Origin of the sequence: Bradyrhizobium sp. (genome assembly GCF_035309285.1) — a bacterium.
GTDB lineage: Bacteria > Pseudomonadota > Alphaproteobacteria > Rhizobiales > Xanthobacteraceae > Bradyrhizobium.
In genome coordinates, this window is the sequence record NZ_DATGFH010000093.1 from 112543 (window position 1) to 169585 (window position 57043).

Sequence of the window (57043 nt, forward strand, 5' to 3'; positions counted from 1 at the left end):
GGACCGGACGCCCGAACAGATATCCCTGAAGGAGATCGACGCCCGCAGCCGCGAGGTAATCCGCCTGCTCCGTTGTCTCCACGCCCTCCGCGGTTGTTGCGATGCCGAGACCGCAGGCGAGAGCCTGGATCGAGGAGATCGCGGCGGCGCAATCGCGGCGCGTTGGCGCTTCCTGCGTCAACGTCCTGTCGATCTTGATCTTGTCGAACGGGAAGCTGATGAGATGTTGCATCGACGCGTATCCGGTGCCGAAGTCGTCAAGCACGATTCCAACGCCGAGATTTTTGAGTTGCCGCATCGTCGCCAGATGCGCCGCGTTTTGATCGAGCAATGTCGTCTCGGTGATGTCCAGCTCGATCCGATTCGACGACACCCCGCTCTGGACCAGCGCGCAAAGCACAGCGTCGAACAGGTTGCCCTTGCGGAACTGGACGGCCGAGATGTTGATAGCAACCTTGATTTGCTCCGGGAACGACCTGGCATCCGCGCAAGCCTGCCGCAGAATCCATTCACCGAGCGGCACGATCTGACCTGTGGACTCCGCGAGCGGGATGAACTTGTCGGGACCGAGCAACCCGCGCTTTGGATGACGCCATCGCACCAACGCCTCCACGCCCCGGATTTCCTGCGTCTGCGCATCGACGACCCGTTGATAGTACAGCTCGAATTCATGCCTGGCGATGGCGTCCCGCAACTCGCCGGCGCGTTGCGCGTCTTCAGCGTGGCTCATGTCCGGGCTGAAGATGCGGAAGTCATTTCGTCCCGCCGCCTTTGTTGCATAGAGCGCAAGATCGGCGCATTTCAACAACTCGCCGGGATCGGCTGCATGCTCCGGCGCAAAAGCGATGCCGATGCTGGTGCCGATGTTGACTTGCTGGCCATCGATTTCGAACGGCTTGCCGAGCACATCGACGATCCTGAGCGAAACAGCAATCGCCGCCTGGCGCTGCTGCGCCTCGCCATCCTGGATGATCGCGAACTCGTCACCGCCAAGCCGGGCCAGCACATCGGTTTCGCGCAACGTCTCCTTGAGGCGCAGCGCCACCTCTTTCAGGAGCTGGTCGCCGGCCGCATGTCCGAGCGTATCGTTGACGGCCTTGAACCTGTCGAGATCGAGCATCAGCACGGTAAAACTGCTGCCGTGACGCTTGTGCCGCTTGCAGACTTCGTCGAGCTTTTCGGTGAATTGCGCGCGATTGGCGAGGCCGGTCAGCATGTCGTGCTGAGCGAGGTAGGCGATCTTGCGCGCGCTCTGCGCGCGCTCGGTGATGTCTTCATGCGTGGTCAGCCAGCCGCCGTCCGACATCGTCGCGCGCGAAATCGACACGATCCGGCCATCGGCCAGTTCCTGAACCTCCTGGCTCTTCCTGATATTGACGCTGCGATAGACCTCAGGGGCGACCGCAAAATTGGTGCCCTGCTCACGCCGATACTCGAGAATCTGCTGCAACGTGGTACCCGGGCTCACCTGGTCGACCTCGAGGTGGTAGAGCTCGGCATAGCGCGCGTTTGCCACGACCACGCGCTGCTCCGCGTCGAACAGGCAAACTCCCTGGGGCATGTTGTTGATTGCGATCTCGAAGCGTTCGCTGGCCCGTTTCACGGCTGCGGCGCTTTCCGCCAGCAAGCGCTCGGCATGCTTTTGCTCGGTAATCTCCTCATGGGTGACGATCCAGCCGCCGCCCGGAATCGGTGCGCGGGAAGTCGAGATCGTTCGGCCGCTTTCGGAGATCATCAACTGCCGCGAACCTTCCGGCACGAAGTCGGCAAATTCATCGACCGACATGTTGTCGGGGACAAAGCCCTTCGCCGCCATGGCGTGCACGAGCTCGTGCCTCGGCAGGCCCGGCCTTAACAGTCCCGCCGGCAAATCGTAGATCTTGCGCAGGCGCTCGTTGAACATCACCACCCGGAGCTCGGCATCGAACAGGCAGATTCCGAGCGGCATGTTGCTGACGGCGACGTCGAATCGTTCGTTGATTTGCCGGAGCTCCGCGGCTTTTTCGGCCAGAAGCTCCTCGGCGCGGCGCTGCTCGGTGATATCCTCGTGCGTTGAGACCCAGCCACCTTCCGCTGTGCGCTGCCGCAGGATTGCGATCGCGCGACCGCCTACTTGCGCGACCGACCGGTGCTGTTCATGCGGAGCAAGGTCCGGCAGCCTTTCAAGCGGCATGTCGGGCACGACGCCCCGGTGAGCCAGGTCTGCCGCAAATGTCTGGATGGACGTGCCCGGCTGGAGCAGATCATCCGAATAGCCGTAGAAATCCTGGAAGCGGCGGTTTGACATCACAAGCCGCTGCTCTGCGTCGAACACGCAAAATCCCTGGGGCAGGTTGCTGATCGCCGCGGCGAAGCGCTCGTTGCTCAGCCGAAGCTCGGCTGCGGTCGAAGCCAGCTTCCGCTCGTTGAGCCGCAGTTCGGTAATATCCTCGTGCGTCGCCACCCAGCCGCCGTCGGCCGTCGGCGTCCGGATGATTGAAATGATGCGACCGTCGAGGTTGAAGACGGTCTCGGCGCCGTTCGTCCTCAGCCCGTCGATATACTCTTCGACCGTCATGTCGCCCTGCTTCGCGCCCCGGGCCACGATATTATCGAGGATCGACTTCAGGGGCGTTCCCGGCCGGACCAGATCTTCGGGATAGCCATAGATCTCGCGGAAGCGGTCATTGCAGATGACGAGGCGCCGCTCGGCGTCGAACAGGCACAGGCCTTGCGACATGCTGGACAGCGCGGCGTGGAACCGCTTGTTCGTTTGTTCAAATGACGCCGCGGTGTTCGCAAGAGCATTTGTGTCTTCCGCGAGAAGACGGGTTTGTCGAAGCAGCCGCAGCGTGCCGATAAGGACGCCGAGAATGATGAGCAAGGTTACTGGGCCGCTAACGTAAAGGAAGTGGTACCACTCCGCCAACACCTCGGACCGGGCTCTTGTTACAAAAACGCCGAGCGGCAGACCAGGTACCGCCCTGAAGCCGACCACGCGGGGCACTCCGTCGATTGGGCTGACGCTTTCGAAAGAGCCGGACGAATCACGGAAGAGTGATGGAAGCCGCGGCGCCGCGATCGGCTTGTCGATGATGCCCTTAACGAAGGGCTCGCGCGCGAGAACGCGACCCTCACGATGGATCAACGTGATCGAACCAAGCTTGCCCAGGTCGACGAACCGATACAGCTTGTTGAAGTACGACTGATCGATCGACGCCGTGACGACCCCTGCGAAGCTGCCGTCCGGATTGGTCAATCGCCGGGAGACCGCGCTGAGCCAGCGGTCCCCTGCCGCCGAAAGGTCGGGCGGAGAGACGAAAAGACCGATGTCATTGTGATCGCGCTGCGCGACAAAATCAGCCATGTCGGAGATATTGCTGCGCGGCGGGGCATGATCGTCGGAATAGGCCTGCAGATTGCCTTGTGCGTCGGTCCAGCCGATCGCGACCATGGCAGGCGAGGTCTGTACCAGATGGTGCAATGCCCAATGCGCAGCACCCGGCGAAGGGTAGGCTCCCTGAAGATCATTCCGGCGGATCGCCTCGGCTTCCCGCAGAGCGTTGTCGAAAATTCGAAATGTCAGCCTGGTGTGCTCGGCCAGAATCTCGGCGGAATTCAGCGTGTCCTTTTTCGCAGCCTCAATGGCCTGGTCATAGCGCTGTCGCGCGTCGGCCGCAAAAATGCCGACGATGATGGCGCCAAACAGCAAGCCCGCGAGACCGATCGAGAGTCTCGCTGTCAAGCCATAGCGTTGGGAGTGATCGCGCATCCCTCGATCATCAGAAGCTTCGCTTGAGTTTTCCCTAATCCGGACCTGAAAGTTGCCCGAGGAGGGTTAATGACTGGCGACCAATTTCCGCTGGACTCTAGCGGCTGCTGCAGCGCGGCGCCCGCCCGCCTCGGCAATCGAGCCTCGACATCGTAAAAATATGATGAAGTGCGGAAAATCCGCCCAGCCGATTCTCCGCTCCGCGACCGGCGTTCCCTGCGCCAGCTCGTAACGGCTCATCGAGCTAACGCTGCCGGCACCTCCGGCAGCGTCATGTCTTCGGCCGGGTAGCTTGTGGCTAACGACCGCCGCCACCACCACCACCGCCGCCTCCGCCTCCGCCGCCACCACCTCCGTCACGCATCGAGGAGTTGTAACGCGGATCATTGAAGTCCATGTAAGTCGGCGACTGATCGCGGCGTCGTTCGGGAGACAGCGTTTGCTGATCGATCATGGTCCCGCAGGCCCACCAGTTGTTGTAAAGATCGCAACGAAGCTTGCGCGGCTGAAACGCGTTGGCGCTCGTGGCCATCGCGGTCGTCGCCATGAGAGCGAGCAGCGCTGCTGCGGATAATTTGCGTTGCACGGACATGCGAATCCTCCATTGGGCGAAAGCACCCCCCTCCGAGGCTTAAAACTACGCCTTGCGTCGTGCTCGTTGGTGTCCGTCTGTCCAAGGGTGGTTCAAATCGAATATTGGCCGGCGCGGGGCGCGGAGCTCGACCAGGCTGTCGATCGCAGGCGGGCCAAAAGGACTTTGGTCAGGTCTGCGCCGTCAGAACCACGTCGTCCATGAACAACGCGTCGATGCCGGACTTGCGGAAGGTGACGATCGCGTCGGTCGGCGTGCAAACGATGGGCTCGCTGTCGTTGAAGGAGGTATTGACGACGAGCGGCACGCCGGTCTGGGCATGGAAGCAGGACAGGAGCTCGTGAAAACGGGGGTTCGACATCTCGCTCACGAGCTGCACCCGCGCGGTGCCGTCCTGATGCAGGACCGCGGGGATACGATCGCGCCGCTCGGCTTTGACCTGGGGCGCAAACAGCATGAACTCGTGGCTCGTCAGGTGAGCGCCGACCTCGAACCATTCGTCGGCAAGTTCGGCCATCACACTCGGCGCAAAGGGACGAAAATCCTCGCGGTGCTTGACCTTCTGATTGAGGATTCTGCGCATGTCCGGCCGGCGCGGATCGGCGAGCAGCGAACGGTTGCCGAGCGCGCGCGGCCCGAACTCCATGCGCCCCTGAAACCAGGCGACGATCTTGCCGTCGGCGATCATCTCCGCGGCCTCGCGCGCCGGCGCCTTGCTGCGGTGGGGCGTGAGGCCGGCCGACTTGACGGCGGCAAGGATATCGCGCCGGTCGAACGCCGGACCCAGATACGGCGTGGAGTAGCCGCGCTGCGGAGGTTTTTTCTCCTTTGCGCAATGCACGACCAGGGCGGCGCCGATCGCGGTGCCCGCATCATGCGGCGCGGAAGGTATGAATACATCGGAGAACTCACCCGATTGCCGGATCACCTCATTGGTCACGCAATTGAGCGCGACGCCACCAGCAATGCACAGATTGTCGAACGGCACCTTGCGCTTGAGGCGCCGAACCAGCGCTGTGACCGCAGCATCGGTGGCCTCCTGCAGCGCGGCCGCGATATCGGCATGGCGCCGCTCGATCCCGGCATCCTGCCAGCGCGGCGGGCCGAACAGGGACTCCAGCCGGTCGAACTTGGTCGATTGAAAGCCAAGCGCCCGCTGATCGACCGCGTAATCCTCCTTGCCGGCGCGCAGGATCGACTGGAATTCGCCGCGGAAAACCTCGGGATTGCCGTAGGCCGCAAGCCCCATGACCTTCGAGGCGTCGTAGTGCGAGAAGCCGAGATAACCGCTGAACACTTCCCACAGGAAGCCGAGCGAGTGCGGATAGTCGAACGTCTCGATGGTCTGGATGCGGTTGCCTGTGGCCTTCGCGAGCGTCGAGCCGGCCACCTCGCCGATCCCGTCGATGCTGAGGATGGCCGCGCGATCGAAGCCTGAGGGGAAATACGCCGAAGCGGCGTGGGCCAGATGGTGAGAGACGAAATGAAGCCTTTGCCCCAGCGAACGCCCGAAGAGCTCGTCGGCGACAGCGGGCACCTCGCCCATCCGCAGCCGGAAGGTTTCCTCGAGCCGCGGATCCCACCACTCGGCGCGATACTGCTTTCGGCGCGACTTCGGGTCGAACGAGAATGCGACGTGATCGATATCGGCGGCGGTGAGGCCGGCCTGCTTCAGGCAGTAACGGATCGCACGCTCGGGGAATTGATGCGGGTTGTCGAAGTCCGCCTCCTTGCCGTGCTTGATGCGATTGAAGCGTTCCTCTTCGACGGCGGCGACGAGCTTGCCGTCGACGAGCAGCGCGGCTGCCGATTCGTGATAGACCGCGTTGATCCCAAGGATGTTCACTGGCCCCAGCCCCTTATCGAATCGGTCGCAAACTATCCAACCTGCCGGGATCAGTCATGCGGGCGCGAGGAGACCTGCGACGATCGGCCCCAGCTGCGTCCCGGCACACGGCAGCGCTTCGATCCTGCGATCCAGCCAATCACCGCTCTGTGCGAAGCGTCACTGAAACGCGACTTCGGCAAAGCTCCTGAGCTTGCGCGAATGCAATCGCTCCAGTTGCTGCTCCCTCAGCCGCTCGAGCGCCTTCAACCCGATCGTCAGATGCTGGCCGACGCGCTGCCGATAGAAATCGCTCGCCATGCCGGCGAGCTTGATCTCGCCATGCAGGGGCTTGTCGGAGATGCACAGCAACGTCCCGTAGGGGACACGAAAGCGAAAGCCGTTGGCGGCTATCGCCGCCGACTCCATGTCGAGGGCGATCGCGCGCGATTGCGACAGGCGCCGGATCATGGAGGGGCCGCCAATCTCCCAGTTGCGGTTGTCCACGCTCGCGACCGTCCCGGTGCGCATCAACCGCTTCAGCTCGAAACCTTCGAGCCCCGTCACTTCGCCGACCGCCTCCTCCAGCGCCACCTGCACCTCGGCCAGCGCCGGGATCGGCACCCACAGCGGCAGCTCCTGGTCAAGCACATGGTCCTCGCGCACATAGCCGTGGGCGAGGACGTAGTCGCCGAGTCGCTGCGAGTTGCGCAGGCCGGCGCAATGCCCGAGCATCAGCCAGGCGTGCGGTCGCAGCACCGCGACATGATCGGTGACGTTGCGCGCGTTGGATGGACCGATCCCGACATTGATCAGACTGATGCCGCGATAGCCGGGCTCGACCAGATGATAGGCCGGCATCTGCGGCATGCGCTCTGGCGCGACCCCCGTGGTGCCGCCGCCAAGGCGCGCATTCTTCGTGATCACATTGCCCGGGCCGACAAAGGCCTCGGGCCCGATCTCGCTGGCCGCCAGGCGCTTGTGGCACGCTTCAGCGAAGGCATCGATGTAGAACTGGTAGTTAGTGAAGATCACGAAATTCTGGAAATGCTCCGGATCGGTCCCGGTATAGTGGTAAAGCCGGCGCAACGAATAATCGACGCGGGCCGCGCGGAACAGGGCGAGCGGCTCCGCCGCGCCGGGGACAGGCTGCAATGTGCCGTTGGCGATCGCGTCATCCATCGTGGCGAGGTCGGGCACGTCGAAATGATCGCGCAGCAAGCGCACAACGCCGGATTTGTCACCGGGAGAAAGCGCAGCCTCGATGTTGATGTCCCGGCGATAGGCGAAATGAATCGGAATCGGCTCAGCCGACTGGCCTATTTCCACCGGCACGCCGTGGTTTTCGATCAGCCGTCGGATTTGGTGCGTGAGATAGCTCCGGAACAAATCCGGCCGCGTCACCGTGGTCTCGTAGACGCCCGGCCCCGCGACGAAGCCGTAAGCAAGGCGCGAGTCGAGCCGCACATGGGTCGAGGTCGTCATCCGCACAAACGGATAATTGGCGCGCACCCGCGAGACGAGCGGCGCGCCGTTGATGTACGCCTCGAAGTGATCGCGCAGGAATTTGGTGTTGCGCTCATAGATCGCTTCCAGGCGGCCCACGGCCAAAGCGGCATCGGTGAACGCCTCGGCCGGAATCGGCGGCGGGATGAGCGGGGTGAGTATGTTTTGCGTCACGGCCTATATTCGCCCCCTTGGCGCTTGCAGCAGGAACCTGATTTACTATGGCAGATTCTCGCGGCCATCAAAGTCTGCGTCTTGCGCCGCGGGGCGTCGGGCTCCTACGGGCGCCGACGATGGTGGAACCTGCAGGAGAAATCATCGCATCTGCGCTTGAGACGATGGGAAACATTGCCACGCTGGCGTTCCCGAGATCAGGCGCGTATAGTTTCAAAACATTTGTCGGTAGCTCGGATGTTCATCTTGTCAGGCAGGCTCGGTTTCGCACTCGTATTGGCGGCGCTTTGCCTCGGCGTGCGAACGGCCCACGCCCAGGCTGCCCCTTTATCCTATTGGATTCCGGACTCGCCCTTCGGCCTTGGCAGTTTCTCCGCCAGCCAGGGCCCAGTCACCTATGGCAACTTTCCGAGCTTTGATGGCCGCGCGGCCGACAGCGGCGGCTTTTCCTATGCGCGGTACAATTTCGGGAATGGCTGGTTTGTCGGCAGCGAACGCGCCAGCCTGGGCCTGAGCGGCATCAGCCAGGATGCAGCGTTCGACAATTTCGGCTCGATTCACGTCGAAGGCACGCAGTTCGGCTACAACTTCCAGAATTCGCCCGTCACCCTTTTTGGCGGCGTCGACACGTTGAAATACAATTCCGGCATCGGCAATCCATTTGCCCCCTTCGACTCCAATTCCGGCGCGCTGAACGGCTACAGCGCGCATGCCGGCGTCGAGATCCGCCCGACCTCGAATCTCAGCCTGCAGTTCGGGGCCAGCTACACCGAGCAGCCCAGCGACATCAATTCGCTCATGCTACCCGGCGCTTCGCCGGTTGGCATCCGCCACTGAATTCGCCCTGCGTTCCTTATGCCTGCGCAGCATACCGCTGCAAATTCGCCTTCAGCGTCGCCATGATCTCGCTGCGAAGCGGGTCCTGCGGGCCGCGTAGCCAGGCCGCAGCAAGCGGCAGCATGTCGAGCCGGCCGGCGGCGCGGACATCGAGCGGAATGTAGCGGACGCCGGTGACGGCAAGCCGTGACGCCCAGCGCGGCACGATCGCAAGCCCGATATGGGCCGAAACCAGATTGACGATCATCTGCTTCTCTTCTGCCACCTGCGCGATGACCGGGCGCAGGCCGGCTTCCGCGAACAGTTTCATCGTGAGGTCATGACTGTGCGGCCGCGAGCGGCGATCGGGCACGATCAGCGGCTCCTCCGCGAGCGTCTTGATGGCTAGCCGCCTGCGGCTCGCAAGCCTGTGCGAGGTCGGCACGGCGACCACCGCGGTCTCGTGGAACAGCATCCGGAATTCGAGCCGCCGGTCGCGATGCCCGGGCGGCCGGACGAACGCGAGGTCGAGCCGGCCGGACAGGAGGCGCGGCAACAGCCGGATCGTCTTGTCCTCCAGGAGCTGCACCGCGGCGTCGGGCCGCCGGCTCCTGAAATCATGCAGCAGCATCGGAACCAGCCCGGCCGCGGCGGTGTCGATCGCGCCCAGCCTCAGGGCATGCGCGCGCTTGCGGCCACGCTCGCGAATCCGGCGCTTGAGTTCATCGGCTTTCGCGACGAGGCTCCCGGCATCGGCGAGGATGGCGGTGCCATCCTGGGACAGCGCGACGTTCCTGGTGGTGCGCAACAGGAGCTGCGTGCCAAATTCCTCCTCGAGCAGGCGGATATGACGGCCGAGCGCCGATGGCAGCATGTTGAGCCGCTGCGCCGCGCGGCCGAAATGCAGCTCTTCCGCAACGGCGAGAAAGCAGCGAAGCTGGTGCAGGTCCATTCCGGCTCCGGGGGATGATCGCGACATTATTGCAATAATTTGTATAATTCAATGCGGCTTGAAGATCGCGCCCGCGCGCGCTTTTAGTCGCCGCTATCGCCCACCAAACGCCCGCACGGAGTCCCGCCATGAAGTCCTACAAGATCGCCGCCATTCCCGGTGACGGCATCGGCACCGAGGTCATCAGCGCGGGGGTCGAGGCCTTGAACGCGATCGCCTCCCGCGAGGGCCGGTTCAGGTTCGAATTCGACCATTTCGACTGGGGCGGCGAGCACTACAAGAAGCACGGCCGCATGATGCCGGAGAACGGCCGCGACTTGATCCGGAAGCACGATGCCATCCTGTTCGGCTCCGCCGGTCATCCCGATATCCCCGACCACATCACGCTGTGGGGGTTGCGGCTCGCGATCTGCCAGCCGTTCGATCAGTACGCCAATGTGCGGCCAACGCGCGTGCTGCCCGGCATCACCTCGCCCTTGCGCAGCGTGACGGACAAGGAATTGGACTGGGTGATCGTGCGCGAGAACTCGGAAGGCGAGTATGCCGGGGTCGGTGGCCGCGTTCACCAGGGTTCGCCGCTGGAAGCCGCAACCGACGTCTCGATGTTCACCCGCGCCGGCGTCGAGCGCATCATGCGCTTTGCGTTTGCCCTGGCGCGGTCGCGGCCGCGCAAATTCCTGACGGTCGTCACCAAGTCGAATGCGCAGCGCCACGCCATGGTGATGTGGGACGAGATCGCGCGCGAAGTGTCGGGCGAATTCCGCGACGTCACCTGGGACAAGATGCTGGTCGACGCCATGACCATGCGCATGGTGACAAGGCCGCAGTCGCTCGACACGATCGTGGCAACCAACCTCCACGCCGACATCCTGTCCGACCTGGCCGCTGCGCTCGCCGGCTCGCTGGGCATCGCGCCGACGGCGAACCTCAACCCGGAGCGGACGTTTCCGTCGATGTTCGAGCCGATCCACGGCTCCGCGTTCGACATCATGGGCAAGGGCATCGCCAATCCGGTCGGCACCTTCTGGTCCGCCGTGATGATGCTGGATCATCTCGGCGAGGGAGCGGCCGCCAGCCGCCTGATGAAGGCGATCGAACACGTGACCGCGAACCCGCGCCTGCACACGCCCGATCTTGGCGGCAAGGCGACGACAAAAGAGGTCACGGCAGGCCTGATCGCGGCGATTGAAGGCGCGAACGAGTAACTCTCTCCGTCATTCCGGGACGCGCCTCTTGGCGCGGGCCCGGAATCCGTTCTCCCACTTGCTCTGCGGCCGGATGGATTCCGGGCTCGCGCTCCGCGCGCCCCGGAATGACGAGGAACACGCAGCCTCGATTTCCGTTAAGGCTCGGAGGGAGGTTAAGCTTATGGCGCTCCAGCGAACCGCGCGTTTCGAGCACTGCGCATGCTCCGCCTCCCGCCTGTGTCTCGCCCTGATCATCGCGCTGGCAGCAACACCTCTGCAGGCAGCGAGCCTGACGCCGGATGCGATCAACTCCGCCGAATTTTCGCCAAAGGCATTTTCATCGGAGAAGCCCACGCCGTTCGGCGTCCGCCTTCAGGTACTGCTCGCTCGCGCCCATTTCTCGCCGGGCGAGATCGACGGAAAATTCGGGGAGAACGCGAAGAAGGCGCTGCGCGGCTATGCCGAAGCGCAGCAATCGCCGCCTTCCGACAAGCCGAGCGATGACGTCTGGCAAAAGCTGAAGACCGACGACCGGGCGGCGCTTGCGAACTACACCATTACCGAAAAGGACGTTGCCGGCCCGTTCCTGCATCACCTGCCAAGCAGGATGGAGGACATGAAGCACATTCCGAAATTGAGCTACACCAGCCCGCGGGAGGGCCTGGCCGAAAAATTCCACATGAGCGAGGCGCTGCTCGCTTCGCTCAACCCCGGTCAGCATTTCGATCGCGCCGGCGCGTCGATCGTGGTGGTGGATACCGGCGACACCGGCCCGGCAGCGAAGGCAGCCCGCGTGGAAGTCGACAAGAACGGGCAGGTGGTCAAGCTGTTCGATCGTTCAAACGCACTGATCGGCTTTTATCCCGCGACCGTCGGCAGCGAGGAGAAGCCCTCTCCGACCGGCGCCTTCAAGGTAACCGCGATCAACCACAACCCGACCTATCGATACAATCCCGCGTATCACTTTAAGGGCGTGCACGCGAGGAAGCCCTTCGAGATCAAGCCTGGTCCGAACAATCCGGTGGGCACGGTGTGGATCAATCTCTCGGCACAGGGTTACGGCATCCATGGCACGCCTAACCCAGGCAAAGTATCCAAGGCCGCATCGCACGGATGCGTGCGGCTCACCAATTGGGACGCAGAGCAGGTTGCAAGCCGCGTCTCCAAGGGCACGCCGGTGGATTTCGTCGATGATCCGCGCTCTTAGGGCCTTCGTTGTGGATCCGGCCAAGGCCGCAAGCCGGCGCCTCAAACCGCTTTCATCCGATAGTGACTGACGCCCCATTCGTCACCATCGGCATAGCCGAACAAGCCGGCGGTCGCGAGGAAGAACCGGCGCCAGCGCCGCATCCACAGAGACGTATCGTGGCCATAGACTGAGTGCAGCACGGCTTCGATCTCGTCCGCGCGTGAATCGAAATTGGCGAGCCAGTCGAGCGCAGTGCGCTGATAGTGCGTGCCACTCCAGCGCCATTCCTTCTCGATCGCAAACAGGTCGGCATATTGCCGGATCAAATGATGGCTCGGCATGATGCCGCCGATGAAGAAGTGCTGCGCGATCCAGTCCTCGCGGTCGGCGCGATCGAGCAGGTACGTGCCGGCGCGATGGGTGGAGATGTGCATCAGGAAGCGGCCGTCGACCTTCAGCCATGATCGCAGGCGCGTCAGGAGCTGCCGCCAGTTCAGCATGTGCTCGAACATCTCGACCGAGACGATGCGGTCGAAGCTCTCGCCCGGATCGAACTCGTTCATATCGGCGGCCATGACGCGGAGATTCGTCAGCCCGCGTTTGCCTGCCTCGCTTTCGATATAGTCACGCTGCGAACTGGAATTGGACACCGCGACGATGCTCGCACGCGGAAATTGCCGCGCCATGAACAGCGACAGCGAGCCCCACCCGCAGCCGAGCTCGAGGATCGATTGCCCGTCGCCGAGATCGGCATGCTCCACGGTCTGGCGCAGCGCCTCCTCCTCGGCCTCCTGCAAGGTCGATGCCCCGCTTTTATAATAGCAGGCGGAGTATTTCCGGTTTGGGCCGAGCACACGCGCAAAGAATTCCGCCGGCACCGCGTAATGCTGGGTATTGGCGGCCTCAGAGCGCTCGGCGATGGCGCGGCACGCCATGTCGCGGGCGAACGCGGCGTCGCGCTCGCGGCTGCCGCCAGCAAGTCGGGCGGCGGTGCGCGAGCAACGATGATGGATTGTGGCGCGGATGACGACATCCGGCAGCGGCACCCGTTCGGCAGTTCCGATGATGGTGGAGATGAAGCTCATGTCACCACGTCCTTGTGTGGGGGGAGTGGAAGGACCTTGCTGGTCCGCAATTGATACGCTTCACGGTTCTCGCCGGCGGATTCGAGCCGAAGGCCTGGTTCGCCATGACGAACATCCGCCGAGCCGAATGGCAGCCCCACCTCTTGGCGAATGCCGCATGGCGCGGATCGTGATAGCGGACCAAGCCAAGGCGACCGGAGGGTAACGCTGCGACCAGCCGCGCACCGGGCGAAACGCCCCCGGCCGGCCGGAGCACGCCGCCGGCACCGACCAGGCCGACCGCAAGGGTCCAGACGGTATCCACCCAGCCGGGATGACCGGTTTTCTGCAGCACCGCCCAACCAACGGCCATCAGGATCGCGAGCGATACTGCAATCGCCGCAAGGGCTTCAAGATACGGGAGGGTCATGGGGACTTCCGGTCTTGCCGGCAGGCTGGGATTTAAGGCTTGGGCCTCCTCTGAACGACGTGGCGAGCCAACACCCAGTTTCTGACTTCGGTTCCGTGGCAACGCCGCATTTTGGCTGGACACACGCTTTTTTCCCGCCGCCGCTGTGCCATAGTGAGGCTCAAGATCGGCTCCCTGCTACGGATGAAAGAATGCCCGCCGGCCCCGCTTCCCGCTCCGCGATGGAGATCGAACTGACCAAGCTGTCCACGCCCCGCATCTTCCTGGTGCGGATGCTGGTGTTTCTGGTGGCCTGCAGCCTCGTGGCCGTGGTGCTCTATAAGCAGATCGCCCTCGCCTTCTTCGCCAATCCGGGCCTCAACGCGTTGATCGGCGTGGTGCTCGCCGTCGGCATTATCCTGGCATTCCGGCAGGTGATCCGGCTCTATCCCGAGGTCTCTTGGGTCAATAATTTCCGCATCGCCGATCCGGGACTGGCAATCGACCGCCACCCGACCTTGCTCGCGCCGATGGCCGCGATCCTCGGCGGCGAGCGCACCGGGCGGATTTTGATTTCGCAGCAGACCATGCGGCATCTACTGGATTCCATCGCAACCCGCCTCGACGAGGCGCGCGATATTTCCCGCTACATGACGGGCCTCCTCGTCTTCCTCGGCCTGCTCGGCACCTTCTGGGGTTTGATCGAGACCGTGGGTTCGGTCGGCACCATCATCAATGGGCTCAAAGTCGGCGGCGATGCCGGGGCGCTGTTCGACACCCTGAAAGAGGGCCTCGCCGCCCCACTCGGCGGCATGGGCATCTCGTTTTCGTCCTCGCTGTTCGGCCTCGCCGGCTCGCTGATCCTGGGCTTCCTCGATCTGCAATCGAGCCAGGCGCAACACCGCTTCTACACCGATCTCGAGGATTGGCTTGCCACCACCGTGCGCCATTACGGCGACGACGGCCCGACGGGCGAGGTTTCGGTCGCGCTCGACCGGCTGCGGACGGCGGTTGAGGAGGTCGGCAGCAGCCGGGGCACAACGGCAGCGATGGCGAACCTCGCCGAGGCGATCCAGGGGCTGGTCGCGCATATGCGCACCGAGCAACAGATGATCCGGGAATGGGCCGATGGCCAGGGCGAGCAGAACCGCGAGATCAAGCGCCTCCTGGAGCGGCTCGCGAAACAGCCGGAAAAGAGCTAGCGCATGATCCGGAAAAGTGGGCAGCGGTTTTCCGAAAAGATCATGCGCGAACAAAGAGCTAAAGCGCGATGATCATCGCGCTTTAGCCTGGGAGGCGATATGCTCGATCATGTGACCATCGGCGTTCGCGATGTCGAGCAGTCGACGAAATTCTACGACCGGGCCCTGGCCCCGCTGGGGATCGCGCGGTTATATGCAGAGGGCCAGCGGTACGCGGGCTACGGCGTCGCACCCAAGGCCTTCTTCTGGATCGGGGTGCGGGAAACTCCCCAAACCGGTGCTCACATCGCTTTCGCGGCGCCGGATTGGGCGACCGTCGAACGATTTCATGAAGCGGCGATCGCGGCCGGTGGTAAGGACAACGGAAAACCTGGAATCCGGCCGAACTACCACCCAAATTACTACGGTGCCTTCGTCCTCGATCCCGACGACCACAATATCGAGGCCGTCTGCCACACCCCGCAGGGATGATCCGGTTCCTGCCGAAACGTAGCGAGACCTGAATGGCCCTTGCCCGTGCCCGCCGCTCGGAATCCGGCTTCAACTACTGGCCCGGCTTTGTCGACGCGCTGTCGACGTTGGTGCTGTCGGTCGTGTTCCTGCTTTCGATCTTCCTGGTCGTGCAGTTCTTCCTGTCGCAGCAAGTCACCGGCAAGGACAAGGCACTGGACGAGTTGAAAGCCAAGATCGCCCAGCTCAACGATCTCTTGTCGCTGGAAAAGCTCGGCAAGCTCAATCTCGATGACGAGGTCGCGCAGCTCAAGGCCGGGCTCGCTTCCGCCGAATCCGAGCGCGACCGCGTCAAGGGCTTGTATGAGGGTCTTGCCAACGCCGGCAATGACGCCGCCGGCCGCAACGCCGAGCTCAGCAAGGCGCTGGAATCGGAGAAGGGCGTCTCGGCCCGCGCGTTGTCGCAGATCGAGGTGCTGAACCAGCAGATCAGCGCGCTGCGCCGGCAATTGGCCGCGCTGGAAGAGGCGCTCGATGCTTCCGAGAAGCGCGACAAGGAATCGCAGAGCCGGATCGCCGATCTTGGCCAGCGCTTGAACATCGCGCTGGCGCAGCGCGTGCAGGAATTGTCGCGCTACCGCTCGGAATTCTTCGGCCGCCTGCGCGCCATCCTCGGTAACCGGCCCGACATCCGCATCGTCGGCGACCGCTTCGTGTTCCAGTCGGAAGTGTTTTTCGATACCGGGCAGGCAACGCTACTGCCCGAAGGCATCTCCGAACTCGACACCGTCGCCAGCGCCCTGTTGGACCTCGACAAGCAGATCCCGAAGGAGATCCCCTGGGTGCTCAGGGTCGACGGCCACACCGACGTACGGCCGATCAACAGCCCGATCTTCAAGTCGAACTGGGAATTGTCCTCGGCGCGCGCGATCTCGGTGGTGCAATATCTCATCTCGAAAGGTGTGCCGGCGCAGCGGCTGGTCGCAGCCGGATTCGCCGAATATCAGCCACTCGACCCCGGCAACACCGAGGACGCCTACAAGCGCAACCGCCGCATCGAGCTGAAGCTGACGGAGCGGTAGCCCCGTCATTGCGAGGAGCCAACGGGGCCGCGCGTTCGCGCGGACCCGTTGGCTCGCAATGACAAAACTCTAAGCTCCTACGCGCCCTCGAACTGCAACCGCGCCAATCGGGCATAGAGTCCGTTTTGGGCAACCAGCGAGGCATGCGTGCCCTGCTCGACGATGCGGCCCTGATCCAGCACGAGAATCCGATCGCATGACAGAACGGTCGCGAGCCGATGCGCGATCACGAGCGTGGTGCGGTGGCGCATCAATTCCTCCAGCGCGGTTTGCACCAACGTCTCGGATTCCGCATCCAGCGATGAGGTCGCTTCATCCAGCAGCAGGAGCGGCGCATCGCGCAGGATCGCGCGGGCGATCGCAATGCGCTGGCGCTGGCCTCCCGACAACGTCACGCCGCGCTCGCCGAGCTGGGTGGCAAACCCCTCCGGCAGGCGGCGGATAAACTCGCTTGCATGCGCAAGATCAGCGGCACGCTCGACCTCCGCATCGGTCGCATCCGGCCGGCCGAACCGGATGTTCTCCCGCGCGCTTGTAGCGAACACCACGGAGTCCTGCGGCACCAGCGCGATGTGGCTGCGCACCGCCTGCGGATCGGCCTGGCGCACCGCCACGCCGTCAAAGGATATTGTGCCTGACGTTGGGTCGTAAAACCGCAGCAGCAGATGAAACAGCGTGCTTTTTCCCGCGCCCGAGGGGCCGACAATCGCAACCTTCTCGCCGACCTTGACCGCGAACGACACGCGATGGATCGCAGGGACCTCGGGTCGCGTCGGATAGGCGAAGCTGACCTCCTCAAACGCGACATCGCCGCGCGGAGGCTGCGGCAGCGCACGCGGTGACGGCGGCGCCGCGATCTCGGGCTTGACGTGCAGGATCTCGAGCAGCCGTTCGGCCGCACCCGACGCCGCCGAAACCTCGCCCCAGACTTCGCTGAGCTGGCCGAGGCCGGCGGCGGCGAACACGGCATAGAGCACGAATTGGCCGAGCCGCCCCGGCGTGATCGCGCCCGTCAGGACGTCATGCGAACCGATCCAGAGGATCGCGACCACGCTCGTAAAGACGATGAAGATGATGATCGCGGTGAGGACCGCGCGTGCCTGGGTCGAGGTGCGCGCCGCTTCATAGGCCTGCTCCACTTCGCTGCCGAAGCGCGCATTCGCAAGCTGCTCGCCGGTATAGGCCTGCACGGTTCGAATCGCGCCGACCAGCTCGGAAGCGTAGGCGCTGGCATCCGCAAGCGTGTCCTGCGCATTGCGCGACAGCCGTCGCACCCAGCGCCCGAAGGCGACGAGCGGGATCACGACCAACGGAATGGCGAGCAGCACGAAGCCGGACAGCCGCGGGCTCGTTACCACCATCATCGCCGCCGCGCCCAGGAACAGCATGAGATTGCGCAGCGCAATCGAGACGGAGGCACCGACCGCGGACTTGATCTGCGTGGTGTCGGCGGTGAGCCGCGAGATCAATTCGCCCGATCGCGCGGCATCGTAGAAGGCCGGCGACAGCGAGATCAGATGCGCGAATACATCGCGGCGCAGATCCGCGACGATGCGTTCGCCGATGGTCATCACGAGGTAGTACCGCGAGGCGCTCGCAAGCGCGAGCACTGCGACGACGGCGATCATCACGCTGAAATAGCTGTTGATCATCGCAATGCCCTTCGGCGTAAGGCCGAAGTCGATCATCCGCCGCACCGCGACCGGCACGATCAGCGTGGTCAGCGCGGCAATCGTCAGCGCGATCAAAGCGAGAATGGCGCGTCCGCGATAGCGTGCGACATAGGGCGAGAGCGCAAGCAGCGGGCGCAACCTGGGACGGCCCTGCGAGGGCGGCGGCGGCGCCTCGGTCGTGGCGACCGGGCCGGCAGGCGGCGTCGCCCTGCCATCCTCCTCCTCAAGCCGTTCAACTGCGCTCATCCGATGGGCCCATCCACATAAGTCCACCCCCAAATAGGCGCCGCGGAGGGGGCTGGCAAATCCGGCAAGATACGAAGGCTCGATGGGTTGTTTTGGGGGGTGGGATCGGCTATAGAGCCGCCCAAATCCGTCATTGCAGCGTTACATCAGACCGGCGCCGCCGGCTCCAAGGATATGCCATGAAAGCCGAAATTCACCCGAATTATCATAATATTACGGTCGTGATGACCGACGGCACCGAGTACCAGACGCGCTCGACCTGGGGCAAGGAAGGCGACAAGCTGCACCTCGACATCGACCCGAAATCGCACCCCGCCTGGACCGGCGGCACCCAGCAGATCATGGACCGCGGCGGCCGCGTCTCGCGCTTCCAGAAGAAGTTTTCGGGCTTCCTCAAGAAGGAGTGATTTTTCGCCGGTCGGCTTGCGGCCGGACAACAAACGCCCCTGCGTCCCGCGGGGGCGTTTTTATTTCGCGGGCACGCCTCCCATTTCCTCTGCAACCATGGCTGCGACCTGGCGGTCGATCGGGTCCGCACTGGCGGAAAGGCCCGCCACGACACCGGCGCGATCATCCGCGCGCCGGTTCTGGCTCATCTTGCGCTTGGCATCGAGCCGCGTGATCGGCATCCGCAAGCCCACGATGGCGCGCAACTGCGCCGCGATGAAGTCCGGCGGCGCGTCGGAGACCTTCCAGGCCTCATCGCGCTTGCCTTCATGCAGATTGGTCAGCCGGGTCACGATCGCGAGCAGCCGGTCCGCATCCTCGAAGAACTCCACCGGCCCATAGGCGTGCACGGCGACGTAGTTCCAGGTCGGCACGACCTTGCCGTTTTCCTCTTTGGTCACGTACCAGGACGGCGTCACATAGGCATCGGGACCCATGAAGATCGCCATCGCCTCGCCCGTTGGGGGCATCTTCCACTGCGGATTGGCTTTTGCGACGTGACCGTAGAGCGTGCCGTATTCGCCCTCGCTCTCATTTAGGATCATCGGCAGCGGGGTCGCGATCAGTCCCTCGGCCGTTGCGGTCACAAGGCTCGCCAGGCGCGCAGCGCGGATCGCGGCGTGGATCGCGCTGAGCTCGGACAGCTTGAAAAGAGGCGGAATGTACATGTCGTGCCCTTTCACTACAGGCACGAATCTAGTGCATGTGAGCACGCATTTGAAGGATCGCGACCCGCGCGCGACGACGCTGCGGCGCGAACTACTACTGCTCGAAGGCCGCCTTGAGGCGGTTGAGCTGCGGCACCAGCGGATTGCCGATCGAGGTACGCTCCGTAGGCGTCGCGTGAATGTTGGTGTCGAGACGGCGGACGCGCGACTGCAGGCTCATCGAGCGCGCGATCAGATCCTGCAACTGCGTCGGCAGCTTCTCGATCATATCGGCAGGGCCGGGATCGGCGGCCGAGAGCTTCACCTTGGTCTTCTCGCGGTTGGCCTGGGTCAGCGTCATCTCGCCTTCCTTGACCGCGCGATGCAGCAAGAGCCAGGAGGCGAGCTGCATCAAGCGAGTGGTCAGCCGCATGCTCTCGGTGGCGTAGGTCAGGCTGACGGCGCGATCGAGCGCCTTGGCCTCGGCGCGGCCGACGCCGTCGAGATAGGCCGCGGTCTCCTCGACCAGATCCATGCCTTCACGAAACAGACTGCCAAACGCCTGCGAATTGGTGAGCCGCTCGCTGAACTGGACCAACGCGCCATCGTTATGCAAACGGTCCGTCATGGTTAACGCCTCTTACGCAACGGTTACGCCGCCCGGCTTCGCGCGCCGGCTTATGATGAACAAATCATTGCTCGGGCCGGTCGAAGAGTCCAGCGACTTCCCTCAATATGGTTTCCGGCCGATGTGGCGAATTACATAAAGCAGGGTAGCTCGGCCAATGACCGACATGGATAACGAGCCCTAAAAAGAATGGTTTGCTTACGATCGATTAAGCTTTCGGGTTTATGACTATCAGCGTCCTCGTTTGGACACCGAGTGGCTCCTGTCCACTCTGTTTGACGCCTCCCTGTTATCAACTTTCAAAGCCGCCGGTCTCCGGCGGCTCTTTTTTTGCGCGCACAGCATGGTGCATTACGATTTGAGCCTTACGATTTGAAGAACGTATTTGCGGCGTCCTTCGACGCCCGCTTCCTCGTGGCCGCCTCTTCAAGCCGCGCAATTTCGGATTTCAATAGCGCGATGCGCTCGGTCAACTCCTCGACCGAGAGCAGCGACAGATCCTGCCCGATCTCGTGCGAGATTTTTTTCTTTGGCCGGTCGTCGTCTTCCATGGGCATGCGTACCCTCCTGTTTGTCGGCCTCCGGCCCAGTTGCCAGCCCTGTTCCGGCTGAGTAATCAGATGCCGCCTCGTATGAGCCTGCCGCAAGGACAAATCATGGAACAGGTCCCTTCGCAAATGACCGTCATCGGCTTCAACAAGCCCGGCGGTCCGGACGTCTTGCAGCCGGAAACGCGCGCGGTGCCTGTGCCCGGTCCCGACGAGATCCTGATCAAGGTGATGGCGGCCGGCGTCAACCGTCCCGACGTGGCCCAGCGCCAGGGCCACTACCCGCCCCCGCCCGGCGCGAGCGACCTGCCCGGGCTTGAGGTTGCCGGCGTCGTCGTGGCCGCAGGCCGGAATGCGAAGAAGCACAAGCTCGGCGACAAGGTGATGTCGCTGGTCGCAGGCGGCGGCTACGCCCAATATTGCATCGCGCAGGATGCGCAGGCGATGGCGGTACCACCCTCGCTTACCATTCAGGAAGCCGGCGCGCTGCCGGAAACGTTGATGACGGTCTGGCACAATGTGTTCGAGCGCGGCGCGCTGAAGGCGGGCGAAACGCTGCTTGTCCATGGCGGCTCGTCGGGCATCGGCACGATGGCGATCCAGATGGCGAAGGGGTTCGGCGCCAAGGTCATTGTCACCGTCGGCTCCAGGGACAAGGCCGACGCCTGCGTGAAGCTCGGCGCGGATCACGCCATCAACTACAGGAGCGAGGACTTCGTCGAGGCGACGAAAAAGGCGACCGGCGGCGTCGGCGCCAATGTCATCCTCGACATGGTCGGCGGCGACTATACCGACCGCAATTATGACGCGGCCGCCGTCGACGGCCGAATCGTCCAGATCGCGTTCCTGTCGGGTTCGCCGAAAGCGACCGCCAATTTCACCAAGCTGATGGTCAAGCGCCTTACCCATACCGGTTCGACCCTCCGCCCCCGTACTAATGCGGACAAGGCGGCGATGGTGGCCGCCATCGAGGCCAAGGTGATGCCTCTCCTGCGCGAGGGACGCATAAGACCTTTGATGGACAGCTCGTTTCCGCTGGAAAAAGCGTCGGACGCTCACAGGCGGATGGAGACCTCCGAACATATTGGCAAAATTGTGTTATCGCTTTAACGCTCGCGACCAAAGGGTAGCTGGAAACCCTTTGATTTCCCTCACATTCGTGGCAATGATCGCTTAACGACCGAACGCGGTTGCGGTCGCATGCGGAGAACTGACATTGCGTCTGATCAGGTGCCTCGCGCAGCTTGCGCTGGGCCTCGTGATTCTTGTCGCCGCTTCGTCGGCATACGCGCTTGACGCCGTCAGCGTCCGCGGCGACGCGCCTGCCATCGACCTCACCGACGTGCTGGAACATCAGCACAGCGATACCGACCGCATCCAGGTTTCGACCGCGCCTGGGACCGACGGCATCGTCCGGCGCATTGAAGTCCGCGCCCGCGAAGGCGGGCAGAACTGGGTCGTGTTCGCGCTCGCCAACAACACCGACGACCAGCTCGATCGCCTGATCGTCGCGCCGCATTACCGCATCGTGAACTCGGGCCTGCTGTGGCCCGACCTCGGGCTCTCCCGTATCGCCACGATTACACCCTCGACCGGCGACCGCCCCGATCGCGTCGAGAGTCCGACGGCCGACGTGTTCCGCGTCACGCTCGATCCCGGCTCCGTCGTCACCTATGTCGCGGAACTGCGCACCGACAAGCTGCCGCAGCTCTATCTGTGGGAGCCCGATGCCTACAAGGACAAGGTCAACTCCTTCACGCTGTACCAGGGCATCGTGATCGGCATCTCCGGACTTCTTGCCCTCGTGCTCACAATTTTGTTCGTGGTGAAGGGCAGCATCATGTTTCCCGCGGCCGCGGCGCTCGCCTGGGCGGTGCTGGTCTATATCGGCGTCGACTTCGGCTTCTGGGCCAAGGTGCTCGACATGTCGAACAACGCCGAGCGTGTCTGGCGCGCCTCCGGCGAGGCGATCCTCGCTGCAACCCTGCTCGTCTTCCTGTTCGCCTATCTCAATCTCTCCCGCTGGCATGTGCGCTATTCCCACATCACGGCGGGCTGGCTGTTCTTCCTGGGCTCGCTGGTTGCGCTCGCAATGTTCGACCCCGCGGTCGCCTCCGGCATCGCGCGGATGTCGCTGGTGCTGATCGCCTTCGCTGGCTTTGCGCTGATCGTCTATCTCTCCACACACGGCTTCGACCGCGCGGTGCTGTTGATTCCGACCTGGTTCCTGCTCGTGGTGTGGGTGATCGCGGCCGGCATGACGGTCGGCGGTTACGTCACCAACGACATCGTCGGCCCCGCCCTGCTCGGCGGCCTGGTGCTGATCGTGATGCTGATCGGCTTCACGGTGATGCAGCACGCCTTCGCCGGCGGCGCCTCGACCGGCATCGTCTCCGACGTCGAGCGGCGCGCGCTGGCGCTCGCAGGTTCCGGCGATCTGATCTGGGACTGGGACGTCTCCGCCGACAAGGTGTTCACCAGCCCCGAAACCGAAAGCCTGCTGGGCTTGAAGCGCGGCGCGCTGGAAGGCCCCGCCGCGAAGTGGCTGGAAGTGCTGCACCCGCTCGACCAGGACCGCTTTCGCGCCGCGCTCGACAGCGTGCTGGACCAGCGCCGCGGCCGTCTGGTGCAGGATTTCCGCCTGCGCACCCCCGACGGCCACTTCATGTGGTTCGCGCTGAAGGCGCGGCCCGTGGTCGGCTCCGACGGCGAGGTTGCGCGCGTGATCGGAACGCTGACCGACGTTACCGACATCAAGAACTCCGAGGAGCGCATGCTCCACGATTCGGTGCACGACAATCTCACGGGATTGCCGAACCGGAAGCTGTTCATGGACCGGCTCGGCGCAGTGGCGAATTTCGCCAAGACCATGCCGAGCCTGCGGCCGACGTTGATGGTGATCGACCTCGACCGCTTCAAGCAGGTCAACGATTCGGTCGGCATTGCGGTGGGCGATTCCATCCTGCTCACGCTGGCGCGGCGGCTGACGCGCATCCTCAAGCCCCAGGACACGCTGGCGCGGCTGGCCGGCGATCAGTTCGGCCTGATTCTGTTGTCCGAGCAGGATCCCGCGCGCATCACCAATTTCGCCGAGACCATCCGCAAGACCATCCGAGCCCCGATCGCCTTCAACGACCGCGAGATCTTCTTGACCGCCTCGATCGGTCTTGCGTTGTCCGATCCGCAGACCCAGCTCTCCGACGAGATCATCAAGGACGCGGAGCTTGCGATGTACCACTCCAAGCGCATCGGCGGCGACCGCATCGACGTCTTCAAGCCCGCGATGCGCGCGCGCAAGACCGACCGCCTGACGCTCGAGAGCGAGCTGCGCCGCGCCATCGGGCGCGAGGAGATCGCGATCCTGTACCAGCCAATCGTGCGGCTGGAAGACCGCTCGATCGCCGGCTTCGAGGCGCTGGCGCGCTGGGATCATCCCAAGCTCGGGCGCATGTCGCCGTCGGAGTTCATCAACATCGCCGAAGAGATCGGCCTGATCGTCGATCTCGGCACTTTCGTGATGGACCAGACCGCGCGGCAGCTTGCGGTATGGCAGCGCGCGATGCGCGCGCGCGAGCCGATCTTTGCGTCCGTCAACGTCTCCTCGCGACAGTTGCTGCGCCACGACCTCCTTCACGACATCCGCACCGTGCTGTCGCGCTCGTCGGTGGCGCGCGGCACGCTCAAGCTCGAGCTGACGGAATCGCTGGTGATGGACAACCCCGAGCACGCCGCGCAGATGCTGACCCGCATCCGCGAGCTCGGCGTCGGGCTCTCGATCGACGATTTCGGCACCGGTCATTCCTCGCTGTCCTACCTGCAGCGCTTCCCCTTCGACACCTTGAAGATCGACCAATCCTTCGTCCGCACCACGAGCCGCGGCACGCGGCCGGTGATCCTGAAATCCATCATCGCGCTCGCACATGATCTCGGCATGGATGTCGTCGCCGAGGGCGCGGAGACGGATTCGGATGCGGTCGAGCTCTACCAATTGGGATGCGAATACGCGCAGGGCTTTGCCTTCGGCGAGCCGATGGACGCGGATGCCGCGATGCGGCTTCTGACCGAAGAGCGGCTGGAAGCGGCGAGCTAGGTCCGGCGCTGTAGGGTGGGCAAAGGCGTGCTTGCGCCGTGCCCACCAGCTTTCAACATTCTCACGCTCAATGGTGGGCACGCTACGCTTTGCCCACCCTACGATTCGCAGGAGCATCTCGACTTCGTCATTGCGAGCCAACGGGTCCGCGCGAAGCGCGGCCCGATGACAGGCTCCGCGAAGCAATCCACAATGACGCCCCGGCGACGATCTGGATCGCTTCCGCCTTCGCTCTTTGTGCTGCGGCGGACACGTCATCGCGGAGCCTGTCATCGGGCCGCGCGTTCGCGCGGACCCGTTGGCTCCTCGCAATGACGTCGCCAAGGTCGCACATCATCGTTCCCGCGGCAGGATTTGCCCGAGTTTTGAAAATCAACGCCCTCGAAGAGTCAGAGGGCGCAGGGAATGCCGGATGCAGGCCGCACCCGTGAGCCTTGCGTGCAAGGAAAGTGCACTTACGCACGCAAGCAACAACAGGGCAGCCAAATCAACCGGCATTCCCTGCGCGATGGTTTACGGCTTATACGCGATCTCCTCGGTGTACCGGGCTTGTTAGCCACCGTCACTTCGCGAAGATCAATTCGCAAAGCTTGACCCCAGCGTCGGGGGGCCAGGACCACGCGATTTCGCTCGTCCGCGCCAACCGCAGCTCGCCAAGCCGCGCCGTCGCGTCCATCGCATCCCGAAACCGACGTCCGTGGCGATGCGCGGTCGCCCCTCTGGTGGAATCAGGATGGGTGCAACATACGCATGATTCCGTATTCCGATAAAGCGAAATATTTTTCTTTACGGAGGTTGACAGTCATTTCTGAAAATCAGCCGTCGGGCAAATCATTTGGGAGAAATGACTGTTCTGAAAGGCTTTTTTTACCCAATCGCTGGCACAATGTGTCGGCTTTGCGTGACAGAGGTCACGGTGGTACGCCGCACTGCGTGTGAAACAGCTCGCCGGACCGAACGTTGGCTCCGTTGGCGCCGACAGAGACTTTGAAGACCAGAGGCCTCGCACGATCCGATCGACAAGAGGGAGGTTCGTCTGCCAGGGTCAACTGGCTTGATATGCCGGAGAAGGACGATGATAGCGAGAAACCACATACGCGCTGCACGCTATCGCGCGCTGGCGCTGACCGAGAAGGATCAAGCCCGGGCCAATCTGCTTGATCGCCTTGCCGGGGAAGCCGAGCACGGCGTGCTCTGCACCATCAGTCACCTTCGCCTGGTGTACAGCGTGGAAACCACCACGCCGGCGCCGTCCCTCGAAGTGTAAGCCCGTCCCTGCAGCGCGCAGGCTCGCCTGCGCCGCTTCGGTCGGCCTATTTCACCGCCCCCCCGGTGATGCCGGAGATGAAGCGGTCGAGGAACAGGTTGTAGGCGATCGCCACGGGGATACTGGCGAGCAGCGCGCCGGCCATGATCTCGCCCCAGAAGAAGATGTCGCCGCGCACGAGATCGGTGGTGACCCCGAGCGTGATCGGCTTCTGGTCCGACGCCGACACGAAGGTCAGGGCATAGACGAACTCCTGCAAGGTCAGCGTGAAGGTGAAGATCACGACCGTGAGGATGGCCGGCAGCGAGAGCGGGACCGCCATCTTGATGAAGGCCCCGAACAGGCTGCAGCCATCGACGATCGCCGCCTCCTCGATCTCCCGCGGGATCGCCTTGAAGAACCCCATCATCAGCCACGAGCAGAAGGGGATGGTAAAGGTCGGGTAGACCAGCACCAGCGACCACATCGAATTCTGCAGGCCGAGATCGCTGATGATGCGCGACAGCGGCAGGAACAGCAGCGTCGGGGGCACCAGATAGGTCAGGAAGATGCCGATGCCCAGCGTCTCACCGGTGCGCCCGGTCATGCGCGCGAGGCTGTAGCCGGCCGGCAACGCGGTAACGAGGGTGATCGCGACGACGCAAAGGCCGATGATCAGCGAGTTCAAAAGCCAGGTGGTGAACAGCGTCTGCGAGAACAGGTAGCGGAAGTGCTCCAGCGTCGGCGCCTGGTTGAACCAGAACGGGATGTTGGTGACGTTGTAGAGGTCGCTGTTGCTCTTCAGCGAGGTAATCAGCATCCAGTAGAACGGGAACGTCGTCATGAGCACGAAGAGCCCGATCGCGCCGAAGAACGCGACTTCGCGGGCGGCTTTGGCGGCGGAGACCCTCATGTCAGATCTCCCTTCGGCGGATGAACCGCAGCATGCCGATCACCAGCAGGAACAGCACCGGCAACATGAACAGCGAGATGGCCGCGCCGTGCGACACGTCGCCGGAGACGATGCCGACCTGGAAGCCTTCGTAGCCGAGAACCGAGGTCGCGCCCACCGGTCCGCCATTGGTCAGGAGAAGGACGATGGAAAGATCGGTAAAGGTGAACACGATGCCGAAGATCAAGCCGATCGTCATGATCGGGAGGATCATCGGCAGGATGATCTGGTAGTTGCGGCGCCAGAAGCCGGCGCCGTCGACGGTGGCCGCATCGATGATGTCCTGCGGCACGGAGGTGATGCCGGCAAGGAAGATGACGATCGCGAACGGAAAGAAACGCCAGGCGTTGACCACGATCACGCAGAGCATCGCAAGGTGCGGCGTGCCGAGCCAGTTCGGCGCCTCGGCGCGGGTGATGATGCCGAGCGCAATCAGCGACCAGTTGATGACGCTATAGAGCGAATCGAACATCCACTGCCAGGCCACCGTCGCCAGCGCGATCGGCACCACCCAGGGCAGGATGATCAGCGCGCGGACGATCCTGCGCCCCGGGAATGGCCGCAGCAGCAGGAAGGCGCCGAACTTGCCGAGGACGAGGCCGAGGAACTGCGATCCGAAGGTGAACAGGAAGGTGTTGCCGAGCGTCCCAAGGAAAACCGGATTTTGCAGAATCTGCGCAAAATTCGTCAGCCCCACAAAACGCCATGACGGGTCGTAGATGGTGTAGGCGCTGACCGAATAGTAGAGCGCGAGCAGGAACGGCACGCCGACCAGCAAGAGGACATAGAGGATCGCCGGCGCGACGAAGACGGCGCCAAGCACCTCGCGCCGGTCCAGGAAGAAGTGAAGGCGCGAGACCGGCTTGGCAACGGGTTCAGCAATCGAGACCATCAACGTAAACCTCGCATCAGTGGCGGCTCACGCGCTTGCCGTCCTTGTCGAAACGGCGGAGCGCATGGTTGCGCACGGCATAGGGGTGCCACTCGCCGGGCCGGATGCTTTCCTCGGGCACGTGAGCCGGCGGCAGTTTCGCGGTGATGAGCTGCTTGGACTCGACGCCGTCGATCGTGCCGTACACGATCCGCTCGGCGCCGAGGTATTCGGAGCGGTCGACACGGAAGGAGAATTCGGTGAACTCGCCGTCGTCGATCATTTCCTTCGGCAGGAAGTTTTCGGGGCGGAAACCGAGATAGCCGCTGTTATTGGTGATGAGGTTCATCGGCGGCGCGCCGACAAAGGTCGCGACGAACATGTCGGCCGGATCATCATAGATCTCGGCCGGCGTGCCGAGCTGGCGTATCCGTCCATGGTCGATGACCGCGATGCGGTCGCCCATGCCCATCGCCTCGACCTGGTCATGGGTGACGTAGATCGTGGTCACGCCGATGCGTTGCTGGAACTGCTTGATGTCCTGGCGGGCCGAAGCGCGCAGCTTGGCATCGAGGTTCGAGAGCGGCTCATCCAGGAGAAGCGCGGTCGGCTCCCGAACCAGCGCGCGCGCAAGCGCCACGCGCTGGCGCTCGCCGCCCGAAAGCTGGCGCGGCCGCCGGTCCAGCAGGTGATCGATGCCGAGCAGTTGCGAGGCCCACTGGACCTTCTTGTCGATCACGTCACTCGGCACGCGCGTCGTGCGCAATGGGAAAGCGATGTTCTTGCGGACGGTGTAGTGTGGATAAAGGCCATAGCTCTGGAACATCATGGCGACGCCGCGCGCACGCGGCGGCATCTCGTTGACGAGCTGTCCGCCGATCATGAGGTCGCCGCTGGTCTGTTGCTCGAGCCCGCAGATAATCCGCAGGAGCGTCGTCTTGCCGCAGCCCGACGGTCCCAGCAGCACCATGAACTCACCATCCGCGACCGTGAGCGAGATGCCGTCGACGGCATGCGTGTCGCCAAATGTTTTGCGGATGTCCCTTGCAAGTACGCCAGCCATTGATCCTCCCAACTTTCAAACATATCCCGCGCATGCCGTCGCCTGCTCGCGGCAAAACGCCGCTCGCCCCCATCTGGCGTGCACGGGCATCGGACAAAATCGCCCCGCGCGCCTCGCGCTTGTTGTTCTTCTTGTTTGCGCCGCGGCAGGAATGGCCCGGGCCGCCGTTCGAGGCGGTCCGGGCGCTGGCCATCAGGCCTTGTGCAGCCACTTGTTGAAGACGGCCTCGCATTGCTGGTGAGCCCACTTCACCGAATCCTCAGGGCTCATCGCACCGGTTGCCGCCTTGGCCATCATGTCGCTGACGATGAAGTTGTTGTAGATCTCATCAGTGGCCGGCCAGGACGGTCCCGGGTAGCCAATCGCAGCAGACCATTGGTCAGAATTCTGCAGCACTGCCAGCTTGTCGTGCGGCGTCGATGTCGGGTCATCGGACAGAATCGGCATCGGCTTCGGGACGAGATTGGCAAAAATGGGCATGTTATACCCGGTGCTGGCCTTGAACGCGTCGACCCAGTGATCGGAGTAATATTCCAGAAACGCGATTGCCGCGTCCTGGTTCTTCGAGAACTTCCAGATGCCGTAAAATTCCGGAGCACCAGCCATCAGCCTGCGTACCGGACCCTTGGGCGCTTCCAGCACGAAGATGTCGTCGGCCACCTGCTTGTTGAGTTGCTGTGCGGTGCGATAGGCCGAGATCGGGTTGATGATTAGCGAGGACACCCCGGAATCGATGTATTGGTTGTTGCTGGCATCGTTCCAGGACAGTACGTCGGTCGTCATCGCTTCCTTGTAGAGGGCGGCGGCGAACTTGACCGCCTCGACCGTCTCCTTGCTGTTGAGCACGACCTTCTTGCCGCTCTCGTCCTGAATGTGGCCGCCATAACTCCACAGCACGCCGCGCCACGTATTCTCCGGATCATTGCTGTGCCCGAGCGAAATGCCAACCGGGTTGCCCTTCGCTTTCAGCTTGGCGCCACCGACGCGGATATCGTCCCACGAGTCCGGCTTCACTCCGATGCCGTCCCACAGGCTCTTTCGGTACATGACCGGGAAGTTGATGTAGTAGTCGGGGAATGCCGACCAGGTGTGGTCATCCTGGTTGTAAGCGATCTGCCGACCGATCGTGGTAGCCTTGCCGTGTTTCTTTTCGACGGACTGGACGAGCTTTGTGACGTCGACGAGGAACTTGCGATAGAGATGCGCGCCGCCAGCGCCGTTCCATCCGAACAGGTCGTGTCCCGATCCGGCCGAGGCTTCCGCCGCCGCGCGCGCGGCAACGTTCGCCACCGGAATGTGGTCGATGGTGACCGCAATCTTGTTCTTCTCGCCCCAATCCTTGGCGAATTGGTCAAACCACTTGTCGTAAGCCGGAACGAAGTGGCTCCATTGCACGATCGACAGCGTCTTGGTGTCGGCCCAGGCACTTGAAACGAAGGGTGCGGAGATCAGTGGTGCGCCGCCGGCAGCGGCGATAGTGAGGCCGGTTTGCTTGAGGAACCGGCGCCTCGTGACACGTGGAAACGGCTTCGAACTCATCTATTCCCTCCTCGGTTCGGTTCCGGTCAGAGGAGGCGAATCCAGATTAAGGATGGGCTCGTCCACCGGCATTGCTGTTCTTTTTTCTTGTGTAAACACCATAACGCGCGATCCCGCGAGCGGACTATTGTAACTAAGCCGGACAACAATCCTGACCTATTTCTCTGCCGCCACCACGGCCTCGGCATCCGCACAAAGTCGAATCGGTTCGCTCTCGCGACGAAAGAGAGTCAAATTGAGGCGCACGATGACAGCGCTCCGCGCCATCAGGTCACCGGTGCGGGATTGAAGAGCGTGAGATCGTTGTGAATGCCCCAGCGGTCGGACCACGGTTTGGTCCGCCCGCTCGCGACGTCGAGGATCAGGCGAAACAGCTCCCAGCCGGTTTCCTCGATGGTCATCTCGCCGGTCGCAATACGGCCCGCGTCGAAATCGATCAGGTCCTTCCAGCGCCGCGCCAATTCGCTGCGGGTCGCGACCTTGATGACGGGCGCAGCCGCTAGCCCATAGGGCGTGCCGCGGCCGGTGGTGAACACCTGCAGCGTCATGCCCGAGGCAAGCTGCAGCGTGCCGCAGATGAAATCGGATGCGGGCGTTGCCGCAAACAGCATGCCCTTTTGGCGCGCCTTCTCGCCGGGCGCGAGCACGCCCGCGATCGGGCTCGAGCCGGACTTGACGATCGAGCCCAGTGATTTCTCGACGATGTTGGCAAGCCCGCCCTTCTTGTTACCGGGCGTGGTGTTGGCGGAGCGGTCGGCGCCGCCGCGGGCGAGATAGGCGTCGTACCAGGCCATCTCGCGGACCAAGGCGCGGCCGACGTCCTCGTTGACGGCGCGGCGCGTGAGAAGCTGGATCGCGTCGCGCACTTCGGTCACTTCCGAGAACATCACGGTTGCGCCCGCGCGCACCAGGAGATCCGCGGCGAAGCCCACCGCCGGATTGGCGGTGACGCCGGAGAAGGCGTCGCTGCCGCCGCATTGCAGTCCGATGACGAGATCGGAAGCGGGGCAGGTCTCGCGCTTGCGCTGGTTGAGTATCTTCAGGCGCGCCTCGGCCTGGGTCATGACGGCGTCCACGATCGCGCCAAAGCCGTCAAAGGCCTCATCCTGCATGCGCACGATGGCGTCACCAATGCCTTCCGGCACCAGCCGCTCGGGCGCGAGCTTCTCGCAGCCGAGGCCCACGACCAGGATCTCGCCGCCAAAATTCGGATTGAGCGCGAGGTTCTGCAGCGTGCGGATCGGCACCACCGCATCGGGCGCGGTGATGGCGACGCCGCAGCCATAGGCGTGCGTCAGCGGCACCACGTCGTCGACATTGGGATATTTGGGCAGGAGCTCGCTGCGGATTTTCTTCACCGCATAGTCCAGCGTGCCCTTGACGCATTGCACCGAGGTCGAGATGCCGAGGATGTTTTTCGTGCCGACCGAGCCGTCGGGATTGCGATAACCTTCGAAAGTATAGCCCTCGAGCGGCGGCAGCGCTGCCGGCACGGCGGTTGCGATCTCGAGCCTGTCGAGGGGCGGCGCCTCGGGCATGCGGATGCGTGCCTCATCGACCCATTCGCCTGCGCGAATGGGCGACAAGGCAGTGCCGATGACTTCGCCGTAGCGGATGATCGGCGCGCCGTCGTCGATATCGACGAGCGCGGTCTTGTGGCCTTGCGGCACGAAGGCGCGCAGCGTGAGGCCGCACGGAAATCGCGTGCCCGCCGGCAAGCCGAAGTCGTTGACGACGATCGCGACATTGTCGCGCGCGTTGAGCTTGATGTAGCGGGGCGTTTCGGTAACGACTTCCCTCTTGCCCATCGTCGCTGCTCCTTCTCTATCGGCGTACTGTTCCTTCTCCCCTTGCGGGAGAAGGTGGCGCGAAGCGCCGGATGAGGGGTTGCATCAGCGGATTCAACTGCCAGTCTACCGGGCGGAGAGAAACCCCTCACCCGGATCGCATCTTACGATGCGATCCGACCTCTCCCACAAGGGGAGAGGTGGCACTTCCGCTGCGGCACCTATTTGTCAACAAGCCTCAACCCGGATTCGTATAAGCCGTCTTCACGGTCGTATAGAACTCGCGCGCATAAGAGCCCTGCTCGCGGGCGCCGTAGCTCGAGCCTTTGCGGCCGCCGAACGGAACGTGATAGTCGACGCCGGCGGTCGGCAGGTTGACCATCACCATGCCGGCCTCGCTGTTGCGCTTGAAATGCGAGGCGTATTTCAGGCTGGTGGTGCAGACGCCGGCGGCGAGGCCAAAATCGGTGTCGTTGGCGATCGCGAGCGCTTCGTCATAGCTCTTGGCGCGGATGACGCAGGCCACCGGGCCGAAAATCTCCTCGCGGGCGATGCGCATGGCGTTGCTGGCTTCGGTGAACAGCGCCGGCTGCAGGTAGAAGCCGGGCGTCTCGCGGTTCAACAGCTCGCCGCCCCAATGCAGCTTCGCGCCCTCGTCCTGGCCGATCTTGAGATAGCGCAAATCCTGGTCGAGCTGGCTCTGGTCGACCACGGGGCCGACATGGACGCCGGGTTTCAGCGCATCGTCGACCGAGAGGCCCTTCAACCGCTCGGTCATGGCGTCGACGAACTTGTCATGGATGCCTGACGTCACGATCAGCCGCGAGGAGGCGGTGCAGCGCTGGCCGGTCGAGAAATAGGCGCCGTTGGTGGCGCATTCGACGGCGACCTTGGGGTCGGCATCGTCGAGCACGACCAGCGGATTCTTGCCGCCCATCTCGAGCTGGAATTTCTTCATGTTGCTCGACATCACGCAGGCCTGCGCCAGCTTGCGTCCCGTCGCGACCGAGCCGGTGAAGGAAACCGCGGCGACGTCGGGGCTCTCGAGGATGGTCTGGCCCACGACCGAGCCGGGGCCGACCACGAGATTGAACACGCCCGCCGGCAGGCCGGAGCGCACGATGATCTCGGAGAGCGCGTGCGCCGAGCCGGGCACCAGTTCGGCCGGCTTGAACACCACGGTGTTGCCATAGCAAAGCGCCGGCGCGATCTTCCAGGCCGGAATCGCGATCGGGAAGTTCCAGGGCGTGATCAGGCCAATGACGCCCATCGGCTCGCGCGTGATCTCGACTTCAAGGCCGGGGCGCACGGAGGCGCCCTTCTCGCCCATCATCCTGAGCGCCTCGCCGGCGAAGAACGCAAAGATCTGCCCGGCCCGCGCGACCTCGCCGATGCCTTCCGGCAAGGTCTTGCCCTCCTCGCGCGCCAGCAGGCGGCCGAGCTCATCCTTGCGAGCCAAAATTTCCAGCGAGATCTTGTTCAGCGCGTCATAGCGCTCCTGCGGGGTCGAGCGCGACCACGCCGGGAACGCAGCCTTGGCGGCTGCGATCGCCTTTTCCGTCTGCGCCTTGTCGGCCCTGGCGTATTCGCCGACAATATCCTTGGTGTTGGAGGGATTGATGTTTCTGGTGATGCCCGAGCCGTCGATCCATTCGCCGGCGATGAAGTTTTTCAGGATCGCTGTCATCTTTCTCTCCCACTTGAGTTTCTTCTCAGCGCAATCTCGCTAGCGCACCAGGCAGGGACGTTTATCATCAAATGTCCAGCCCGGGATCAGGAATTGCATCGCGATGGCGTCATCCCGGGCTCCTAGGCCATACTGGTTGTAGAGCGCGTAGGCCGCATCAATCGCCGCGCGGTCGATTTCGATGCCGAGCCCCGGACGATCGGGCACGGCGATCCTGCCGTCCTTGATCTCAAGCGGCTCCTGAGTCAACGCCTGGCCGTCCTGCCAGATCCAGTGCGTGTCGATCGCGGTGACCTTGCCGGGCGCGGCGGCGCCGACATGGGTGAACATCGCAAGCGAAATGTCGAAATGGTTGTTGGAATGCGAGCCCCAGGTCAGCCCGTTGTCGCGGCAGGTCTGCGCGACCCGGACCGAACCCTGCATGGTCCAGAAATGCGGGTCGGCGAGCGGAATATCGACGGCCCCTAACCGCAGGGCATGGCTGAGCTGGCGCCAGTCGGTCGCGATCATGTTGGTCGCGGTCGGCAGCCCCGTGGCGCGGCGGAACTCGGCCATGATCTCGCGGCCCGAAAAGCCCGCCTCGGCGCCGCAGGGGTCCTCGGCATAAGCGAGGATGCCGTGCATGTCCTTGCAGAGCCGGACCGCGTCTTCCAGCATCCAGCCGCCGTTCGGGTCAAGCGTCACGCGGGCGTTGGGAAAGCGCTTTGCGATCGCGGTGACCGCCTCGATCTCCTGTTCACCGCGCAGCACGCCGCCCTTCAATTTGAAATCGACAAAGCCGTAATGATCGTGCGTCGCTTCGGCGAGCCGCACCACTGCATCGGGAGTCATAGCCTCCTGATGGCGTAAATTGAACCAGGCCGGTTTGCCGGTCTCGCCTTCGACGTAGGGCAAATCGGTCTTGCGGCGATCCCCAACGAAGAAGAGATAGCCGAGGGTCTCGACGCTCTTTCGCTGCTGGCCCTCGCCGAGCAGCGCCGCGACGGGCAGCGAAAGATGCTGGCCGAGCAGATCGAGCAGCGCGGATTCCACCGCAGTCACTGCATGAATCATCACGCGCAGATCAAAGGTCTGCTTGCCGCGGCCGCCGGCGTCACGATCGGCAAAGGTCTCGCGCATGGAAGCGAGGATGTTGTTGCAAGCGCCGATGGTCTTGCCGACCACCAGCGGACGCGCATCTTCCAGAGTCTTTCGAATCTTCTCCCCGCCCGGCACTTCGCCGACGCCGGTATGTCCGGAGTTATCCGTGAGGATGACGATATTGCGGGTGAAGAATGGCGCATGCGCGCCGCTCAGATTGAGCAGCATGCTGTCGCGGCCGGCGACCGGGATCACCTCCATGCTCGTCACGGCGGGCGCGCCGGAAAAACCGGCGCGGATCGCTTCCGGGATCATGGGCTCCTCCCTCGGTCTCAGGCTTCGCGTTACTCAGCCGCCTGCATCGCCGCCGTCGTCGAAGCCAATTTCTTCACCAGCGCGGCCAGCTCTGCCATCTCGGCCTCCGTCAAATTCGTCAGTGGCGGGCGGACGGAGCCGGAATCGCGGCTGATGATCTTCATGCCGGCCTTGATGATCGAGACCGCATACCCCTTCTTGCGGTTACGGATCGAGATCAGCGGCAGGATGAAATCCTTTAGCCCCGCATGGATCACCTTGTGATCACGGCGGCGCACCGCGGCGTAGAACCTGGTGGCAAATTCCGGCACGAAATTGAACACCGCCGACGAATAGGTCGAGACCCCCATGTCGAGATACGGCAGCGCAAAGGTTTCCGCGGTCGGCAGGCCGCCGATATAGGTGAGGCGGTCGCCCAGCCTGGAATAGACGCGCGTCATCAGCTCGATGTCGCCGATGCCGTCCTTGTAGCCGACGAGGTTTTCGCAGCGCTCGCAAAGCCGCGCCAGCGTGTCGGGCTGCAGGATGGCATTGTCGCGATTATAGACGATGACGCCGATCTTCACTGACGCGCAGACCGCCTCGACATGGGCGGCGAGACCCTCCTGCTCGGAATGGACGAGATAGGGCGGCAGCAGCAGCAGGCCATCCGCTCCGGCCTTCTCGGCACCGACAGCGATCTCCCGCGCGATGGCCGTGCCGTAGCCGGTGCCGGCCAGCACCGGCACGCGGCCCCTGGTTTCGTCGACCGCGACCTTCACGACCTCAGGCATTTCCGTGGGCGTCAGCGAGAAGAACTCGCCGGTACCGCCGGCGGCGAACAGGCCGGCGACGTCATAGCCGCAGAGCCAGTCCAGGTTGGAGCGGTAAGTCGCCTCGTCGAACGAATAATCCGCCTTGAACGGCGTCACGGGAAACGACAGCAGGCCAGAGCCGATCTTTTTGGCCATCTCCTGCGGGGTCATCTTGCTCATCGCACCACTCCCTGAAATCTCGGCTGATTTGGCGGACGCGCGGAGCGCGCATCTGTGACTGTTGTTCTAGAAGCGAGCGCGATGCGCGTCCAAGCCAATGGCGGTATCAACCAATGCACAATCCGCATCAATGGTCGCGCGCGTCGGGGCCTGCGACATCGCCGGCGATTGCGATCAGCGCCGGCAGCAGCGGATTTTCGTCCTCGCGGCGCCAGACCATGAACAATTCCACCGCCGCCGGCGCGCGCAGCTTCAAGGGCTTCAGTCTGACGTCGGCAATCTTCAGGTTCGCCGCAGCCGCCGGGACGATCGATACACCGAGGCCGGCGCGCACCAAAGCGAGGATGGAGTGGATCTGGCCGACATGCTGCACATAGCGCGGCAAAATGTCGGCGCGCGAGAATTGCGCGACCAGGAGATCGTGGAAGTAGCGTGACTCATAGGGCGAATACATCACGAAGGGCTCGTTGTCGAAATCCTTGATCGCCACCGTCGCCTGCGCCGCCAGGCGATGCTTCTTCGGAATCGCGGCCATCAGCGGTTCGGCCAGCACGCGTTTCGTGGCCAACTCCGGCCGCGCGACCGGTGGTCGCAACAACCCGGCATCGATCTGACCCGAGGCGAGCGCCTCGAGCTGATCGCCCGACACCATCTCCTTCAGCGAGAAATCGACCTCCGGCAGCCGCGCGCGGCAGGCTGCGATCAGATCGGGCAGAAAGCCGTAGGAGGCGGCCGCCGTGTAGCCGATCTTGAGCGAGCCGGTCTTGCCGAGCGCAATGCGGCGCGCGACCTGCGAGGCGGTCTCCGCCAGTTTCAGGATGCGCCGCGCCTCGGGCAGGAAGCTGCGGCCGGCGGGCGTCAGCTTGACCGAGCGGCTGGTGCGCTCGAGCAGCGGCGCGTCGATGATGTGCTCCAGCACCTGGATCTGCCGGGAGAGCGGCGGCTGGGTCATGTTGAGCCGCGCCGCCGCACGACCGAAGTGCAGCTCTTCCGCAACCGTGACGAAACAGCGGAGCTGGTTCAGGTCGAACATCGATGCATGCCCGGAATAGACGAGGCGCTTATTTGCCATTTCTAGCATCGATCTTCCCGGAAACAAAGACGGCGGCCGAGATGGTCGCCGTTATGCTTTTACCTATGCTGCAAACCTCACACCTCCTGCAACTGAACCCGCTCGATCTTGCCGACAATGAAGAGATAGGCGATCGCGGCAACCAGCGCGTTGTGGCCGACGAACACCAAGGCACCGTTGAACGACCCGGTCGCGGCCACGATATAGCCGATGATGATCGGGGTCGTGATGCTCGATAGATTGCCGCAGGTGTTGAACAGGCCACCGGAGAGGCCGCCGGCCTCTCTCGAAAACGCTACAGCGTTGGTCAGCGCGATGGCAGCGTGCTATGCTGCTATCTCTCGAGCGACATCCAGGGATGGCAACAAACGGTCGCACCGTCACCGTGTTCGGCGGAACCGGTTTCCTCGGTCGCCGCATCGTCCGGCATCTGCGCCGTCAGGAATTCCTCGTCCGGATCGCGTCAAGGCATCCAGATCGGGCGCACAGTCAGTTTGGCCGTGATGATCCGCAACTTCGATCCGTCGAGGCCGATATTCACGACGAACGGTCTGTCGCGGATGCGATTGCCGGCGCTTACGCCGCTGTGAACACGGTCAGCCTTTACGTCGAGCACGGGCAAAGCACGTTTCATTCCGTTCACGTCGAAGCGGCCCAAAGGATAGCGGCCCAAGCGTACCGGGCCGGGGTCAAGAGGCTCATTCAAATTTCAGGAATCGGCGCCGATGCCGCATCCCAATCACGGTACATCCGAGCGCGCGGCGAAGGTGAACGCGTGGTCCGGGCAGCTTTCGCCGACGCACATATCATCCGACCGGCGGTCATGTTCGGATCGGACGATGAATTTCTCACTACCATCCTCAAGCTTCTCCGCCGACTCCCAATCTATCCGATGTTCGGCCGTGGCTTGATGAGGCTGCAGCCGGCCTATGTGGAAGATGTGGCGGAGGCGATTGTTCGGATCATCCAGCGGGTCGAGACGCAACCGATGACCTTCGAGTGCGGCGGCCCTCGCGTCTACTCATACGAGGAACTTGTCGGACTCGTCGCGCGCCAGGCTGGCGTCGCGCCCATCCTGATTCCAATCCCGTTTGCCGTTTGGCGCGCATTGGCATGGGCCTCCGAAATGCTCCCGGCCCCACTTCTCACGCGCAATCAGGTGGAACTGATGCAGATCGATACCGTGTCATCGCCGGAGATGCCTGGCTTTGTTGAACTTGGGATTTCGCCGCACTCGGTTGAGCCGATACTCCAGAAGATGCTGTCGGAGTGCGGATGAGAATCCGATGGCGTGGAATCTGACCGGCGAGTTCATCTTCAAGGACATCGTCCCGCTCTGCGTCAGCATCCGTGTTGCTGCTGGCCTCGCTGCCGCAATCTCCGGTCGCGGCACCGGCTGAAGCGCGAGAACAACCGGCAACTCATTCACGATCGCCGAACAGCTCGAGCGTGATTGATCGGAGCCAGCGGTGCGCGGGATCGCGATGCGACCGCTCGTGCCAGTATTGCGCGATCTCGATGCGCGGCAGTGGCACCGGCGTCTTGAACACGCTCATGCCGAGCGGCGCGGCAACGAGCGCGGCGAGGTTGGCCGGCAGCGTCGCCACGCCATCGGTCTGCGAGGCTACGATCGCGCCTGCAATGAAGCTCGGCACCTGCAGCAGGATGTTGGATGGCGCAATCGCACGCGTCAGCGCGCGCTGCGTCTCGAGATGCGCCGCATGCCCGGTCTCGGACGCCGTGATCAGGATATGCTGCTCGCCAGGAAAGCCCTTGCGCGTGCGAGCCTCGGCCGCGCGCGGATGGCCACGCCGCACCACGCTCGCATAGCCGTCAGAATAGAGCCGCTGGACGCGCAGGTGACCGGCGGCCCTTGGAAACGCGCCGAGCGCGAGATCGGCCTCGCCAGATTCCAGCTTCAGCGCGAAGTGGCGGGAGTCGAGCGGCAGCGCCCGCACCTTGATGTTCGGAGCCAAGCCGGCGAGACGGGCAACCAGCGGCGGCAGGAAACGGACCATGCCGACATCGGTCACCAGCAGGCTGAAGGTCCTCTCCGACTTCCCGGGATCGAACGGCATCCGCTGTTGCCGGAGGCCGTCGGCCATCTCGAGGAGCCTGCGGATCTGTGCCGACATCTCCACGGCGCGCGCGGTGGGCTGCACGCCGCGGCCGCGGCGGACCACCAGCGGGTCGTCGAAATGCGTTCTCAACCGGCGCAATAATTTGCTGATCGCAGGCTGCGTGGTTTCAAGCGCTTGCGCGGCGGCCGTGATGCTGCCTTCGCGGATCAGCGCGTCGAGCATCCTGAGGCTGCGGAGATCGAGCTCCGGAGATTCCCGTCCAGGCATATGAAACATTCCCTTTTCGGCATGGATCATTGATCGCCTTTTGCTATCCTGCCGTCAAAGAAAATCGGCGGCTTGGACCCGCCGCGCCGCCATGGAGAGAAACATGACCAAGTTCGTGATCGAATCGCATTTTCGCCTGCAGGAATGGGTCGCCGAGGAGAAAGGCTATTTCGGCGCCGAAGGGCTCGACTATGAGTTCCGCGAGTTGATCCGCTCGACCGAAGGCCAGCACCACAACAAGGTCAACGAAGGCGCCTTCCAGAGCATCGAGAAGGGGCGCAAGGCCGACGTGAGCTGCGCCTGCCATTGGACCGTCAATGTCGCCGCTTCGAAAGGCCACGCCAAGCTTTACGCCGACGTCTACTCGGTAGCGCCTTCCGGAATCTTCGTTGCGGCGGATTCGAAAGTTCGCACGCCAGCCGATCTCGCCGGCGTGCCCATCTCGGTCGGATTCCAGTCGGGCAGCCATTACTCGACGATCCAGGCGCTCGAGCAGTACCTGCAGCCCGGCGAAATCAACCTGACGTTCGAGGACGGCATGCTGTTCCGCAGGATGGAGCTGTTGTTCGAGGGCAAGAGCGAGGCAGCGGCGCTGTTCAACGGCCCCTACTACTTTGCCGAGCAGCTCGGCTACCGGAAGATCATCGATACAACCTTCATGATCGCATCCATGATCAACGGCGATCCGGCGCCTGAGGACATCAAGCGCTACTTCCGCGCCTTGAAGAAGGCCCAGCGCGACATCGATCTGCGTCCCGAGTTCTACACCCACTATTACAAGAACGAATTTCCCGACAGCTTCCACGCGGCGATGGACACGCGGCGTTGGGGGCCAGGCGAGCGCATCGTGTTCGAGCCCTATTCGCGGGAGGTCTACGAGCAGTCGTTCGAATGGATCGAGAAGCACGGCATTTTTGAAGCCGGCAAGATGGGCGACGGCCTCTACGACAGGGCGACGGTCAGGCTCGGCGCTTTCTGAGCGTAGAGGCGCCAGGGGCGGAGCGCGAGCGGGACCTATTTCTTCAGCCGCCGGAAGCGCACGCTTTTGCCGTCCGGCAGACGGGTCGCGACGTAGCCACCGGCAAGGCAGGCCTCGCGCTGCGGCATCTTCTCCTGCGGGCTGCGGAGCGAATCCCACCAGGAGGCGCGCTGCGCTGCGCGCGGCAGCTCGCCTGCGATGATCTCCTCGATCTCGGCAAAGCTCAGCACGAATTCGGGCAGGCTCTGCTTCTTGAGATAATCGCGCAGCGCGTCGTAATCGTTCACTTCCGCGTGTCTCCCTGTACGCGCCCGCCGCATTGCGATTCCATTCAAAAACCGAGTGCGAGGCTAAGGAACCGTTAACTGATTAACGCATCGTTGTCGTCATTTAAGCCGACGGCAATGTTTCTGGCGCATGCAGGACGACGGAGCGCATGCATGCCATTTGGACGGAGCAAAATCGGGCTTTTTCGGTGGCGGCTATCGGCAAGGCTGCTGATTGCTTCCTCCATTGCCACCGTCATCGGCTTTACCGCGATCTGCGCCAATGTCATGCTCGACATGCGGCGCGGCGAGGAAACGCTTGCCCGGCAGTCGCTCGAGACTCTCGCCTCCAGCATCGACGCCGATCTCAGCCGCAACATCGAAGTCTATGACCTCTCGCTGCGCGCGGTCGCGAGCAACATTGTGCTGCCGGAGATCAAGAACGTCTCGAGGCCGATCCTGCAACTGATCCTGTTTGATCATGCCGCGACCGCCAAGCATTTCGGCGCGATCCAGGTGTTCGACGCCGAGGGGCGGCTGACTGCGGACGCATCCACGCTCGATCCTGTGCGCGAGAACCGCGCCGACGAGGATTATTTCAAGGTTCATCGCGACAATCCCGATGTCGGCCTCTACATCAGCGGGCCGATCATGCATCGCGGCGCCTATTCGATCGTGCTGAGCCGCCGCATCAGCGGCGAGGACGGAAAGTTTCTCGGCGTGGTCGTCGGCTCGATCCGCTTCACCTATTTCCAAGAGCTGTTCGCCCGCCTGCAGCTTTCGGAGGGCGACACGATCTGCGTGCTGCGCAAGGACCGCACCATCATCATGCGCCGCCCGTTCGATCTCGGCGTGATCGGGAAGAAGATCAGCGACTTGCCGCGCGGCAAGCAGCCGGGCGTGGAACCAGGCGGAATGTTTTCCGGCGTAGGCCCCGTCGATGACATTCCGCGCCTTTATGTCCGCGTCGCAAGCAACAGTCCGCTCATCGTCGTGGTTGGCAAGCCCATCAGCGACGTCTTCAATCTCTGGCGCACCGAGGCGATCCGGATCGGCGCCCTGGTGATGGCGCTGATTGCCTTCGTGCTCGCGGTCACGCTGTTTCTGGCGCGTGAAATCCGCCGCCGCGCTGCGGCCGAGGACAAGCTGGAGGAGTTGGCCACCACCGACGCGCTGACGGGGTTGAAGAATCGCCGCAAATTCGACGAGGCCATCGAGATCGAGTGGCGCCGCGCGGTGCGCTACAAGACGCCGCTGTCGCTGCTCATGATCGATGCCGATCACTTCAAGGCCTACAACGACACCTATGGCCACCAGGCCGGCGACCAGGTGCTGGTCGGGATCGCGATCTGCATCTCGGATGCGGCGACGCGAGCCGGCGACTGCGCCGCGCGCTATGGCGGCGAGGAGTTCGCCGTGCTGCTGCCGGGTCAGGCCAGTGCCGAGGCCATGATGGTGGCCGAAACCATCCGCCGCAAGGTGCAGGGATGGTCGGACGAGCCCACCATCTCCACGGTGAGCGTCGGGATTGCCAGCGTCACGCCGACCGCTGCGATGGACTGGCATGCCTTCGTCAATGCCGCCGACAAGGCGCTCTACGCCGCCAAGGCGGCGGGCCGCAATTGCTGCGTGATGGCGCCGATACCCGTATTGCCGCTGGCGGCTTAGGCCGTACCGTCATTCCGGACGGCGCGCGGCGCGCGCCGATCCGGAATCTCGAAGTTGTTGAGCAGGCAAACGCCGGCGAGATTCCGGGTTCGCCGCTTTGCGGCGCCCCGGAATGACGACGGACGCGCAGCGCGACCGTCGTCACTGCTCCAGATACTTCCTCATCTCCTCGCGCAGGCCATCGCGCAAATCGGCGCGGGCCATGCCATAAGCAATGTTGGCGCGGAGGAAGCCCGCCTTGGAGCCGCAATCATGGCGCTCGCCCTCGAACTCTACGCCGTAGAACGTCTGCGACTTCGACAGCCCGATCATGGCGTCGGTGAGCTGGATCTCGCCTCCCGCGCCGCGCTCCTGCGTCTGAAGGATCCTGAAGATTTCCGGCTGCAGGATATAGCGCCCGGTGATCGAGAGATTCGACGGCGCAGTGCCCTTCGGCGGCTTCTCCACCATCGAGGCGACCTCGAACACGCCGCGCTGGGCGAGACGCTTGCCGATGCCGCAGATGCCATATTGATGGGTCTGATCGGCAGGTACTTCCTGCACCGCGATCAGATTGGATTTATCGGGCAGCTTGGCCGCCGCCTCGATCATCTGGGCGAGGCAGCCGGGCGTGTTCAGCACGAGTTCGTCGGGCAGCAGCACCGCAAACGGCTCATCGCCCACGACGTCGCGCGCGCACCAGACCGCGTGACCGAGCCCCAACGGGGCCTGCTGTCGCGTAAAGCTCATCGCGCCTGCGTCAGGCTGGTCGCGCGCCAGGATGTCCTGCTCGGCCTTCTTGCCGCGCGCCTCGAGCGTGGCATCAAGCTCGAACATGCGGTCGAAATGATCCTCGATCACGCCCTTGTTGCGGCCGGTGACGAAGACGAAATGCTCGATGCCGGCTTCCCTCGCCTCGTCGACCACGTACTGGATCAGAGGCTTGTCGACGATGGTCAGCATCTCCTTCGGCATCGCCTTGGTGGCGGGAAGGACGCGGGTGCCGAGTCCGGCGACGGGGAAGACGGCTTTGCGGATTTTCATGGGATTTGGGGAGCTGGAGAAGGAAACGAGGGGGGGTTGTTAGCCGGTTTTTCGGCCGGTCACAAAGGTGGGTAACGCACAAAGTCCGATTTTGTTAATCCATTGGAAACCGTGAGCAGGCCTCCTGAAAGCCTGATTTGTCGGGAAAGCCTGTTTGTCGGGCAGCGGGTGGGACATGACGCCTCGGACGGAACTTTTGACGAAGTCGCTTCTGGGGGCGCTGATCGCGGCCCGCATGTTCGTAGGTCCGGCCTCCGCGCAGCAATCGGGCGGCGGGCTTTCCAGCCTGTTCGGCGGCGTTTTCTCCGGCCAGAGAACCGACACGCCGGCGCAGCAACAGCCGGCAGTGCCCGGTGATCCCTCCACGATCCCCTGGAGCGGCCAGGACGGCGCCTCCGGTCATCCCCTGATGACGGCGAGCGCGATCCGCGAGGCCGCGGCCAATTTCAACAATTGCGTCGCCGGGATGTGGCCCGACGCCGCGCGGCGCAACATCAGCCAGCAGAACTTTCAGCGCTTTACTGCAGGGCTGACGCCCGACCTGCACATCATGGACCTGCTCGATGCACAGCCGGAGTTCACCAAATCGATCTGGGATTATCTCGACATCCTGGTGAACGACGATCGCCTTGCCGCGGGCAAGGAGACCCTGGCCAAGTACAAGCCGCAGTTCGACGCGATGGAGCGGGCCTACGGCGTCGACCGCAACATCGTGGCAGCGATCTGGGGCGTCGAATCCAATTATTCGACCCAGATCGGCGACCGCAGCGTGCTGCAGTCGACCGCGACGCTCGCCTGCATCGGCCGCCGCCAGGCCTATTTCAGGGAGGAATTCCTCTCGGCGCTGGAAATCCTCAACCACGGCGATCTCAGGCCTGACCAGTTGCACGGCTCCTGGGCCGGTGCGTTCGGCGCGACGCAGTTCATGCCGACCGCGTTCAAGCGCTACGCGGTCGATGCCGATGGCGACGGCCGCCGCGACGTGGTCGACGATCCCGCCGACCTCATCGCTTCGACCGCCAACAACCTGAAGAAGGACGGCTGGCAGACCGGCCAGACCTGGGGCTACGAGGTGTCGGCGCCGCAGGGCTTCAACTACATGCTGGCCGACCGCTCCAAGGTCATGACCATGGCGCAATGGCAGCATCTCGGCGTGGTGCGCGCCAACAACCAGCCCTTCCCGCATCCCAATGAAAAGGCCTACCTGCTGACACCTGCCGGCGCGTCGGGTCCGGGCTTTTTGATGCTGCAGAATTTCCGCGTCATCATGAAATACAACCCCGCGGAGGCCTATGCGCTTGCGATCGGCCATTTCGCCGACCGTCTGCGCGGCGGCCAGCCTTTCATTCAACCCTGGCCGCGGCAGGAGCGCGACCTGTCGCTCGCCGAACGGCTGGAGCTGCAACAGCTTCTGGCCCAGCGCGGCTTCTATAAGGGCACGCCGGACGGCCAGTTCGGTGGCGAAACCAGGCAGGCGCTCCGCAGCTTCCAGGCCTCTATCGGCGCGCCGGCCGACGGATTTGCCACCTCCGAGGTGCTTGAACAGCTCCGCGGGCACTAAATCGCCCGTTTCGCGTTAAGAACAACGCCATCAAGCACATTTCCGCAGCGCCCTTGACCGGTGCGGCGGAGGCCGTTTTATGGGAAGGAAACTGCCCGTTTGCGGCCCGATTCCGTTATTATGATGTTGCCGTTCCTCAACTGACCGAGCCGCATGATCAAGCCGCCGTCATTCCTGAAGATCTTCACCGAGACCGGTCCGCTGGCCGTGCTCGCGGTGGCGATTGCGCTTTTGATCGGCATCGTGGGACCTGCGTCCGCACAGTTCTTCAATTTCGGCAATTTCGGCGGGCCGCCGCGGGCGGCACCGCGCGGCGGTGGAGGCTGGTTCGGCAGCGACTTCTTTGCCCCGTTCCAGCCGCAGGCGCCAAGGCGCGTCTACCAGGATTTCTCCAAGGCGCCACCGCCGGAGAAGCGCGAAACCGTGCCCGAGCGCAACGTCCTGGTGATGGGCGACGGCATGGCGGACTGGCTCGCCTATGGGCTGGAAGACGCCTACGCCGATCAGCCCGACATAGGCGTGATCCGCAAGGCCAGGAACACCTCCGGCCTGATCCGCTACCAGCCCAAGGGCGAGCCCGCCGACTGGGCCGCCGCCGCCAAGGGCATTCTGGCGACCGAGAAGCCGGATGCGATCGTCGTGATGCTCGGCCTCAACGACCGCATTCCGATCCACGAGCCCGTGGTCGAGAAGGACAAGGAAAAGGACAAGGAAAAGTCGGCCGAGAAGAAGGGCGACAAGAAGGGCAAGCCCGCGGAAAGCAAGGCGGACGAAAAAGCAAAAGCGGGCGACAAAGCCAAGACAGACAACAAGGCAGACGACAAGGGCGCCGACGCCGAGCTCGACGAAGCCGACAGCGAGACGCCGCCCCCACAGGAAAAAGCCCCGCGCTCACCGAACGGCATCTACGAGTTCCGCGACGAGCGCTGGGTCGAGCTCTATTCCAAGAAGATCGAGGAGATGATCGCGGTCGTCAAATCCAAGGGGGTGCCGGTGGTCTGGGTCGGCCTCCCCGCGATCCGCGGACCGAAGGGCACCTCCGACATGCTGTTCCTGGATTCGCTCTATCGCGAGCAGGCGGCCAGGGCCGGAATCACCTATGTCGACGTCTGGGACGGCTTTGTCGACGAGCGCGGCCTCTTTCTGCAAAAAGGCCCTGACTTCGAAGGCCAGATCCGCCAGCTCCGTTCCTGGGACGGCGTCTATTTCACCAAGTATGGCGCGCGAAAGCTTGCGCATTATGTCGAGCGCGAGGTCACCCGCCTGCTCGCCGCCCGCTCGGCGCCGCTCGCATTGCCGACGGAGCCCGCGACGCCCGAGGCCAACGCCGTGCCCGGCCAGCCCGCACCGCGCCCGATGGCGGGACCGATCCTGCCGCTGGTCGCCGCCAGCGTCAGCAGCGATCAATTGCTCGGTGGTCCAGGCACGCGGCCTGCCGCGGTCGATCCGCTGGCCGCGCGCACGTTGGTCAAGGGTGAGGCGTTGACCGCGCCTGCCGGTCGCGCCGACGATTACGCCTGGCCGCGCCGCGAGGCCGCACGCGAGCCGGCCAAGGGCGACGTGCCGGTCGCCAACGCGAGGCCGGGACCGCGCGCCGGCACGCCCGGCCAGCGCGCGATCACGCCGGCCGCCCCCGTTGCGCCAGGAGCGCCGGCTGCCGCAGTTGCGCCGCCGAGGCCTCAGCCGGCCAGGAAGCCGCCGCCTCAAAACAATCCGTTTGGCAATTTCTTCGGCTTCGGCAATTCGCCGCAGCGTCAGGTGCCGCCGCGTCAGTCCATCCCGCGCCCGCCTGCCCCCGTTGGCCGCTCGGCCTGGATACAATAATCCCGCGACGTCACAAAATCAGCCCGCCATCGACCACGATGGTCTGGCCGACGATGTAGGACGCCAGCTCCGAGGCCAGAAACAACGCCGCGCCGGCCATGTCCTGCGGCGTGCCGAGCCTCTTCAGCGGAATCCGCGCCAGCGCGCCTTCGAGCCGCTTCGGGTTCGCGGTCGTCACCTTGGTCATCTTGGTATCAACCAGTCCCGGCGCGATGCCGTTGACGCGGATGCCGTCCTCCGCCCAGGCGTCGCCAAGCGTGCGCGTCAACCCGACCGCGCCGGTCTTGGAGGCATTGTAGGCGGGATTGCCCATGGTCGAATGATAGGCCGCGGTCGAGCTCACGATGATCAGCGCGCCCTTGCTCGCGCGCAACATCGCATGGAATTTCGTCGCGCAAGCCATCAGGCTCATCAGGTTGACTTCGAGCACGGCGCGAAAGCCGGTCATCTCGAACTCGCCGCGACGATAGATCACCGCGCCCTGCGCCAGCACCAGCACGTCGAGCCTCTCAAGCGACGGATTGAATGTATCGATGGCGCCGGCGTCGCCGACGTCGAGCCGGTAGTAATCGAGGCCGTCGAGGTGCGAGCCGTCGTCCGGTGAGTAGTCGGAGGCCGCCGCGCGCGTGCCGCACACCGCAACCCGCGCGCCCCTGGCGCGGAATGCCTGCGCAATGCCGTTGCCGATGCCGGAGGAGCCGCCGACGACCAGAACCTGCTTCCCCGAGAAATCAAGCTCGTTCATGTCTATCCCTTCCCGTCGCTGTTCGTCTCGTCTTAGAGCATGATCCGGAAAAGTGGACACCGGTTTTCCGAAAAGATCATGCTCAAACATGAATCTGGAGCACGATGGCGCTTAACTTGGCGCCATGGTGCTCTAGGATGGCTTACGACCTTGTCAATCGATCGCTTGGGGAGACACCATGTCCGAATTCAAACAGCTCAGCCGCTCGGTGCAAGGATTGAGTGTTCTGGTCACGGGCGCGGCGAGCGGCATGGGTCGCGCCACCGCGCGCGTGTTTGCCGATGAAGGCGCACATGTCGCGGTGACGGACGTCTCCGCCGACGGCGCGAAGCTGGTCGCCGACGAGATCGGCGCAAGCGGCGCCACCGCAAGAGCCTGGGCGCTCGATGTCGGCGACGCCAGCGCGATCGACCGCGTCGTGGGCGAGGTCGCCGCGCATTTCGGCGGCCTCGACATCATCGTCAACAATGCCGGCATCTCCGTGCGGGTCGCGATCGACGATCCCGCCTATGAGGATGCCTGGGCGAGAGGGATTGCTGTCATGCTGACGGCGCATCCGCGTATCATCCGCGCGGCGCTGCCTTACTTGCGCAAATCGCCATGCCCGCGCATCGTCAATATCGCCTCCACCGAAGCGCTGGGCGCAACCGCTCTGCACAGCCCCTACTCTGCGGCCAAGGGCGGCGTGACCAGCCTGACGCGCTCGCTGGCGGTCGAGCTCGGCCGCGAGGGCATCACCGTCAACTGCATCTGTCCCGGCCCGATCCGCACCGCCATCACCGAGCGGATTCCCGAGGAGCACAAGATCATCTACGCCAAGCGCCGCACCGCGCTTGGCCGTTACGGCGATCCCGAGGAGGTCGCGCACATGACGTTGAGCCTGTGCCTGCCGGCGGCTTCTTTCCTGACCGGCGCCGTCATTCCCGTCGACGGCGGGCTGATGGCGCGGAATGCGTAAACCAGCCATGCTGCCGAAGCGTTGACATCGTCTTCGCCGGTAGTAGCTTTTCATGCAATCGAGCGGGACAACCGCCTTTCGCTTCAGGAGAGAAACGGCTGAGGAGTTAAAGTGATGGCGATCGCAATCCGGCAGCTTCACAAGCATTTTGTCGGCGAGGTTTCAGGGCTTGATCTGCGCAAGCCGCTGACGAAGGCCGAAGCCGCCGAGATCGAGGCCGGCATGGACAAATATGCCGTGCTGGTATTCCACGGCCAGGACATCACCGACGATCAGCAGATGGCGTTTGCGCTGAATTTCGGCGAGCGCGAAAATCCGCACGGCGGCAATATCACCAAGCAGAAAGACTACCGCCTCGGCTCCGCCGGGCTCAACGACGTCTCCAATCTCGGCAAGGACGGCAAGCCGCTGGCACGCGACAGCCGCGTGCATCTGTTCAACCTCGGCAACTGCCTGTGGCACTCGGACTCGTCATTCCGCGCGATCCCGGCAAAATTCTCGCTGCTATCGGCGCGCGTGGTGAATCCGAAGGGCGGCAACACCGAATTCGCCGACATGCGCGCGGCCTATGACGCGCTCGACGGCGAGACCAAGGCCGAGATCGACGACCTGATCTGCGAGCATTCGCTGATGTATTCGCGCGGCTCGCTCGGCTTCCTCGACTACACGGAGGAGGAGAAGCAGATGTTCAAGCCCGTGCTGCAGCGCCTGGTGCGCACGCATCCGGTGCATGCCCGCAAGTCGCTGTATCTCTCCTCGCATGCCGGCGCCGTGCGCGGCATGAGCATGCCGGAAGGACGGCTGCTCTTGCGCGATCTCACCGAGCACGCGACGCAACCGGAGTTCGTCTACGTGCACAAATGGACGTTGCACGACCTCGTGATGTGGGACAACCGCCAGACCATGCACCGCGTCCGTCGCTACGATCAGTCGCAGCCGCGCGACATGCGCCGCGCCACCGTCGCCGGCACCATGCCGACGGTCGCGCAGGAAGCGGCGGAGTAGGCTCAGCAACGATAACTCGTCATGCGCGGGGGCTGACCCGCCTGCGGGGCCGAAGCCCCTTCGGCGCGGCGAAGGCCCGCGCATCCATCGCCTAGAAAGACTCTTGCGAAAATGATGGATGACCGGGTCAAGCCCGGTCACGACGGGCGGAGCTAAGCGTGCCCCGCATCATTGGACAGCATGCCGAGATCGATGCCGATCTTGGCAAGCGCGCGGGCGTATTTGTCGTCGACGTCGTCGCCGAAGATGAGATCGGGATCGGCGTCGCAATGGAGCCACCCATTGCCCTGGATTTCGGTCTCGAGCTGGCCCGGCCCCCAGCCGGCATAACCGAGCGCCAGGATCGCGTGCTTGGGTCCCTTACCGTCGGCGATCGCCTTGAGGATGTCGACGGTCGCGGTGAGGCTTATCTTGCTGTCGATCGGCAGCGTCGCATTGGCGAGGAAGAAATCCGAGGAATGCAGCACGAAGCCGCGGCCAGTCTCGACCGGCCCGCCACGCATCACCTTCATGCTTTCCGCAGTATCCGGCAGCTTGATCTGCTCATCCTTGTTGATGATGTTGAGCTGCACCAAGAGATCGGGGAAATCGATGCTGCCCGCCGGGCGGTTCACCATGATGCCCATGGCGCCGTCGGCGGAATGCGCGCACATGTAGATGACCGAACGCTCGAAGCGGGGATCGCCCATCACGGGCATGGCGATCAGAAGCTGGCCGTCGAGATAGCTACGCCTGGACGAATTGTCACCGATGCCGGCCGCCTTTCCGGCACCGCTGCCGGCGGGCTTGCGGCGAATGTCGCCCGGTTTTTTATCCTGAGGGTCCATTCGCAAAGCACTCTCATGTTGGGGACCATCCTGATATTGGGCGGCGGGCCTGTCAATCAAGCTTAGGGCTTGACGCTCACAAGCAATTCAATGGTTTGCCTCGCGTCGAGCCTGTAAAGACGTCTCATGAACGCCACAGTTCCTTCAGCTTCCGCACTCGTCTTGGCCGCAGCCCTCCTTGCCGCCTCGTTCGCCACCACCGCCCACGCCCAGGATGCCTCGCCCTGGCAAAAGGACGGGCATTCGGCGGTACGGTTGCTCGCGGGCTCGCGCAGCGGCGCCGTGCTGCTCGGTGGCGTCGCTTTCCAGCTCCAGCCGGGATGGAAGACCTATTGGCGCACCCCCGGCGATTCCGGTGTTCCGCCACGCTTCGACTTCTCCAAGTCCGACAATGTCGAGGCGGTGACGATTTTGTGGCCGGCGCCGAAGAAATTCGATGACGGCGCCGGCGGCGTATCGCTGGGCTACCACGACCAGGTCGTGCTGCCGCTGCGCATCGTTGCCAAGACTATCGACAAGCCGGTGATCTTGCGTGCCGCGATCAACTACGCCGTGTGCGAGAAGCTCTGTATCCCGGTCGAGGCCAATGCCGAACTGACCTTCAACAGCGTGGCGAGCACGGAAGATAGCGCGCTGTTCGCCGCGCTCGACACGGTTCCAAAGCCCGCCAATGTCGGTGACCCCAATCCGCTGACCATCCTTGACGTCAGGCGCGAGGGCAAGGACCAGGTCCTGGTGGACGTGGCCAGCCCCAACGACCGGCCGGTCAACCTGTTCGTCGAGGGGCCGACGCCGGACTGGGGCCTGCCGGTGCCGAAACTGGTCGAGCACAGCCCGCCCGGCATCAAGCGCTTCGCGTTCCAGCTCGACGGCGTGCCGCCCGGCGTCAATCCGGACGGCGCCGCGCTGAAGCTAACCTTGGTCGGCGGCGATCACAGCTACGAGTTCAACATCAATCTGGATTGAGGATTGCCGTCGTCGAGAGACGACGGCAATCCTCATCCCGGGGCGCGTGCGGCGCGAACCCGGGATCTCGAGGTTCCCCAATGCGCCATTGCGCATTGGGGTTCGCGCTGCGCGCCCCGGAACGACGGCTCACATCCAACCAAATCTTAACGAACCGTTGATAGAGCAAATCGTCGCCGCCATGCGCGGCATTAGGAATTCGCCGTGGCCGCCATCGATGCTCAACCTGCAACTGCGCCACGAAGCGGGCTCTTTGCGCGATTGAAGGCGAAGCTCGCCGGGGGCCCAAGCGAAGCATCGCTGACGCGGCGGCTTGCCGGCACCATCTTCATCATCCGCGTGCTCTCTGCGGCGATGGCCTATCTCTCGCAGATCCTGCTTGCGCGCTGGATGGGCGGATCGGACTACGGCATCTACGTCTATGTCTGGACCTGGGTGCTGCTGCTCGGCAGCATGATGGATTTCGGTATCTCGGCGTCCGCGCAGAAGATCATCCCGGAATACCGCACGCGTGGCGAGCAGGCGCTGCTCCGCGGCTTTCTCTCCGGCAGCCGCTGGATGACCTTTGCGGTTTCGTCTGCGATCTCACTTGGACTGGCCGGCATCGTCAAACTGCTGTCGCCGTGGATGCGGCCGGGCGAGGTCGTGCCGCTCGTGATCGGCTGCCTGACGCTGCCTGCCTTCGTCGTTGCCAACACGCAGGACGGCATTGCACGCTCGCATGACTGGATGCGGCTCGGCCTGATGCCGCAATTCATCGTGCGCCAGGCGCTGATGATCGGCATCACCGCCGGACTGTTCGTGCTCGGCTTCGATCTCGGCGCGAGCGCCGCGATGGCCGCAAGCGCGGCGGCGGTATGGATCGCCATGATCGGACAGATGATCGTGCTCAACCGCCGCCTCGGCTTGCGCGTCGAACAGGGACCGAAGGCCTACGACGTTCGCGGTTGGCTTGCGATCTCGCTGCCGATCCTGCTCGTCGAAAGCTTCTACCTCCTGCTCTCCTACACCGACGTGCTGGTGCTGCAGCAGTTCCGCTCCTCAGAGGAGGTCGGCGTCTACTTCGCCGTGGTGAAGACGCTGGCCTTGGTGTCTTTCATTCACTACGCGATGTCGGCGACGACGGCGCATCGCTTTGCGGAATATAACGCGCTTGGTGACAAGCCGCGGCTGGAGGCCTACGTCGCGCATGCGATCAACTGGACGTTCTGGCCCTCGCTTGCGGCGACCATCGCGTTGCTTGCGATGGGCAAGCCGCTGCTCTGGCTGTTCGGACCAAAATTCGTGGTCGGCTACGACATCATGTTCGTCGCCGCGATCGGGCTCGTGGTGCGCTCGGCGATCGGGCCGGTCGAGCGCCTTCTCAACATGCTCGGCCACCAGCACATCTGCGCGCTCGCTTATGCGCTGGCGTTTGCCATGAACGTCATGCTCTGCGTCGCGCTGGGGCCGCGCTTCGGCGGCCACGGCGCGGCGGCTGCGACGTCGTTGTCACTGACCTTCGAGACCGTGCTGTTGTTCTGGATCGTGCGCCGCCGGCTTGGCCTGCACGTGCTGGCATTCGGAAAATAACTAGAAATTTGTCATCTCTGCCCGCCCTCGGGCATTGGCTTGGCTGCCAGTTCCACAGTCTGCGGTGGCAGGACACCGATGCCGCTCTCGCGTCTGCGACGGGCGAAAATCACCACGCAATTTCATTGCGCGCATCAAACATTCTTATTTTCCGCCGCGCATTGCGGGCAGGAGTCCCGCGCCCCTAGATAGTCGCAGAGATGAACTGAAATCGCGTGAATATGATCGATCCACTCTACGTCGCCTCCGGTTTCGGCGTTGGACTCCTTGTCGGCATGACCGGCGTCGGCGGCGGTTCCCTCATGACGCCGCTGTTGATCCTGCTGTTCGGCATTCATCCCTCGACCGCTGTCGGCACCGACCTGCTCTACGCCGCCGCCACCAAGACCGGCGGCAGCCTGATGCATGGTCTCTCCCGCAGCATTCACTGGCCGGCCGTGATCCGGCTCGCCTGCGGCAGCATCCCGGCAAGCATTCTGACGCTGTCCTTGATGTGGCAGTTCGAACTCAGCGCCGCGTCCCAGCGCAGCGTGGTCAACCTCGTGCTCTGCTTCGCGCTGCTGCTTACGGCGACTTCGCTGATCTTCCGGAAATCGATCCTGGATCGCTATCGCGCGCGCCTGGAGCGCATCGACGCCACGACAACCACGATTGCGACGATAGCGACCGGTGCGGCGCTCGGCGTGCTGGTCTCGATCTCGTCCGTCGGCGCCGGCGCAGTCGGCGTCACCGCACTGCTCCTGCTCTACCCTCGCCTGTCGATGGCGACGATCGTCGGCTCCGACATTGCGCATGCCGTGCCGCTGACCCTGGTCGCGGGCGCGGGACATTGGGCGGTCGGCGCCGTCGACTGGCATCTGATGGGCGCGTTGCTGCTGGGCTCGCTGCCCGGCATCATCGTCGGCAGCTACTGCGCGGTGCGCGTGCCGCAGGCGGTGCTGCGCGTCGTGCTCGCCACCATCCTGCTCCTGGTGGCCGGCAAGATCGCCTCGGAGGAGCTGAAGCTGCCGACCTCGACGCTGATGGCGTTCACCCGCAGCGCGGGGCATTGATCGATCGACAATGTGTGGGGTGGGCAAAGGCGCTCTTGCGCCGTGCCCACCACCTCCTCGCCAATTTGTTGATTGATGGTGGACACGCGGAGCCTGTCATCGGGCCGCGCGCTCGCGCGGACCCGTTGGCTTTGCCCACCCTACGAAGAGCTTTCGTTACTCCGCGGTCCAGCCGCCGTCGATCGAGAGATTGGCGCCGGTGATCTGCGCAGCATTGTCGCCGCAGAGGTACAGCGCCAGGGCAGCGACCTGGTCCGCGGTGACGAACTCCTTGGTCGGCTGCGCGGCGAGCAACACGTCCTTGATGACCTGCTCCTTGGTCATGTTGCGCGCCTTCATCGTCTCCGGGATCTGATGCTCGACCAGCGGGGTCCAGACATAGCCGGGCGAGATGCAGTTGCAGGTGATCTTGAATTGCGCAAGCTCGAGCGCGACCGTCTTGGTGAGGCCGGCGATGCCGTGCTTGGCCGAGACATAGGCCGCCTTGAACGGCGAAGCCACCAGCGAATGCGCGGACGCCGTGTTGATGATGCGGCCCCAGCCGCGCTTCTTCATGCCGGGGACGGCGGAGCGGATGCCGTGGAACGCCGACGACAGGTTGATCGCGATGATCGCGTCCCATTTCTCGATCGGAAATTCCTCGATCGGCGAGACGAACTGGATGCCGGCATTGTTGACGAGGATGTCGACCGAGCCGAACCCCTTCTCGCCGGTCGCGATCATCTCGGCGATCTCGGCGGGCTTGGTCATGTCGGCCGCGGAATAGAGCGCCTTGACCTTGTAGTCGGTCTCGATCGCCGAGCGCTCCTTCTCGATGTCGGCGGGCGCGCCGAAGCCGTTGATCACCACATTGGCGCCGGCGCCGGCGAAGGCGCGCGCGATCGCAAGGCCGATGCCGCTCGTCGAACCGGTCACAACTGCATTCTTGCCTGTCAGCGTACCCATATTGTCTTTACTCCTTTTTGCTGACGGGAGCCTCATCCCCCGTCAAATCGTAGGTCACCATGGTTTCGTCGGATTGCGGCCGTTCCAGCCACTCCTTGTGACGCATCGACAAATGCACATCACGAACGCCCGCGTTCCAGTGCTCGACCATGCCGACATGGGAAAAATCGTAATCCTTCGACGAGGTCTCGTAGTTCTTGCTCCTGTAGATCAGGTGCACCACCGTGACCGTGTTTTCCCTCGCCGCCTTGCGCAGGAAGGCTACGCTCGGATCGTCCTGCAGGCTCTCGGGCAGCTTGCCGATGAGGTCGCGCACTGCCCTGCGCGCGTTGTGGATCTGCCGGTTCTTGTCGGTGTTCATCCGCGTGCGGCTGGAATAGCGGATGTCCTTCTCGCGCTCCGCCGCCTCCAACAGCGTCTCGGGCAGACGGCCACGAGCAGAGAACAGGTCGACTTGGAAGATCAGGAGATCGCGGTCAGTCTCGGCATCGAGCACAAAGTCGAGCGGCGTGTTGGAAGCGATGCCGCCGTCCCAATAATATTCGCCGTCGATCAGGATCGCAGGGAAGCCCGGCGGCAGAGCACCCGACGCCATGATATGCTCTGGCCCGATCCGCTTGCCCTGCCGCTTGAACTCGACATTGTCGAAGTAGCGGAAATTGCCCGAGGTGACACCGACCGCACCGACCGAGAGGCGGGTCTTCAAATCGTTGATGCGGTCGAAATCGACCAGCCGCTCCAGCGTCTTCTTGAGCGGCGAAGTATCGTAATAGCTGAGCGATTGCGGGCTGCCGTGCGGCCAGAGTGCGGCCGGCGGAATCCGCGGGGTGAAGAAGCCGGGCACGCCGAAGGTCGCGATGATCGCCGCCGAGGTCTCGTTGAACAGGGTGCGGTTTCTCTCACCCTTGAGAACCGGATTCCACGGCACCGGCGATGACACCAGCTCCCAGAATTCCTTCAGGCGATCGACGCGCTTGTCGTTGTCGTTGCCGGCGATGATGGCGGCATTCACCGCGCCAATCGAGATGCCGGCGATCCATTCCGGCTCGAAGCCGGCGCGGCACAATGCTTGAAAGGCGCCGGCCTGGTAGGAGCCGAGCGCGCCGCCGCCCTGCAACACCAGCACACGGCGGGCGCTGGCCGGAGTGCTCGCTTCATCGGATGGGGACTGATCCATCATGGCCTCCGGATAGGTCGGTTGAAGCGCGGCGTCAGTTCACGAAGGCGTCAACCAGCCGCGGGAAACCGCCGATCGCCGGTATCAACCGCGGCCAGTAGACGCCAAAATCAGGGTCCAGAACACTTTGTACTTGGTATTCGGTGCATAGCTCGCGGCTATGCCTAATTTTGTGACACCGCTTTTCAGCATGTTGGCGTTGTGGGGCGGCGAGTCACGCCAGCCGGAAAACGCTTCCGCCAGCGTATGATAGCCCGCCGAGACGTTCTCGACCGCCACAGAGGCCGGATAGCCGTCCGCCGCCAGGCGCTTGGCCAGCGGCGCATGGGCGTCGTGGTCGAGCTTGTTCTTGGCCGCCATGACACCGGACTGGGCTTCCGCGAGTTTCACCAGGTCAGGATCGACCTCAACGGCTCCAAGCCCGTTGTTCTGGCGGTATTGTGAGATCATCGAGGCGGCCACGGCTGCGTCGAGCCTCGCGCCCGGCTCGGCCATGTTGACATACATCGCCGGCGTTTGGACCGGAGCCTCCGATGCACAGCCTGCAAGCAATAAAGTAATGAAAACGGCCGCAAGTCCGCGCATCAAATCCCAGCCCCATAATTGGCGGCTGTTGTTGCATACAAACCGTGGCCGAAAGGTGAATTTGGCGGAAATTTCCGGTGTCATTCCGGGATGCGCCGTTAGGCGCAGACCCGGAATCTCGAGATTCCGGGTTCGATGCTAACGCATCGCCCCGGAATGACGTTGAAAACTTACGACGTCGCCATCGTATGGATGCCGCATTCGGTCTTGCCGCGGCCGCGCCAGCGGCCGGCGCGCGCATCCTCGTTGGGCGCGGTCCGGCTTGTGCAGGGCATGCAGCCGACCGAGAGGAAGCCCGACGTGACCAGGGGATGCGACGGCAGGTCGGCGAGCTTGAAGATCGCCTCGATCTCCTCGCGCGAGATATTGGCGAAAGGATTGAATTTCAGCCGTGCGCCATCCGCCTCGACGACGGGAATATCGGCGCGCAGGCCGCCCTGAAAACGCTTGCGCCCGTTGACCCAGGCGGAAAACGGTT

49 protein-coding genes and 1 pseudogene (2 of these 50 running past the window's edge) are annotated in these 57043 nt (G+C 63.7%); 20 read left to right on the plus strand and 30 right to left on the minus strand.

Annotated elements, in window-relative coordinates:
- The 4 genes from VKR55_RS18365 to VKR55_RS18380 form a co-directional block, all read right to left on the minus strand.
- A protein-coding gene (locus VKR55_RS18365) for a bifunctional diguanylate cyclase/phosphodiesterase (protein WP_324405432.1) crosses the window boundary here: on the minus strand, nt 1-3751 show its 5' portion. The gene continues 56 nt to the left of window position 1, outside the view; the window shows 3751 of its 3807 coding nt (coding positions 1-3751); its start codon is at nt 3749-3751; its stop codon lies beyond the left edge, outside the window.
- 298 nt (nt 3752-4049) lie between these two features.
- Nucleotides 4050-4343, minus strand: a complete 294-nt coding sequence (locus VKR55_RS18370) for a hypothetical protein (protein WP_324405434.1) — start codon at nt 4341-4343, stop codon at nt 4050-4052.
- 169 nt (nt 4344-4512) lie between these two features.
- Nucleotides 4513-6189 (minus strand): carbamoyltransferase family protein, encoded by a 1677-nt coding sequence (locus VKR55_RS18375; protein ID WP_324405435.1) that lies wholly within the window; start codon nt 6187-6189, stop codon nt 4513-4515.
- A gap of 159 nt (nt 6190-6348) precedes the next feature.
- Nucleotides 6349-7848, minus strand: coding sequence for an AMP nucleosidase (locus tag VKR55_RS18380; RefSeq protein ID WP_324405436.1), 1500 nt, complete (start codon nt 7846-7848; stop codon nt 6349-6351).
- 237 nt (nt 7849-8085) lie between these two features.
- On the opposite strand from VKR55_RS18380, the gene VKR55_RS18385 reads away from it, so the two are divergent.
- Nucleotides 8086-8685: an outer membrane protein gene (locus VKR55_RS18385; protein WP_324405437.1), complete on the plus strand. Its 600-nt coding sequence runs from the start codon at nt 8086-8088 to the stop codon at nt 8683-8685.
- A 16-nt stretch (nt 8686-8701) separates the two neighbouring features.
- Here the strand turns inward: VKR55_RS18385 and VKR55_RS18390 are convergent, their stop codons facing one another.
- Complete coding sequence (locus tag VKR55_RS18390) at nt 8702-9616, minus strand: LysR family transcriptional regulator (RefSeq protein ID WP_324405438.1); 915 nt, start codon at nt 9614-9616, stop codon at nt 8702-8704.
- A gap of 128 nt (nt 9617-9744) precedes the next feature.
- Here VKR55_RS18390 and VKR55_RS18395 point away from each other — a divergent pair, with 128 nt between their 5' ends.
- Together VKR55_RS18395 and VKR55_RS18400 are read left to right on the plus strand one after the other, a co-directional pair.
- Nucleotides 9745-10821 carry a tartrate dehydrogenase gene (locus tag VKR55_RS18395; protein WP_324405439.1) on the plus strand — a complete coding sequence of 359 codons (1077 nt, stop codon included), beginning with the start codon at nt 9745-9747 and terminating at the stop codon, nt 10819-10821.
- 163 nt (nt 10822-10984) lie between these two features.
- A complete protein-coding gene (locus VKR55_RS18400; RefSeq protein WP_324405441.1) occupies nt 10985-12010 on the plus strand; it encodes a L,D-transpeptidase family protein in 1026 nt (341 codons plus the stop codon).
- A gap of 41 nt (nt 12011-12051) precedes the next feature.
- Here the strand turns inward: VKR55_RS18400 and VKR55_RS18405 are convergent, their stop codons facing one another.
- Together VKR55_RS18405 and VKR55_RS18410 are read right to left on the minus strand one after the other, a co-directional pair.
- On the minus strand, nt 12052-13077 hold the full coding sequence (locus VKR55_RS18405) for an SAM-dependent methyltransferase (RefSeq protein WP_324405443.1): 1026 nt from the start codon (nt 13075-13077) through the stop codon (nt 12052-12054).
- 1 nt (nt 13078) lies between these two features.
- On the minus strand, nt 13079-13486 hold the full coding sequence (locus tag VKR55_RS18410) for a DUF1295 domain-containing protein (RefSeq protein ID WP_324405445.1): 408 nt from the start codon (nt 13484-13486) through the stop codon (nt 13079-13081).
- A gap of 191 nt (nt 13487-13677) precedes the next feature.
- Here VKR55_RS18410 and VKR55_RS18415 point away from each other — a divergent pair, with 191 nt between their 5' ends.
- From VKR55_RS18415 to VKR55_RS18425, 3 genes are all read left to right on the plus strand, one after another.
- Entirely contained in the window at nt 13678-14667 is a 990-nt protein-coding gene (locus tag VKR55_RS18415; protein WP_324405446.1) for a flagellar motor protein MotA, read from the plus strand.
- Between the two features lie 99 nt (nt 14668-14766).
- Nucleotides 14767-15138, plus strand: coding sequence for a VOC family protein (locus VKR55_RS18420; RefSeq protein ID WP_324405447.1), 372 nt, complete (start codon nt 14767-14769; stop codon nt 15136-15138).
- A 32-nt stretch (nt 15139-15170) separates the two neighbouring features.
- A complete protein-coding gene (locus VKR55_RS18425) occupies nt 15171-16199 on the plus strand; it encodes a peptidoglycan -binding protein (RefSeq protein ID WP_324405448.1) in 1029 nt (342 codons plus the stop codon).
- Between the two features lie 77 nt (nt 16200-16276).
- Here VKR55_RS18425 and VKR55_RS18430 read toward each other — a convergent pair whose 3' ends face one another.
- Nucleotides 16277-18118 (minus strand): ABC transporter ATP-binding protein/permease, encoded by a 1842-nt coding sequence (locus VKR55_RS18430; protein ID WP_324405450.1) that lies wholly within the window; start codon nt 18116-18118, stop codon nt 16277-16279.
- Nucleotides 18119-18297: 179 nt separating this feature from the next.
- On the opposite strand from VKR55_RS18430, the gene rpmE reads away from it, so the two are divergent.
- Nucleotides 18298-18525, plus strand: coding sequence for a 50S ribosomal protein L31 (rpmE, locus tag VKR55_RS18435; RefSeq protein ID WP_324405452.1), 228 nt, complete (start codon nt 18298-18300; stop codon nt 18523-18525).
- 60 nt (nt 18526-18585) lie between these two features.
- Here the strand turns inward: rpmE and VKR55_RS18440 are convergent, their stop codons facing one another.
- The 3 genes from VKR55_RS18440 to VKR55_RS18450 all read right to left on the minus strand — a co-directional run bounded on the left by VKR55_RS18440 (nt 18586) and on the right by VKR55_RS18450 (nt 20397).
- Nucleotides 18586-19233: an FMN-binding negative transcriptional regulator gene (locus VKR55_RS18440; RefSeq protein WP_324405453.1), complete on the minus strand. Its 648-nt coding sequence runs from the start codon at nt 19231-19233 to the stop codon at nt 18586-18588.
- A 94-nt stretch (nt 19234-19327) separates the two neighbouring features.
- The gene (gene rcdA / locus VKR55_RS18445) at nt 19328-19840 is read right to left on the minus strand and encodes a protease adaptor protein RcdA (RefSeq protein ID WP_324405454.1); all 513 of its coding nucleotides are present in this window, start codon (nt 19838-19840) and stop codon (nt 19328-19330) included.
- Between the two features lie 365 nt (nt 19841-20205).
- On the minus strand, nt 20206-20397 hold the full coding sequence (locus VKR55_RS18450) for a DUF1192 domain-containing protein (RefSeq protein WP_324405456.1): 192 nt from the start codon (nt 20395-20397) through the stop codon (nt 20206-20208).
- Between the two features lie 99 nt (nt 20398-20496).
- Here VKR55_RS18450 and VKR55_RS18455 point away from each other — a divergent pair, with 99 nt between their 5' ends.
- The 3 genes from VKR55_RS18455 (at nt 20497) to VKR55_RS18465 (ending at nt 25745) form a co-directional block, all read left to right on the plus strand.
- Nucleotides 20497-21498, plus strand: a complete 1002-nt coding sequence (locus VKR55_RS18455) for an NAD(P)H-quinone oxidoreductase (RefSeq protein WP_324405457.1) — start codon at nt 20497-20499, stop codon at nt 21496-21498.
- Nucleotides 21499-21604: 106 nt separating this feature from the next.
- On the plus strand, nt 21605-24478 hold the full coding sequence (locus VKR55_RS18460; RefSeq protein WP_324405458.1) for an EAL domain-containing protein: 2874 nt from the start codon (nt 21605-21607) through the stop codon (nt 24476-24478).
- Between the two features lie 1075 nt (nt 24479-25553).
- Nucleotides 25554-25745, plus strand: a complete 192-nt coding sequence (locus VKR55_RS18465; RefSeq protein ID WP_324405459.1) for a hypothetical protein — start codon at nt 25554-25556, stop codon at nt 25743-25745.
- A gap of 46 nt (nt 25746-25791) precedes the next feature.
- Here VKR55_RS18465 and VKR55_RS18470 read toward each other — a convergent pair whose 3' ends face one another.
- The 10 genes and pseudogenes from VKR55_RS18470 to VKR55_RS18515 all read right to left on the minus strand — a co-directional run.
- Nucleotides 25792-26637, minus strand: coding sequence for a carbohydrate ABC transporter permease (locus VKR55_RS18470; protein WP_324405461.1), 846 nt, complete (start codon nt 26635-26637; stop codon nt 25792-25794).
- A gap of 1 nt (nt 26638) precedes the next feature.
- Complete coding sequence (locus tag VKR55_RS18475; protein WP_324405463.1) at nt 26639-27568, minus strand: carbohydrate ABC transporter permease; 930 nt, start codon at nt 27566-27568, stop codon at nt 26639-26641.
- A gap of 16 nt (nt 27569-27584) precedes the next feature.
- Nucleotides 27585-28610, minus strand: coding sequence for an ABC transporter ATP-binding protein (locus tag VKR55_RS18480; RefSeq protein ID WP_324405464.1), 1026 nt, complete (start codon nt 28608-28610; stop codon nt 27585-27587).
- Nucleotides 28611-28802: 192 nt separating this feature from the next.
- Nucleotides 28803-30149: an extracellular solute-binding protein gene (locus VKR55_RS18485; RefSeq protein ID WP_324405465.1), complete on the minus strand. Its 1347-nt coding sequence runs from the start codon at nt 30147-30149 to the stop codon at nt 28803-28805.
- Nucleotides 30150-30415: 266 nt separating this feature from the next.
- Nucleotides 30416-31957 (minus strand): galactarate dehydratase, encoded by a 1542-nt coding sequence (gene garD / locus VKR55_RS18490; protein ID WP_324405466.1) that lies wholly within the window; start codon nt 31955-31957, stop codon nt 30416-30418.
- A gap of 217 nt (nt 31958-32174) precedes the next feature.
- Nucleotides 32175-33623, minus strand: coding sequence for an aldehyde dehydrogenase family protein (locus VKR55_RS18495; RefSeq protein ID WP_324405468.1), 1449 nt, complete (start codon nt 33621-33623; stop codon nt 32175-32177).
- Nucleotides 33624-33662: 39 nt separating this feature from the next.
- Entirely contained in the window at nt 33663-35018 is a 1356-nt protein-coding gene (gene gudD / locus VKR55_RS18500; protein ID WP_324405470.1) for a glucarate dehydratase, read from the minus strand.
- A gap of 29 nt (nt 35019-35047) precedes the next feature.
- On the minus strand, nt 35048-35992 hold the full coding sequence (gene kdgD, locus VKR55_RS18505; RefSeq protein WP_324405472.1) for a 5-dehydro-4-deoxyglucarate dehydratase: 945 nt from the start codon (nt 35990-35992) through the stop codon (nt 35048-35050).
- Nucleotides 35993-36119: 127 nt separating this feature from the next.
- On the minus strand, nt 36120-37025 hold the full coding sequence (locus VKR55_RS18510; protein WP_324405511.1) for a LysR family transcriptional regulator: 906 nt from the start codon (nt 37023-37025) through the stop codon (nt 36120-36122).
- A 116-nt stretch (nt 37026-37141) separates the two neighbouring features.
- Nucleotides 37142-37351: pseudogene (locus VKR55_RS18515) on the minus strand (MFS transporter); the annotation flags it as partial.
- Between the two features lie 71 nt (nt 37352-37422).
- Here VKR55_RS18515 and VKR55_RS18520 point away from each other — a divergent pair.
- Nucleotides 37423-38343, plus strand: coding sequence for a complex I NDUFA9 subunit family protein (locus VKR55_RS18520; protein WP_324405474.1), 921 nt, complete (start codon nt 37423-37425; stop codon nt 38341-38343).
- 142 nt (nt 38344-38485) lie between these two features.
- Here the strand turns inward: VKR55_RS18520 and VKR55_RS18525 are convergent, their stop codons facing one another.
- Entirely contained in the window at nt 38486-39412 is a 927-nt protein-coding gene (locus VKR55_RS18525; protein WP_324405475.1) for a LysR family transcriptional regulator, read from the minus strand.
- A 103-nt stretch (nt 39413-39515) separates the two neighbouring features.
- Between VKR55_RS18525 and VKR55_RS18530 the strand changes: the two genes are divergently transcribed.
- The gene (locus VKR55_RS18530) at nt 39516-40391 is read left to right on the plus strand and encodes an ABC transporter substrate-binding protein (RefSeq protein ID WP_324405477.1); all 876 of its coding nucleotides are present in this window, start codon (nt 39516-39518) and stop codon (nt 40389-40391) included.
- Nucleotides 40392-40426: 35 nt separating this feature from the next.
- On the opposite strand, the gene VKR55_RS18535 is transcribed toward VKR55_RS18530, so the two are convergent.
- Entirely contained in the window at nt 40427-40678 is a 252-nt protein-coding gene (locus VKR55_RS18535; protein ID WP_324405479.1) for a DUF7662 domain-containing protein, read from the minus strand.
- 153 nt (nt 40679-40831) lie between these two features.
- Here VKR55_RS18535 and VKR55_RS18540 point away from each other — a divergent pair, with 153 nt between their 5' ends.
- A complete protein-coding gene (locus tag VKR55_RS18540; RefSeq protein WP_324405481.1) occupies nt 40832-42325 on the plus strand; it encodes a GGDEF domain-containing protein in 1494 nt (497 codons plus the stop codon).
- Between the two features lie 141 nt (nt 42326-42466).
- Here the strand turns inward: VKR55_RS18540 and galU are convergent, their stop codons facing one another.
- Nucleotides 42467-43348: a UTP--glucose-1-phosphate uridylyltransferase GalU gene (gene galU / locus VKR55_RS18545; protein ID WP_324405482.1), complete on the minus strand. Its 882-nt coding sequence runs from the start codon at nt 43346-43348 to the stop codon at nt 42467-42469.
- A gap of 235 nt (nt 43349-43583) precedes the next feature.
- On the opposite strand from galU, the gene VKR55_RS18550 reads away from it, so the two are divergent.
- A complete protein-coding gene (locus VKR55_RS18550; protein WP_324405512.1) occupies nt 43584-44909 on the plus strand; it encodes a lytic murein transglycosylase in 1326 nt (441 codons plus the stop codon).
- A gap of 153 nt (nt 44910-45062) precedes the next feature.
- The gene (locus VKR55_RS18555) at nt 45063-46733 is read left to right on the plus strand and encodes an SGNH/GDSL hydrolase family protein (RefSeq protein ID WP_324405484.1); all 1671 of its coding nucleotides are present in this window, start codon (nt 45063-45065) and stop codon (nt 46731-46733) included.
- A gap of 10 nt (nt 46734-46743) precedes the next feature.
- On the opposite strand, the gene VKR55_RS18560 is transcribed toward VKR55_RS18555, so the two are convergent.
- Nucleotides 46744-47478: an SDR family NAD(P)-dependent oxidoreductase gene (locus VKR55_RS18560; RefSeq protein WP_324405485.1), complete on the minus strand. Its 735-nt coding sequence runs from the start codon at nt 47476-47478 to the stop codon at nt 46744-46746.
- Nucleotides 47479-47656: 178 nt separating this feature from the next.
- Here VKR55_RS18560 and VKR55_RS18565 point away from each other — a divergent pair, with 178 nt between their 5' ends.
- Both VKR55_RS18565 and VKR55_RS18570 read left to right on the plus strand, forming a co-directional pair.
- On the plus strand, nt 47657-48436 hold the full coding sequence (locus VKR55_RS18565) for an SDR family NAD(P)-dependent oxidoreductase (RefSeq protein ID WP_324405487.1): 780 nt from the start codon (nt 47657-47659) through the stop codon (nt 48434-48436).
- A 114-nt stretch (nt 48437-48550) separates the two neighbouring features.
- Nucleotides 48551-49441 carry a TauD/TfdA dioxygenase family protein gene (locus tag VKR55_RS18570; protein ID WP_324405488.1) on the plus strand — a complete coding sequence of 297 codons (891 nt, stop codon included), beginning with the start codon at nt 48551-48553 and terminating at the stop codon, nt 49439-49441.
- A 152-nt stretch (nt 49442-49593) separates the two neighbouring features.
- Here VKR55_RS18570 and VKR55_RS18575 read toward each other — a convergent pair whose 3' ends face one another.
- Nucleotides 49594-50268 carry a YqgE/AlgH family protein gene (locus VKR55_RS18575; protein WP_324405490.1) on the minus strand — a complete coding sequence of 225 codons (675 nt, stop codon included), beginning with the start codon at nt 50266-50268 and terminating at the stop codon, nt 49594-49596.
- A 126-nt stretch (nt 50269-50394) separates the two neighbouring features.
- Here VKR55_RS18575 and VKR55_RS18580 point away from each other — a divergent pair, with 126 nt between their 5' ends.
- The 3 genes from VKR55_RS18580 (at nt 50395) to VKR55_RS18590 (ending at nt 53858) form a co-directional block, all read left to right on the plus strand.
- Complete coding sequence (locus VKR55_RS18580) at nt 50395-51234, plus strand: protein-disulfide reductase DsbD domain-containing protein (RefSeq protein WP_324405492.1); 840 nt, start codon at nt 50395-50397, stop codon at nt 51232-51234.
- A gap of 204 nt (nt 51235-51438) precedes the next feature.
- Nucleotides 51439-52806 carry a lipopolysaccharide biosynthesis protein gene (locus tag VKR55_RS18585; protein WP_324405493.1) on the plus strand — a complete coding sequence of 456 codons (1368 nt, stop codon included), beginning with the start codon at nt 51439-51441 and terminating at the stop codon, nt 52804-52806.
- A gap of 221 nt (nt 52807-53027) precedes the next feature.
- Nucleotides 53028-53858 carry a sulfite exporter TauE/SafE family protein gene (locus tag VKR55_RS18590; RefSeq protein WP_324405514.1) on the plus strand — a complete coding sequence of 277 codons (831 nt, stop codon included), beginning with the start codon at nt 53028-53030 and terminating at the stop codon, nt 53856-53858.
- 156 nt (nt 53859-54014) lie between these two features.
- Here the strand turns inward: VKR55_RS18590 and VKR55_RS18595 are convergent, their stop codons facing one another.
- The 4 genes from VKR55_RS18595 to VKR55_RS18610 all read right to left on the minus strand — a co-directional run.
- Nucleotides 54015-54803, minus strand: a complete 789-nt coding sequence (locus VKR55_RS18595; protein ID WP_324405494.1) for a 3-hydroxybutyrate dehydrogenase — start codon at nt 54801-54803, stop codon at nt 54015-54017.
- Nucleotides 54804-54810: 7 nt separating this feature from the next.
- Nucleotides 54811-55983, minus strand: a complete 1173-nt coding sequence (locus tag VKR55_RS18600; RefSeq protein ID WP_324405495.1) for a patatin-like phospholipase family protein — start codon at nt 55981-55983, stop codon at nt 54811-54813.
- Between the two features lie 81 nt (nt 55984-56064).
- Nucleotides 56065-56565, minus strand: a complete 501-nt coding sequence (locus VKR55_RS18605) for a CAP domain-containing protein (protein ID WP_324405515.1) — start codon at nt 56563-56565, stop codon at nt 56065-56067.
- Nucleotides 56566-56735: 170 nt separating this feature from the next.
- Nucleotides 56736-57043, minus strand: partial view of a phosphoadenylyl-sulfate reductase gene (locus VKR55_RS18610; protein ID WP_324405497.1) — the end only. It continues 427 nt past the right edge of the window; 308 of the gene's 735 nt are visible here — the last part of the coding sequence; its start codon lies beyond the right edge, outside the window; it ends in the stop codon at nt 56736-56738.

What these genes read in the sequence shown, in the direction of transcription:
- VKR55_RS18370 (WP_324405434.1), bottom strand. Translation starts at nt 4,343, where the DNA reads ATGTCCGTGCAACGCAAATTATCCGCAGCAGCGCTGCTCGCTCTCATG.
- VKR55_RS18590 (WP_324405514.1), top strand. Translation starts at nt 53,028, where the DNA reads ATGATCGATCCACTCTACGTCGCCTCCGGTTTCGGCGTTGGACTCCTT.
- VKR55_RS18575 (WP_324405490.1), bottom strand. Translation starts at nt 50,268, where the DNA reads ATGGACCCTCAGGATAAAAAACCGGGCGACATTCGCCGCAAGCCCGCC.
- rcdA (WP_324405454.1), bottom strand. Translation starts at nt 19,840, where the DNA reads ATGACGGACCGTTTGCATAACGATGGCGCGTTGGTCCAGTTCAGCGAG.
- VKR55_RS18430 (WP_324405450.1), bottom strand. Translation starts at nt 18,118, where the DNA reads ATGAGCGCAGTTGAACGGCTTGAGGAGGAGGATGGCAGGGCGACGCCG.
- galU (WP_324405482.1), bottom strand. Translation starts at nt 43,348, where the DNA reads ATGAAAATCCGCAAAGCCGTCTTCCCCGTCGCCGGACTCGGCACCCGC.
- VKR55_RS18450 (WP_324405456.1), bottom strand. Translation starts at nt 20,397, where the DNA reads ATGCCCATGGAAGACGACGACCGGCCAAAGAAAAAAATCTCGCACGAG.
- VKR55_RS18520 (WP_324405474.1), top strand. Translation starts at nt 37,423, where the DNA reads ATGGCAACAAACGGTCGCACCGTCACCGTGTTCGGCGGAACCGGTTTC.
- VKR55_RS18385 (WP_324405437.1), top strand. Translation starts at nt 8,086, where the DNA reads ATGTTCATCTTGTCAGGCAGGCTCGGTTTCGCACTCGTATTGGCGGCG.
- rpmE (WP_324405452.1), top strand. Translation starts at nt 18,298, where the DNA reads ATGAAAGCCGAAATTCACCCGAATTATCATAATATTACGGTCGTGATG.
- VKR55_RS18580 (WP_324405492.1), top strand. Translation starts at nt 50,395, where the DNA reads ATGAACGCCACAGTTCCTTCAGCTTCCGCACTCGTCTTGGCCGCAGCC.
- VKR55_RS18480 (WP_324405464.1), bottom strand. Translation starts at nt 28,610, where the DNA reads ATGGCTGGCGTACTTGCAAGGGACATCCGCAAAACATTTGGCGACACG.
- VKR55_RS18595 (WP_324405494.1), bottom strand. Translation starts at nt 54,803, where the DNA reads ATGGGTACGCTGACAGGCAAGAATGCAGTTGTGACCGGTTCGACGAGC.
- VKR55_RS18440 (WP_324405453.1), bottom strand. Translation starts at nt 19,233, where the DNA reads ATGTACATTCCGCCTCTTTTCAAGCTGTCCGAGCTCAGCGCGATCCAC.
- kdgD (WP_324405472.1), bottom strand. Translation starts at nt 35,992, where the DNA reads ATGAGCAAGATGACCCCGCAGGAGATGGCCAAAAAGATCGGCTCTGGC.
- VKR55_RS18530 (WP_324405477.1), top strand. Translation starts at nt 39,516, where the DNA reads ATGACCAAGTTCGTGATCGAATCGCATTTTCGCCTGCAGGAATGGGTC.
- garD (WP_324405466.1), bottom strand. Translation starts at nt 31,957, where the DNA reads ATGGGCAAGAGGGAAGTCGTTACCGAAACGCCCCGCTACATCAAGCTC.
- gudD (WP_324405470.1), bottom strand. Translation starts at nt 35,018, where the DNA reads ATGATCCCGGAAGCGATCCGCGCCGGTTTTTCCGGCGCGCCCGCCGTG.
- VKR55_RS18400 (WP_324405441.1), top strand. Translation starts at nt 10,985, where the DNA reads ATGGCGCTCCAGCGAACCGCGCGTTTCGAGCACTGCGCATGCTCCGCC.
- VKR55_RS18465 (WP_324405459.1), top strand. Translation starts at nt 25,554, where the DNA reads ATGATAGCGAGAAACCACATACGCGCTGCACGCTATCGCGCGCTGGCG.
- VKR55_RS18570 (WP_324405488.1), top strand. Translation starts at nt 48,551, where the DNA reads ATGGCGATCGCAATCCGGCAGCTTCACAAGCATTTTGTCGGCGAGGTT.
- VKR55_RS18605 (WP_324405515.1), bottom strand. Translation starts at nt 56,565, where the DNA reads ATGCGCGGACTTGCGGCCGTTTTCATTACTTTATTGCTTGCAGGCTGT.
- VKR55_RS18550 (WP_324405512.1), top strand. Translation starts at nt 43,584, where the DNA reads ATGTTCGTAGGTCCGGCCTCCGCGCAGCAATCGGGCGGCGGGCTTTCC.
- VKR55_RS18455 (WP_324405457.1), top strand. Translation starts at nt 20,497, where the DNA reads ATGGAACAGGTCCCTTCGCAAATGACCGTCATCGGCTTCAACAAGCCC.
- VKR55_RS18565 (WP_324405487.1), top strand. Translation starts at nt 47,657, where the DNA reads ATGTCCGAATTCAAACAGCTCAGCCGCTCGGTGCAAGGATTGAGTGTT.
- VKR55_RS18555 (WP_324405484.1), top strand. Translation starts at nt 45,063, where the DNA reads ATGATCAAGCCGCCGTCATTCCTGAAGATCTTCACCGAGACCGGTCCG.
- VKR55_RS18415 (WP_324405446.1), top strand. Translation starts at nt 13,678, where the DNA reads ATGCCCGCCGGCCCCGCTTCCCGCTCCGCGATGGAGATCGAACTGACC.
- VKR55_RS18475 (WP_324405463.1), bottom strand. Translation starts at nt 27,568, where the DNA reads ATGGTCTCGATTGCTGAACCCGTTGCCAAGCCGGTCTCGCGCCTTCAC.
- VKR55_RS18540 (WP_324405481.1), top strand. Translation starts at nt 40,832, where the DNA reads ATGCCATTTGGACGGAGCAAAATCGGGCTTTTTCGGTGGCGGCTATCG.
- VKR55_RS18560 (WP_324405485.1), bottom strand. Translation starts at nt 47,478, where the DNA reads ATGAACGAGCTTGATTTCTCGGGGAAGCAGGTTCTGGTCGTCGGCGGC.
- VKR55_RS18470 (WP_324405461.1), bottom strand. Translation starts at nt 26,637, where the DNA reads ATGAGGGTCTCCGCCGCCAAAGCCGCCCGCGAAGTCGCGTTCTTCGGC.
- VKR55_RS18425 (WP_324405448.1), top strand. Translation starts at nt 15,171, where the DNA reads ATGGCCCTTGCCCGTGCCCGCCGCTCGGAATCCGGCTTCAACTACTGG.
- VKR55_RS18600 (WP_324405495.1), bottom strand. Translation starts at nt 55,983, where the DNA reads ATGATGGATCAGTCCCCATCCGATGAAGCGAGCACTCCGGCCAGCGCC.
- VKR55_RS18510 (WP_324405511.1), bottom strand. Translation starts at nt 37,025, where the DNA reads ATGTTCGACCTGAACCAGCTCCGCTGTTTCGTCACGGTTGCGGAAGAG.
- VKR55_RS18395 (WP_324405439.1), top strand. Translation starts at nt 9,745, where the DNA reads ATGAAGTCCTACAAGATCGCCGCCATTCCCGGTGACGGCATCGGCACC.
- VKR55_RS18495 (WP_324405468.1), bottom strand. Translation starts at nt 33,623, where the DNA reads ATGACAGCGATCCTGAAAAACTTCATCGCCGGCGAATGGATCGACGGC.
- VKR55_RS18410 (WP_324405445.1), bottom strand. Translation starts at nt 13,486, where the DNA reads ATGACCCTCCCGTATCTTGAAGCCCTTGCGGCGATTGCAGTATCGCTC.
- VKR55_RS18390 (WP_324405438.1), bottom strand. Translation starts at nt 9,616, where the DNA reads ATGGACCTGCACCAGCTTCGCTGCTTTCTCGCCGTTGCGGAAGAGCTG.
- VKR55_RS18485 (WP_324405465.1), bottom strand. Translation starts at nt 30,149, where the DNA reads ATGAGTTCGAAGCCGTTTCCACGTGTCACGAGGCGCCGGTTCCTCAAG.
- VKR55_RS18525 (WP_324405475.1), bottom strand. Translation starts at nt 39,412, where the DNA reads ATGCCTGGACGGGAATCTCCGGAGCTCGATCTCCGCAGCCTCAGGATG.
- VKR55_RS18405 (WP_324405443.1), bottom strand. Translation starts at nt 13,077, where the DNA reads ATGAGCTTCATCTCCACCATCATCGGAACTGCCGAACGGGTGCCGCTG.
- VKR55_RS18420 (WP_324405447.1), top strand. Translation starts at nt 14,767, where the DNA reads ATGCTCGATCATGTGACCATCGGCGTTCGCGATGTCGAGCAGTCGACG.